We start from the raw sequence: 55,246 nt of genomic DNA on the forward strand, positions 1-55,246 counted from the left end.
GATGTCCTCGCCGTCGAGCAGCACCTGTCCGGCGGTCGGCTCGATCAGACGGGTCAGGCACCGGATCAGCGTGGACTTGCCGGACCCGGACAGGCCCATGACCACGAAGATCTCCCCCGGGCGCACGTCGAAGGACACGTCGCGCACCGCCACGGTGCACCCGGTCTCCTTCTTGACGCGCTCCCGGTCGGCCCCCTCCAGCTCGGTGCCGACGACCTTGTCGGCGTTCCTGCCGAAGACCTTCCACAGGTTGCGGACCGAGAAGGTGACGTCGGAGGAGGCCTCACGCGTGTGGGCGGCCTCGGTCGCCAGTGTGCTCATCAGGTGTTCTCCGGGGTCAGGGCGTCCTGGCGGACGAGGTCCGCGGCGCGCTCGCCGAGGGCCAGGACCGTGACCATGGGGTTGGGGGTGGGCAGGGTCGGGAACACCGACGCGTCGGCGACGCGCAGGCCGCGCAGGCCGCGCACGCGCAGCCGGGGGTCGACCACGGCGGTGTCGTCGTCGGCGGCGCCCATCTTGCAGGTGCCCGCCGGGTGGTAGACGGTGTGGGCGGCCCGGCGACCGTACTCCGACAGCTCCTCGTCGCTCTGGACGCCGGGACCGGGAGCGACCTCGCGCTTGATCCAGGACTTGAACGGCTCGGTGGCGGCGACCTCGCGGGCGATCTTCAGCCCGTCCACGATCGTCTTCTCGTCGTGGCCGTCGAGGTCGGTGAAGTACCGGAAGTCCAGCGCGGGCTTGGCCTGCGGGTCGCTGCTGGTGAGGGAGAGCTTGCCGAGCGAGCGCGAACGGGGGATGTTCGGTGTCATGCACACCGCGTACCCGTCGGGCGGGGAGTCGTAGCCCAGCCGCTTCGTGTTGTCGTCGAAGGGGATCTGGTAGATATGGAACATCAGGTCCGGGCGCGGATCGCTCTCGTCGCGCCGCACGAACAGGGCCGCGTCGGAGTCCATCACGGTGTTCTGCGGGACCGGCCTGCTGGTCTCCCACATGATGATCGACTCGGGGTGGTCGAGCAGGTTCTCCCCCACACCGGGCAGGTCGTGGCGGGGCTCGATGCCCACCTCGCGCAGCTCCTCGGCGTTGCCGATCCCGGAGAGCATGAGCAGCCGGGGGGAGTCCACGGCACCCGCGGACAGGATCACCTCGCGCCGGGCGTTGACCGTGACGCGTGTGCCGTCCTTGGCCGTGGCGCTGACGCCGGTGGCGCGGTCGCCGTCGAGGAGCACCCGGTCGACCCAGGTCTCCAGCATGACGGTGAGGTTGTCGCGCACGTCCATGATCGGGTGCAGGTAGGCCACCGAGGCCGAGGAGCGGTGACCGGTGTAGGGGTCGTAGGAGATGGACAGGAAGCCCGCCCCGTCCGCGAAGCCGCCGCCGTGGGAGGTCAGGGCGTTGAAGTCCTCCACCACGGGGACGCCCGCCGCCTCCGCGGCCGAGGACACCCAGTCCTTGACCATCGCGTTGCGGTCCTTCTCGGCGACCGGGACGATGTTGCACTTGATCCGGTCGGCGTAGGACTGCACGGTGGCGTTGTCCCAGCCCTCGGCGCCCATCGCGACCCAGTCGTCCATGTCCTCGGCGAAGGGCCGGAAGCTGATCAGCGTGTTGTGCGAGGAGCACCCGCCGAGCACGCGGGCCCGGGAGTGCAGGATGTTGGAGTTGCCGCGCGGCTGCTCGACGGTGGTGTAGCCGTAGTCGAGCTCGCCGTCCAGGACGCTCAGCCAGTCGCGCAGGCGAAGCACGTGCTCCAGGTCGCGGTCGTCGGGGCCGCCCTCGATCAGGCACACGGTGGTGCCGGGGTCCTCGGTGAGCCGGTTGGCGATCACCGATCCGGCGGTACCGCCGCCGACGATCACGTAGTCGTAGGTGCTCTCGGTTGGAGCCACGGTCCGATTCCTCTCGTTGTCTCTGACCAGGGGGATACCGGGGGGAGACCGACCTGTGTTGGGTTCTCTTCTCGTGCGGGCCGTGGACGTCGCCACGGGTCGCCCGGCGGTGCGGAGGACGGATCCGCACCGCCGGGCGCTCGGTGCCCCGGTCCGCCCGGGGCGGTCCGGGACGGGTGCCGTGTCAGCCGAACCAGCGCTGTGGCTCGGGCGCCAGGTTGCGGTAGATGTGCTTGGCCTCGCGGTACTCGTCCAGGCCCTGCATCCCCAGCTCGCGGCCGATGCCGCTCTGGCCGAAGCCGCCCCACTCGGCGCCCGGGAAGTAGGGGCCGAAGTCGTTGATCCAGATGGTGCCGTGGCGCAGGGCCGCCGCGACCCGCTCGCCCCGGGCCGTGTCGTTGGTCCACACACCGCCGGAGAGGCCGTAGTCGGTGTCGTTGCCCAACTCGATCGCCTGCTCCTCGGTCTCGAACCGCTCCACGGTCACGACCGGGCCGAAGACCTCGGTCTGGACGATGTCCATGGAGCGCTCGCAGTCGACGAACACGGTGGGCCGGTAGAAGTAGCCCTGGGCGAGGGCCGGGTCGTCGGGCCGCTTGCCCCCGGCGATGATCCGGGCGCCCTCCTCGACTCCGCGCGCGACGGCGGCCTCCACCTTGGCGCGGTGCTCGGCCGACACCAGCGGGCCGCAGCGCACGCCCTCCTCCTGGCCGCGGCCGATGCGGATGGCCTCGGCGCGGCGAGCGAGCTCGGTGGTGAAGGCGTCGTGGATGTCGTTGTGCACGATGAGCCGGGCGCCGGCCGAGCACACCTGGCCGGAGTGGAAGAACGCGGCGATGAGCGCGTAGTCCACCGCGGTGTCCAGGTCCACGTCCGGGAAGACGATGTTGGGGTTCTTGCCGCCGAGCTCCAGGGCGATCTTCTTGACCGTCTCGGAGGCCGCCGACATGATCCGCCTGCCGGTGGCCAGTCCGCCGGTGAAGGAGATCAGGTCCACGTCGGGGTGCTCGGACAGCGGGGCGCCCGCGTCGGGGCCGCTGCCCAGGACCAGGTTGACCACGCCCGCCGGGATGCCCGCCTCGGCGGTGAGCTCGACGAGCTTGGCGGTGGTGACGGGGGTGATCTCGCTGGGCTTGACCACCATGGTGTTGCCCGCCGCCAGGGCCGGGGCCATCTTCCAGGCGAGCTGGAGCAGCGGGTAGTTCCAGGGCGTGATCATGCCGCAGACGCCGACGGGCTCGTGGACCACCTTGCTCTGCACGCCCTCGGGGGCGGACACGAGGCGGCCCGCGTCCTTTCCGGCCAGACCCGAGTAGTAGCGGAAGACGTTGGTGACGTCGTCGACGTCGATCCCGCCCTCCTCGATGGTCTTACCGGTGTCGAGGGACTCCATGACCGCGATCTCCTCGCGGTCGCGCTGGAGGAGGTCGGCGATGCGTCCGACGAGCTGACCGCGCTCCTCGTCGGAGATGCGGCGCCAGTCCCCCTCGTCGAAGGCGCGCCGGGCGGCGGCGATGGCGTCCTCGGTGTCGGCTCGGCCGCCCTCGCTGACGATGGTCAGGACGGAGGCGTCCGCGGGGTCCAGGATCTCCCGGACGCGGCCGTTGCGGGCCGCCCTCCACTCGCCGTCGATGTACAGGCTGGTAGCGGTGGCCGACCCCGGTTCCGACAGGTACGGCACGGTCGGCAAGGTTACGTAGGGCTCGTTCACGGGTCCGGTTTGCCCAAGATCATTAGTCACAAACAGCCTCGTCTCATAAGACGCATAAGTCACAGTTTCCCCATGCCACGCCCTGTCCTGGAGAAACGCTCGGCCGCGACGGGGCTCTTCCGCGGCACTCCCCGCGTCACACCTGGGACATGACTACTCCGCGTAGCGCACGGACCGGCCCGGAACATCCCGGCCTGGGGAAGACGAGGAAGAGAATTTGACGTACATTGAGGTGTACCTAAGTAGTTGAGGCATACCTAAGCAGGTTCGTCCGGACTCCCGCGTGACCGCACGGAACCACCGCCCCAGGACCGCTCCCACCGCTTGAGGAAGCATGCTGCTCGAACAGGAACGCCGGGACGTCTGCCTGACCGCCCGGGCCCTCGCCGCGGGCGCCGGTACCGCCCCGGGCGAGTCGGGAACCGTGAGCGTCCGCAACGGCGACCTGGTGGTCGTCACGCCGCACGGTGTCGCCCTCGACCGGATCCAGCCCGCCGACTGCCCGGTGATGTCGCTCGACGACCGGGTGCTCGAAGGGCGGCGCGACCCCGCGGCCGAGGCCACCCTGCACATCGCCGTGCACCGCCTGGCCGCCGGGCACGGGCGCGACGTCACCGCCGTGGTGAACGCCTTCACCGCCGACACGGTCGCGGTGTCCTCGGTCCTGGCCGAGCTGCCCCCGATCCACCACCGCGCCGCCGCCCTGGGCGGGGCGGTCACCGTGACCCCCTACACCACCTACGGCACGGGGGAGATCGCCGACCACGCGGTCAAGGCGCTCAAGGGACGCGACGCCGCGCTGCTCGCCGACCACGGGGGCCTGGCCCTGGGCCGGAGCCTGGGGCACGCGCTGGAGAACCTGCGGCTGCTGGACTGGCTCAGCGCCGCCTACCTGAGGGCCCGCCAGATCGGCGAGCCCCGCGTGCTGTCCGAGGACGAGCTGGCCCGGGTCCGCGAGCGCGACACCCACGGCTGGGCGGGCCCGGACATCTTCTGACGTCCGGCGCGGGCGGAGAGGACCCTGGCTGCGGATCCCGTCCCCTCACACCTGCTCGTCCTCGTCGTCGAGGACCTCGTCCGGGCGGGTCCAGGCCAGGTAGCAGGCCGGAAAGGCCGCATGGCACAGGGTCGTGAGGATCACCAGCGGTGCCAGCACGGCCAGCACGGCGTGCGTGCTCGCCTCCTGCGAGGTGAGCCACCCACCGAAACCGCAGACGATCCCGATGAGCAGGCCCAGCAGGACCATGGTCACGTGATGGCCCAGGCGGGCGGCGTGGTCCGCCTCGGCGCGCTGGAACTCGTCCAGCCCCTCGTAACCGGCCACCCAGCGCGCGGCGATGTTGATCTGCGTGGCGGTCACGGCCGAGCCCGCGATCATCAGGACGAAGGCCCCCAGCCACACCAGGGAGGCGGGCGGCTCGGCGAGGATCGCGGCCGCGAAGGCCGCCGCCCCCGCGAGCGTGACGAGCGTGAGCACGACCACCGCCTGGCGGCGGCGGGACCGCGCGGCCCAGAAGCGGCGGCGGCGCGGGTCCTCGACGAGGGCCCGGAGGCGTTCCTGCTTCTTCGATCCGGGCTTGCTGACGAACATGGTGCTGTTCCTTCGGTTCGGGGTGGCTGCGGGCCGTGTGGGAAAGGGCTCGGCGGAGGGATCCGGCTCTTCCGGTCGTCAGAACTGCTCTTCGTCGGGAACCTCGTCCGGCTGGGTCCAGGCCAGGTAGAGGGCGGGGATCGAGGTGTGCGCCATGATGATCACCCACAGCACGGGCATGAACAGTTCCCTGGGGAAGGACACGGACTCGGGCGACGGGCCCTCCAGCACGGCGAACACGAGGAACACCGCCAGCATGAGGCCCGCCGTCACGTGGTGGCCGATCCGTGTGGCCCTGTTCAGCTCGGCGCGCTGGCGCTCGTCCAGTCTCCGGTAGCGGGAGTTCGCCCCGGTGGCCCGGCCCAACTGCGTCGTGACCACCAGCATCACGGCCACCAGCACGAGGAGGACCGGCAGCAGGACGGTGGTCATCAGCGTCGTGCCGGGGTTGAAGTTGATGACGCCCATGAGCACCGTGGCGGCCAGTATGGCCAGCGCGTTCAGGGACGCGTAGACACGCCGTCGGCCCCGGGAGGCCCGGAGCCTGCGAAGTCCCGGGCTCTCCTGGGGCCCGCGGAATCCCGGGCTGCCCGCGTTCGGGCGGGAGGCGCGTTCGGCATCCTCACGGATCTGGGTGGAGCGCAGTTTCGGGAGGATTCTGGACAGGTCCATGAGGACTCCTTCGGGTCACTGGCCGATGCGGGGGAAGGGCTCGGTGGAGAAGACGACCTCCACCGGGACCTCGAAGTAGCGCGCGATACGCAGCGCCAGGTGGAGGCTGGGGCTGTACTCGCCCCGCTCCAGGTAGCCGACCGTCTGGTAGTGCACCCCCAGGGCCTCGGCCAGCTGGCGCCGGGACACGTTCCGCTCGGCCCGCAGCATCGCGATCCGGTTGTAGATGGCCTCGCCGCCCCCGGCCGCCGCCCTCGGGCGGCGGCCGGCCGCGCTCCTGCCGTTCTCAGTAGCCACGCTTCATCGCCTTCTCCCGGGCCGCCTGGACCCTCGACCCCGACTCGCGCCGGGCCATCCGCCGCAGCACCCACTGGGCGAGGGCGAACCCGGCCAGCGCCCACAGTGCCAGAACCCCGGCCACCTGCGGCAGCTGCCAGGTCCCGGTCAGTTCGAGGGAGGCGTAGTCGGCGGGCAGCAGCGCGGCGCGCACCCCCAGGCCGATCCAGTAGACGGGGAAGAACCGTGCGGCGGTCTGGATCCAGTCGGCCATGAACGTGATGGGCAGCATGACGCCCGAGGTCATCACCAGCCCCAGCACGGGAACCATGATCAGACCCACACCAGTGCGCGGGTTGGACAGGGTGGCGCCGAGGATCGCGCCGATGGGAGCCAGGGCCAGCATCGTGAGCACGAACACCCACAGCAGGGTGAGCGTCCCGCTCACACCCCGCAGGACGAACCCGTCGACGAACAGAAGTCCCGGCACCACCATCAGCACCAGGGCCACCGTCGACATGGTCAGGATGTGCCAGACCTTGCCGACCCCGTAGCCGAGCATGCCGTGCGGTGTGGCCCTGGCCCGCAGCAGCGTCCCGTCCTCGCGCTCGGTGCCGAGCACCTGGGCGACCGTGGTCACGCCCAGCATGACCAGCTGGAGGGTGACCCCGGCGGCCATCATCACCGTGCCGGTGGAGACGCCGGTCCCCTCCACCGGTTCACGGCCGAGGAAGACGGCGATGGCGATGAAGACGGCCGGCATCATCAGGTAGCCCCCGAGGAGCTCCTGGGCGTTGGTGAAGGACCCCCGGAACTCGACCCATCCCCGGGAGAGTCCCGCTCTTACGGCGTTGGCCCTGGCGTTCATCGGATCTCCTTCGTGAACTCGGCGGCGGCCGTCTCGGCGTCCCCGGACTCGTGGCGCTGGACCATGGCCATGTACACGTCCTCCAGCGAGGGGCGGGTGACCTTCAGGTCGGTGACGCCGTCGCCGTGCTCCGCGTACAGCTCGGCGACGTGGCGGGCGGGGCTGTCGGTGCTGTGGACGTGCCGACGTCCCCCGACACTCCAGACGACCTCGCTCTCCCGGGCCACCAGGGAGGCGAGGTGGTCGGCGCTGCCGTCGGCGACGATCACGCCGCCCGCGAGGATGAGGATGCGGTCGGCCAGCTTCTCGGCCTCGTCCAGGTCATGGGTGGTCAGCAGGACGGTGGTGTCGTCCTCGTCGGCGAGCCGGTGCACCAGTTCGTGGAAGCCGCGGCGGGCCACCGGGTCGAACCCGGCGGTGGGCTCGTCGAGGAAGAGCAGCTCGGGGCGGCCGACGACGCCCAGGGCCACGTCCACGCGGCGGCGCTGGCCTCCGGAGAGCTCGCGGACCCTCTTGTGCGCGTGCTCGGTGAGGCCGACGGTCTCCAGGAGCGCGTCGGTGTCGTGGGGGCGCGGGCGCCCGGGCTCGGAGAAGGGCGCGTGGAACCGGCCGAAGTGACGGACCAGCTCCCGGACCCTCCAGGCGCCGTGGTCGCGCCAGGACTGCAGGACCACGCCGATCCGGGAGCGCCACGCCTCACCGCCGTGCTCGGGGTCGCTCCCCAGCACCTCCACCTCGCCGGCGGAGCGCCTGCGGAACCCCTCCAGGATCTCGACGGTGGTGGTCTTGCCCGCTCCGTTGGGGCCGAGGAGGGCGACCACCTCGCCGCGCCGGGCGGTGAGGTCCACACCCCGAAGGACCTCGGCGGCGCCGTAGTTCATCCGCAGGCCGCGGACGCTGAGCACGGTCTCCTCCGGCGTCCCCGAGGCCTGGGCGTTCGCCCTGGCTGTCGTCCGGACCGCTGAATCCCTCACATCAGCCCTCCTTCTCGTCTCTGCTCTACTGCCATTGATAGTACATGTACTACATCATAGAGAACAGAGGATACATAAAAGCAGAGGTGCACTACGACATGCCGCAGAACGACTGCCCCGCCTGGAGGGACACGGCTCAGGGAGCATGCGAGAGGGGACGGCCGGTGGGAGAGGATGGCCTCTTCCGGCCACACGGCGCCGCTTCTCCCGGACCACCCGCGACGGAGGTCGCGGGTTTCGGACACGGCACCGCGGACAGATGACAGATCGAGCGCGGATACCCGAGCCGTCCGCGGACCCCGAGGCGAGACAATGAGTCGGACGGCGACACCGATCGGCAGGAGGCCCCCATGCGCTGCACCAACATCAGACTCCTCGTCAACGACTACGAGGCCTGTTTCCACTTCTACTCGGAGGTCCTCAAGCTCCCCCTGCTGCGGGGCGACGAGAACAGCCGCTACGCCGAGTTCGACGTGGACTCGGGGACACGGCTGGCCATCAACCAGCGCGAGGTGATGGCCGAGGCGCTGGAGACCGACACGGCCGACCCCGAACTCCCCCACCAGGACCGGCTCGCGGTGATCTTCGAGGTGGACGACGTGGACGCCACGGCCGCCAAGCTGGTCGCGGACGGCGCCCGCCAGGTGATGGAGCCGCGGGACTGGACGGCCTGGGGTATCCGCGCGGCCCACTTCCGCGACCCCGACGGCTACCTGCTGGAGATCAACTGCCCCCTGCTCCCCGTGGCCGCGGTCTGATCCCCGGCCTCACAGCCTCCTCACCGGACCACGTGCTCCACCAGGAGCTCGTTCACCCGGTCCGCCCGCTCCACCCCGAGAAGGTGCGCGGCTCCCGGGACCACCTCGAAGCGGGATCCGGAGATCCCGTCCGCCAGCCTGCGGCCGTAGCCGGGCGGCAGCAGCGGGTCGTGGGCGGCCGACGCCACCAGGGTCGGCACCCGCACCGAGGCGACCAGGTGCCTCTGGTCCATCCCCGCGATCGCGTCGCACACCGAGGCGAAGCCGTCCGGATCGAGCCCGCCGAAGTCCTCGGTGAACCTGGCCGCCACCTCCGGGCGCTGTTCACCCATGTCCGGGGTGAACCAGGGCCGCACCACGTCGGCGGCCACCGAGTCGAGGCCCGACGCGCGCACCCGCGAGGCGACGTGGCCCCACCGGTGCGTCCGGGGCGTGCGGGACGCCGCCGAGAGCAGCGCGAGGCGGTCCAGGGTGCGCGGCGAGTTGGCGGCGATCCACAGCAGCAGCGAGCCACCGAACCCGGCACCGACCGCGGAGACCCTGGTGAGGCCCTGCGAGTCCAGCAGACCGAGCAGGTCCAGGGCGAGTTCCTCGACGGTGTAGGGGCCCGGCGGCGCCGGGGAGGAGCCGTGGCCGCGGTGGTTGACCCGCAGGACCCTGCGGGTGCGCGTGAGTTCGGGCATCTGCGGTTCCCAGACCGACATCGTGGTGCCGACGGGCGGTACGAGCAGCACGACGGGCGCGTGCGCGGGTCCGTCGAACCGGTGCTGGAGCGCAATCAAGGTCATGGAACCTCCGAGTCGCCAGAACGCCAGGCTATCGGCCGTCCCCTCACTGAAGTCTCAAGGATTCCCCTGCTTCCCGTCGAGTGGAGGACAGAACCTGACCGCCTTGCTTCCTAGAGTTCCACCACCGAGTCGGACACGAAGAAGGCGGTGGCCATCATGGCGGCGATGACGGAGAACACGGTCCTGGACGCCGAGCGCACGTCCTTCCTGCGGGTTCTGGAGGAGCAGCGCGACTTCCTGCGCTTCACCCTCAAGGGCCTGGACGACGAGCAGGCCGCGAGGCGCACCACGGTGAGCGAACTGACCCTCGGCGGGCTGGTCAAACACGTGACGCAGGTCGAGCGCAACTGGATCCGCTTCATCCGGGAGGGGGCGCTGCACGACGCCGAGACCGCCTACGAGGACCCGGCCTCGTGGGAGGAGCAGGCGAAGAGCTTCCGGCTGATCGGCGACGAGACCCTGGCCGGCGTCCTGGAGGACTACGAGCGGGCCGCCGGGGAGACCGACCGGTTCGTCGCGCAGCTGCCCGACCTGGAGGTCGGCCGGCGGCTGCCGAAGGCGCCGTGGTTCCCCGAGGACACCTCGTGGTCCGCGCGCGACGTGCTGCTGCACCTCATCCGCGAGACCGCGCAGCACTGCGGCCACGCCGACATCCTGCGCGAGGCCCTGGACGGCCAGAAGACCATGGGCTGACGCGCCGACGGCCCGCGCGGAGCCGGCCTGCGTGGTGTGCGTGGGCACCGGTGTCCACGCACACCACGCAGGCCGGGGACACGAGGAGGGCGGCATGGACGAGGAGCCTCCGCTCCCGGGGCCGGTACCGTACGCGGTGCGACACCGGTGGTCCGTGGCGCTGGAGCACTTCGCCGATCTGGCGCGGCAGTGGGACCACGAGGATGGGCGGGAGCAGCGCGCGGCCGACAAGCTTCCATGGCCCGGGCCGGGTCCGGGAACGGCGACGGGGGCGCTCCCGCTGACCATGGGAACGCCCCCGCCTACGAGGTGGCGAGGGTCGCCTCCGCGCTCTGTGTCGACAGCGGAACCAGGAACATCCTGGTGCCACCAGGCGCAGGTGGGGACGGGTGGCGGAACTCCCCAGTTACATCCGGGGGCGTTCCGGGACACCCCGAAACTCGGACGGCAGTATCACGACGGGCATCAGCGGCGGGGCGTCCGAACCGTTCCCGGCACAGGCGCACCCGTCGCCAATCTGTATAGTTTTCTATACAGTTGGGGTATGGCGATTCTTGAGCACACCCAGGAGATCAGCGTCACCGATGCGGCCAGACGTGGCGTCGCGGGCATCGTCCACGACGCGGAGCAGGGCACCGAGGTCATCGTGACCCGCCGACACGAGCCGGTCGCGGCCGTGGTCGCGTTCGCCCGGCTCGCGGAACTGGAGCAGGCGGAAGCGGATCTGAGGGATCTCGCCCTGGTCATGGCTCGGGAGCTCACGGACAGTGGACGACGTACCTCCATGGACGACGTACTGGCCGCCTTCGGGCACAGCCGTGCCTCACTCGAAGAACTCCCCGAGGACTGATGGCCGAGATCACCTTCACCGACGCCGCCCTCGACGACCTGCGGCGGCTCGGCCCCGACGCCGTGCCCAAGGTCCTCAAGAAGGTCCTTCTCCTGGAGGAGAACCCAGAGGCCGGATACCCCCTGGGCGGCGAACTCACGGGGTTTCGCAAACTGGTCGTCGGACGCAACACCTGGCGTGTCGTGTACCGCGTCACCGACGAGAAACGTGTGGAGATCTGCGAGGTCTGGGCCGTCGGAGCGCGAGCGGACGCCCAGGTCTACGCTGAGGCCTCCCGGCGAGCCCGGGCAGCCTCGAAGGACACCCCCGCCGCCCAGAAGCTCGCGGTCGTCATCGAGCACCTCGGCAAACCAGCGGAGAGGGTGGCGCATGAATCGCCACCCACGAGAGAACCCGTCCCAGACTGGTTGGCCGAACGTCTGGTCCACACCGTCGGCGTGCCCCCTGAGGAGGTGGCCGCCCTCGATCTGGAACAGGCCGTGGACCTCTGGGCCGACTTCCGATCCCGACCGCGCTGACCCCGCACTCCGCCCCCGGTGTCCAAACGCGTCCCAGCGACGCGGAACTCCCCGGGAACGGCGACGGGGGCGCTCCCACCGACCAGTGGGAACGCCCCCGCCTACGAGGTGGCGAGGGTCGCCTCCGCATCCCCCCTCAAAGTACGGAAGCGACCCTCGCGCTGGGAAGCGGCCGGCGACTCCTCCCCCCTGGAGTCGCGGCCTTGAAGGCCTGCCGCGGAATCGACCCTGTCGTTCCGCGTTGGTAGAGACACTACCCACCCCACCTCCCAAGAACAACCCTGAGTCACAGGAAACTACTTAAAGTGATCACCATTCCTTGGCAGGTGCGGGACCAAGGACATGTGGTCAGCGTCAATCAGGGGTCATGACGGTGCGCTCGGAGGCCGCGCATAGCCTGGTCCGGTGAGATCACCACTCCTCAGCCCCCGGTGGCTCGGTATCCACCTGCTGGTGGTGCTGGTCGCCACCGTCTGCGCCGCCGGAACCTCGTGGCAGTTCGTCCGGGCCTTCGAGCCCGACCGGGAGGTCATCACCAACCCGGTCGAGGACCTCGCCGGAGCCGTGCCCCTCTCGGACCTGCTGGAGCCGGGCGAGTACATGCACCCGGACTTCTTCGCCAACAACGCCGTCGAGGCCACGGGCCGCTACGACGCCGAGGCCCAGCTGCTGGTGCCCCGGGTCGCCGACGGCGTGCGCGGACACGACGTCATCGTCCCCCTCGTCACCGGTGAGGGCACCGCCGTCACGGTGAACCGGGGCTGGGCCGAGGAGGGCCAGGACATCCCGCCCGTCCCCGAGGGCGAGGTCACCGCCACCGGATGGCTGCTGCCGCCGGTGAAGGCCGAGGGGATCGTGCCCGTCGAGGTCTCCGAGGGCCAGGTCGAGCGCATCGCCCCGTCCCTGCTGGTCAACGAGTGGGACTACCGCCTCTACGAGGGCTACGTCATCCTGCCCGGGCAGGACCCGGCCACCGCCTCGCTCACCCCGGCGCCACCGCCCGAGCCGCCCACGGAGGTGAGGATCAACTGGCGCAGCCTCAGCTACACGGTGCAGTGGGCGATGTTCGGTGTCTCCGGCGTGGCCTTCTGGATCCTCCTGATGCGCCGGGAACTCAAAGAGGCCCGCTCCCGGCGGGAGGGGGCCTCAGGGGAGGGGGAGGATCAGCCGGCGGTCGCGGGCTCCTGAGCCCGTCCGGCCTCCCCGGCCTGCTCGGACCGGACGATCCGGTTCTCGACCACGAACCCGACCACGGGGACCGTGCCCGCGAGCGCCACTCCCAGCGTGCGCGCGGCGCTCCAGCGGCGGTCCAGGGCCACCCACAGCACCACGAACACGTACGCCATGTAGATGTAGCCGTGCGGCATCGCGATGAACAGCATGAGCGGCGACTCGGGGCCGAACCAGTGCTCCATGCCCTGGGGCGCGCCCACCAGGGAGAACCGGGCGGTCTCCCCGATCAGGTACTTGGCGGGCATGGCCACGAAGGTCAGGCCCAGCAGGAAGATCCCGGTCACGTACGCGAGCACCCGGTACAACGCGAACGACACACGCCTCTTGTCCACGGCTGATCCACACCCCATCCGACGACTGTGTCCCGCCGCGGTCGTCGCGTGTCGCGGTCCGCGCGCGGGCGAGATCAGCCTAAACGCTGTCCGGCCCCGCGGACGCCCGGGGTGGGCGGGGCCGGACGATCTCACATCCACGCAGGTGGGATCACCTCCCGGACGGGCTCACCCGCCCGAGACGCGGTCGGGGCTGCTCCACCGGCCGTCGGACTCGGTGGTCCACGCGCGGGGGATCATCCGCAGCGCGAGGTAGGCGTCCACCAGCCGGATCGGGAAGAAGAGCAGTCCGTAGAGCAGGTAGGACGGCCGCCTCCGGATCGCCGCCATCAGGCAGGTGAGCATGTAGTCCGGGATGAACAGGCCGATGCCGATCGCCAGCAGAGGCAGCAGGGCCGTCACCGCGGCGAAGGCCTCGCCGAAGAACGGCAGGCTCAGGAACGGGTCGCCGCCGACCGTCCCGGCGAGGACGAACAGCCCGACCACCGTGGTGGCCAGCAGCACCACGGAGACCAGCACGACCTCCAGGATGTACAGCGACAGGCACACCCAGAACAGGCTCGGCCACACCCGGTGCCGCCGGATGGTCTGCCAGAAGCCCAGCGTCCACCGGCTGACCTGCCTGTAGTAGTCCCGGAAGGTGAAGGGGTCCTGGCTGTAGGCCTTGGTGTCGGGGTTCATCGAGACACGCCCGAGGCGCTTGTGGTGCACCTCGAAGGTCATGTTGAAGTCCTCGATCACCAGCCCCTTGGGGTTGACGTCGATCTGCTTCAGCGCCTCGCTGCGGTAGACGCTGGCGAAGCCCGGCACGATGAAGGCCGTGTTGGCGTGGCGCCAGGTCTGCCCGAAGCGCATGAGGTACTGGAGCATGAAGTACAGGCGGTCGCGGTAGGCGGAGATCGTCCGGCCGACGAAGGTCCGCTGGCGCGGCTTCCACTCCGAGACCACGAAGCCCGCGACGGCCGCCACCGACGGGTCGGCCAGTTGCCGCCTGGCCCCCTCGACGTACCCGGGGTCGAGCTCGGTGTCGGCGTCCAGGATGAGGACGCCGTCGTAGTCGTCGGTCAGCGCGAACTCCTCCAGGACCGCCTCGATGGCCCCGGCCTTGCCGCGGTTGGTGAGGAGTTCGAGGACGTTCACGCCGGTCCTGGCCGCGATCGCGGCGGTGGAGTCCTTGGAGGAGTCCGACACCACGTAGATGTCCCAGCGCTCGAACAGCCCCATCGCCGAGGAGATGGCCTTGCCGATGACGGGCTCCTCGTTGTGCGCCGGGATGACGACGGCCAGGGAGGCGGCCCCGGGGCCGGCGCCCTCCGGCCGCTCCGCCGGGGCCCGGGCGGACTCCCCCGCGGAGGCGTCGGCCCCCCGTTGCGCGGGGGCGGTGCCCGCGCCGACCAGGACGCGGCCGTCCACCCTCCTCCCGACGGCACGGCGCCCGGACCCGCGCGGCCGGACCACGGCGCGCACCGAGTCCTCACCCAGGCGCACGAGCCCGATGACGGTCCACAGGAGCAGGTTGGCGCCGAAGGCCAGCCACAGGAACGCGTAGCCGAGGGCGCCCAGGCCCGAGGCCGCGGCCATGTCCGTCGCGAAGCCGAACCAGTAGACGAAGAGTGCGACGGCCAGGGCCAGGGCGATCAGCCCCGTCAGCAGGCCACCGATGAAACGAGCGGTACGCACAGCGCTAGGACCTCTCCGAAGTTCTCGATTTCGGACCGGCATTAACCCACAAAGCCGGTGTTAGATTGACGCCTTACGACACCGAGAGGTTCACCCGGTTTCACGTCCTATGTAGGCCACGCAAATCGTATGCACGAGCTTGCGTGAGGTGGTACCCATAAGAAGACATTTGTGAGCTGGAAACGCGGAGCGACACCGGTTTACCCCGGAACGTACACGTCCCGGGAAAATCCGCACAAAGTGACCTACGGAGAGAAGGGGAATGCTTGACATGAGCGGCGTACTTTCATCCTCGTCGCCCGATCGTTCCGGGGGCTCCGGGGGCTCCGTGCCTGGGAGCCGCACCGCCACGACCGGCGAGGAGGACGCCGGAGCCACGGTGGCCCTCCATCAGCCGCACTACCTGCCATGGCTCGGACTTTTGGACAAGATTGACCGTTCCGACCGTTTCGTGATGCTGGATAATGTCCAGTTCGAGAGGCGCGGGTGGCAGAACCGAAACTATGTGGCAGGAAGCGGAGACCCCGTCCTGCTCACCGTTCCGGTCGTCCAGGGCAGCCGGAACGACCGCATACGGGACAAGGTCGTTGACAACAGTCAGAAATGGAAGTCAAGACACTACAAGGCACTCGCGGAACACTGTTACCGCAAGTCCCCGTACTGGAAGGATTACCGCGACGAGATCGCCCACCTGTACGAGCGGGAGTGGGAAGGTCTCGCTGACCTGGCCATAGCGACGACACGCCTGCTGATGCGAGGGTTCGGCATCGACACCCCGCTCCTGCTCGCCAGTGAGATGGGGGACTTCCCGGGGCACAAGAGCGAACTCCTCGCCCAGATCTGCGCCAAGGCGGGGGCCACCACCATGCTCTCCGGTGACGGGGCGAGGGACTACCTGGATCCCGAGGTCCTGCGCCGCTACGGGATCGACGTCGAGTGGCAGGACTTCCGGCACCCGGTGTACCCGCAACACGCACGCGGCCCGGGCGACTTCGTGCCCCGCCTGTCGGCGATCGACCTTCTTCTCAACACCGGACCGGAGGCGCTGCACGTGCTCCGGCAGGCGAGAACCCGGAACTGACCCGGACGGGTCCGCGACACTTCCGCGCCACCGGGCGCGACCCCGCTCCCCAGGTCCTGGCAACCATCGATCGCCTTCGAGGCAAAGGACGGAGACCGCATGAGGACGGACTGGTCACAGGAACGCATACTGGTGTACGCACCCCACCCCGACGACGAGATGCTCGGCTGCGGCGGCCTCATCAGCAAGGCCAAGGCCGCGGGTGCCGAGGTCTTCGTCCAGTTCATCACGGTCGGGGACACCGCCGACCTGTCTCCCAAGGGCTTCTCCACCGCGGAGGAGCGCTACGCGGAGATCAAGAAGGTCGCCGACCACTTCCGCTGGGACGACTGGCACATGGCCTTCCCCGGCGACCAGTACCACCTGCGGCTCGACTCCGCCGCCCGGGTGGACCTCACCCAGCTGATCGAGCGCGAGAGCCCGCTGGCGATCGAGCGGGTCCGTCCCACCGTGGTGCTCGCGCCGCACCGTGCCAGCTACAACCAGGACCACCAGGCCACGGCCGAGGCCGTGCACACCGCCCTGCGCCCGTCCAACGCCGCGCTGCGCCACCACCCGCGGCTGGTGCTGGCCTACGAGGAGGCCGCCGACCACTGGCGCACCGAGCCTCTGTGTCCGCCCAACCTCATCGTCGAGCTGAGCGAGGAGCAGATGGCCGACAAGCTCCACGGCATGAAGCTGTACGGATCGCAGTGCCACCGGCACCCGCACACGCGTTCCGAACTCACCCTGCGCAGCCTCGCCGTCCTGCGGGGCATGCAGGCCGGGGTCGCGCTCGGAGAGGGCTTCCACGTACTGCGCTGCCTGGCCTGACCGCTCCGGGACCACCGTGTCCCGGCGCACCGCTCCCGTCTCGGCACGCGGCCCGCCGGCCGCGCACGAGCCCGTCACAGCAACACGAGCCCGTCCAGCGAAGAAGACAGAGGGACACCGTAGTGGAGGGGAAACCATGAAAGCTGTAGTCACTGGTGGAGCCGGTTTCATCGGCTCGCACCTGTGCGACCACCTCGTCGCCCGAGGCCATCAGGTCACCGTCCTGGACGACCTGTCGACCGGTTCCCCCGAGAACCTGGCCCAAGCGCGGAGCTCACCCGGATTCCGTTTCGTGGAAGGAGACGTTCTGGACCGCGACCTGGTCGACTCCCTGGTCGCGGAGGCGGACACCGTGTTCCACCTGGCCGCGGCCGTGGGCGTGTACAACATCGTCGACAACCCGCTGCGCTCCCTGCGGATCAACCTGCACGGGACCGAGAACGTGGTGGAGTCGGCCGTGGCGCACCGGGTGCCCTACATGGTCGCCTCGACCAGCGAGGTCTACGGCAAGAACGACGCCAACGGCCTCAAGGAGGGCGACGACCGCGTCTACGGCCCGGCCACCAAGAGCCGCTGGTCCTACGCCGCGGCGAAGAGCCTGGACGAACTGGTGGCCTACGTGCACGGCGTCGAGTCCGGCGTGCCGTGCGTCATCACCCGCTTCTTCAACGTGGTCGGCCCCCGGCAGACGGGCCGCTACGGGATGGTCGTGCCCCGCTTCGTCGAGCAGGCGATGTCGGGCGAGCCCATCACCGTGTACGGCACGGGCACGCAGCGCCGCTGCTTCGGTTCGGTGTTCGACGTGGTGCCCGCGCTCCTGGAGCTGATGGACACCCCGGAGGCCTACAACCAGGCCGTCAACCTCGGCGGACACGAGGAGGTCTCCATCAAGGGCCTCGCCGACCGGGTCGTGGAGCTGACCGGGGCCAGGAGCCCGATCACCTTCATCGACTACGAGGAGGCCTACGGCGAGGGCTACGAGGACATGCAGCGCCGCTACCCGGACACGTCGTTGGCCGCACGGCTGATCGGGTACCGGCCCGAGCGCGACCTCAACGACATCATCCGGTCGATCGTGGAGCACCGCCGCGCGGCGGGCACGGTCCCCGAACCAGTGTGAGACGAGCCGCGGTCCGGCCCGGGCGCCCTCTCCGCCTCGGCTGGTCCACACGACACGTGAACGGACGGGTACCGGGGACGGATCCCGCCCCTTCCCGCGGAAGGGGTGGCCGCACGCCCCGGGACACGGTGCGTCCCGCGCCCGCCGAGGGCAACCGCACCGGGTACCCGGCCACAGAGCCCGACAAGGGCATAGGACCCGTCGGACACACCACCTGTCCGGTGGAGCGGCTCCCCCTGTGACGACTCCCCCGTCCCCCTGCGACCAGGCCACCGCCCCAGAACACGGTGGCAGGGGAACACGGCGGCGCGGGCCCGGCCCGAAGGCGCCGCGGAACCCGTTCCCCGCCCTCAGAGCCCCAGAAGCACCGTCAGCACCAGAACGCCGCTGAGGACGAGCACGCCCACGCACAGGACCGCCATCGCCCACGGGCGCGCCAGGCACATCGGCGGCCTCCCCGTCTCCGGAACGCGCGTACCGTGCTCGCTAGCGCGCCACCGAAGCCACAGGTGCACCCCCAGTACCAGCCCCAGGGCCAACAGCACGGCCATCATCGCCACGCGCACCACCATGGGCGCTTCCGGAACGTCGCTGCTGCTGGGCACCAACGAACCGCGCAGGAACAGCAGCCCCACCACGACCATCAGGGCGATCGTGCGCTGCCAGGCCAGCAGCGTGCGCTCGGGCTGCAGTCCGAGATCGTCGCGCTCGACGGGGGAGATCACAGCAGATTCCCCAGCAGCACCAGGGCACACACCAGTCCGACGGCGAAGGTGGTGACCACCGGCAGCAGGCTCATCTTCAGGGCTCCGCCCCGGCTCATGATCTGCTGTACGCGGTACCAGCGCAGCGGGGCGTAGACGGCGATGACCCCGGCCAGCGCCGCCAGCACCAGGCCGACCGCGGTGCGCGGCCCCTCGGACCAGCCGAGCGGGAGCAGGTGCAGGACGGCGACGGCACCGGCGAGGATGGCCAGCGCGGTACGGATCCAGGCCAGGAAGGTGCGCTCGTTGGCGAGGGTGAAACGGTAGTCGACGTAGCGCTTCGGCCCCGGCGTGTCGTCCGGGCGCATCTCGGAACCCAACCCCTCACCCCTCTCACCAGGGAAGTCGCGTGCTCGGCCCCGCCGGATCCGGAGGGGCCCGCCATGTCGGACACGTACCCTTTCGACCCTAGTCACCTCCCGCTTTTCCTCCCAAACAGGTATGTAGAGCGTGCCGGGGAGGAGAACGACCGGCCGATCGACACGGTCCGCGGCCCGTGGGACGCATGCGGAACAAACGAGTGGGCACGACCGCTGTAGTCACGAGAGATGGCGGTTGGCCGACGGTCGACACCAACCAACGAACAGATACAGGAGACCACGTGCCCACGGTCGAGCTCACCAAGGACAACTTCGCGGAAACGCTGAAGGACAACGACTTCGTCCTCATCGACTTCTGGGCGGACTGGTGCGGTCCCTGCCGGCAGTTCGCCCCGGTGTTCGAGACCTCCTCGGAGAAGCACAGCGACATCGTGCACGCCAAGGTGGACACCGAGGCCCAGCGCGAGCTGGCCTCCGAGTTCAAGATCCAGTCCATCCCGACCCTGATGATCGTGCGCGAGCGCACCGTCATCTACAACGAGCCCGGTGCTCTGCCCTCCGAAGCGCTGGAGAGCCTGATCACCCAGGCCCGGGAGCTGGACATGGACGAGGTCCGCCAGAAGATCGACGAGCAGAGCGGTGACTCCCAGGAGTAGGTCCGCGTCCCGAGTGCCCCGCACACCCCGCCGCGGCGGGGTGTGCGGGGCACTCGTGCGTCCGGGGCCGGACGCACGGACACCGGCCCCGTAGCCCGCTCCGGCGAGGAGCGCGAAACCCAACCGAACGGGACGTAAGGTCACCAACGGGTTCGGACCCGGTCACCTGTCCGGCCGCCCCTTCCCTTCCCTGCTGGGAGGGGCCGGGGAGGTTCCCGGGCGGTCTGGTCGGCACCGGCACGGGACGGCACATCCCCTTCCGACCTCCTTCGGTGACGGGAGGAACACGCCCGGCGCGCACGGGTCCTCCGAGTTCACCGCCCACGTTCACCTCGGTCACGGGGTTCGTTCACCCGCGCTTCATGCGGACATATTTGCATGGGTTCGACCGCGCTCCGCGGCTCCGGCCGCTCCTCTTCTTCGCGCATGCACGTTCCGACCCGGAAGTGGCCCCATGTCTGTCAGCAACACCGCCTCCCCTCGCGGCACCGAGACCGGTCGCGGCGTCGCCCCCGACACCGTCCGGTACAACCGCGAGGTCCCCGGCCTCGGCGACCCCGTCTTCGACGTCTCCGGACTCTCCATCTACTACGGCGACAACAAGGCCGTACGCGACGTGAACCTGAAGGTGGGCCCCCGTCAGATCACCGCGATGATCGGCCCCTCCGGATGCGGCAAGAGCACCGTCCTGCGCACCCTCAACCGCATGAACGACCTCATCCCCGGTGCTCGCATCGAGGGCAGGGTGACCTACCACGGCGAGGACCTGTACGCCCCCGAGGTGGACCCCATCGAGGTGCGCCGCCGGATCGGCATGGTCTTCCAGAAGCCCAACCCGTTCCCCAAGTCGATCTACGACAACGTGGCCTACGGCCCGAAGATCAACGGTGTCCGCGGCAACATGGACGACCTGGTCGAGGAGACGCTGACCAAGGCCGCCCTGTGGGACGAGGTCAAGGACAAGCTCAAGGAGAGCGCGTTCGCCCTGTCCGGCGGTCAGCAGCAGCGGCTCTGCATCGCGCGCACCATCGCGGTCAACCCCGAGGTGATCCTGATGGACGAGCCGTGCTCGGCGCTCGACCCCATCGCGACCCTCAAGATCGAGGACCTGATGTACGAGCTGGCCAGCGAGTACACCATCGTCATCGTCACCCACAACATGCAGCAGGCGGCGCGCGTGTCCGACCGCACGGCGTTCTTCACCGCCGGTGTGGACGACTCGGGTGAGCGCTACGGCAGCCTGGTGGAGTTCGACGAGACCGCGACGATCTTCAGCAAGCCCTCCGACCAGAGGACCGAGGACTATATCAGCGGCCGCTTCGGCTAAACCGCCACCGGCTCGCCCCGCTGACCAGGTGTGGCCGCTGATGGTGGGGCCGCTTCGGCTAAACCGCTACCGGCTCGCCCCGCTGACCAGGTGTGGCCGCTGATGGTGGGGCCGCTTCGGCTAAACCGCCACCGGCTCGCCCCGCTGACCAGGTGTGGCCGCTGATGGTGGGGCCGCTTCGGCTAAACCGCCACCGGCTCGCCCCGCTGACCAGGTGTGGCCGCTGACGGCGGGGCCGCTTCGGCCCAACCGCCACCGGCTCGCCCCGCTGACCAGGTGTGGCCGCTGACGGCGGGGCCGCTTCGGCCCAACCGCCCGCTGACTCGCTCCGCTGAGCGGACCGGGACCCTTCCCTCCCGCTCCTTAGACGAAGTGGACCTCCCATGCCCGCGCTCACATCCTCCACCGCAGTCCCGTTCCCGAGCACCCCGGTCGAGGACGAAGCGGTGGAGCGCACGGAACGGTCGGACGGACCGCTCCGCGTGCTGCTTGTGGAGCCGGAGTCCGAGCAGTCGCACCAGCTGGTGCTGTCGCTGAGCGGGCACGACGTGGACATCACGGTGTGCGTGGACGGCGCCGAGGCGCTGCTGCGGGTGGGGATGATGCGGCCGGACACCCTGGTGACCAGCGCGGACCCGCCCGAGGTGGATCTGGAGACGCTGGTGCGGGTGACGCGGCGGGCGACGGAGATCCCCATCCTCATCGGGGTGGGCCCCGGCGACTCCCAGCGGGCGATGCGTGCGCTGGCCGTGGGGGCCACCGCCTGCGTCAGCCGCCCCTACCGGATACCGGAACTGGCGGCCCTGCTGCGCGGCTCCCTGCCGGGCGCGGACGGCGGCGGCCCCCACGGCCCCGCCTCTCCCGCCGCGCTGCGCTCGGGGGCGCTGGAGCTGGACGCCCTGGGGCACCGCCTGTTCGTGGACGGCAACCCGGTCAACCTGGCCCTGCGGGAGTTCGGGATCATGGACTTCCTGCTCAGGCACAGCGGCAGGGTGGTCAGCCGCGAGGAGCTGTGGACCGAGGTCTGGCACAAGCCGCTTCCCCCGGTCAACAACACGATCGCCGTCCACATCCGGCGCCTGCGGCACAAGCTGGGCGACTCCGAGGCCCAGCCCAGATTCATCCACACGGTCCGCGGCATCGGTTACCGCCTGGACACCGCGAACGGTTCCTGAACCGGAGGGAGAACACGAAGGAGAAGGGCGGGCAATTATCGCCCAGGGTCTTCCGGCCGACGCCGGTGAGGCCCGTTGTTCATGTTGGCGTCACCTCGCATTCCGACGAACGCCAAAGTGAACCACCGGACAATCCGCCCCGTCATATTCATTGCCGGAAGACAACCACGATCCCCGCCGAGGGGACAAGCATACCCGCAGGTCATCACCGTGGGTCCGGATCACATGACAGAACCGGACGGGGCCGGAAACACGCTACCGTTATCCAATGGTTACCGCCATTCACTTCGCATTCACCCGGCTTATACCGGCGCGCCTCCATTTCGATGTCACCACGTCTTCCTGCGCACTTACTGTCGTTTTACGTCAGCCCCGACAGCGGTGATTCAACGAGGAGAACTACGACATGCGCAACGGGCGTTCCAAGCTCGCCGTCCTGGCGGCCATCCCCCTGCTCGCGGCGGCGTGCAGCAGCGGCGGCGACGACGGCGGCAACGGCTCCGGTGGCGAGGGCGGCGACCTCAGCGCCTCCCTGACCGGCGCCGGGGCCAGCTTCCCCGACCCCCTCTTCCAGGACTGGATCTACACCTACTCCAACGAGGTCCAGCCCGGCGTCAGCGTCAACTACCAGAGCGTGGGCTCCGGCGCCGGCGTCGAGCAGTTCCTGGAGCAGACCGTCGACTTCGGCTCCTCCGAGCAGTACCTGTCCGAGGAGGACCTCGCCACGGCGGCCGAGAACCGCGGCTGCGAGGCGGTGCAGTTCCCCGTCGTGTTCGGCGCGGTCGTCATCGCCTTCAACAACCCCGACCTGGACGGCCTCGTCCTGGACGCCGAGACCATCGCGGGCATCTACGACCGCGAGATCACGACCTTCGACGACCCGGCCATCGCCGATCTCAACCCGGACCTGGAGCTGCCGAGCGACGAGATCATCCCGGTGCACCGGTCCGACAGCTCCGGTACCACCTACGTGTTCTCGCACTACCTGTCCACCGAGGTCGACTCCTGGGCCGACAAGTACGGCGAGGGCAAGGAGCTCGAGTGGGCCGAGGGCCTGGTCGGCGGCCAGCAGAACGACGGCGTCGCCCAGGGCATCACCCAGAACCCGGGCGGCCTGGGCTACGTCAACCAGTCCTTCGCGCAGGAGGCGGACCTGTCCGTCGCCAGCATCGTCAACGAGGACGGCAACCCGATCGAGCCGACCCTGGACGCGACCATCGCCGCCTCCGAGGAGGCCGAGGTTCCCGACAACTTCCAGTTCGCCATCGACGACATCGGCGGCGAGGGCTACCCGATCGCCGGTTCGAACTGGATCTTCACCTACACCTGCGGCTACGAGCAGGCCAGCGCCGACGCCATCATCGACTTCTGGACCTGGGCCCTGACCGACGAGGGTGCCCGCGAGGTGGCCGGTGACCTGGGCTACGCGCCCCTGGGCGAGGGCCTGACCGACCGTGTCATCGCCGAGCTGGAGAAGACCAACTCCCAGAACGACGCCGGCGGCGACGCCGAGGCCGACGCGGGCGAGTAGACGCCCCTGCGGGGCCGGGGAGGGTTCCCGGCCCCGCACGCCCTTCCCTTCGACCCCTTCCGCCCCCGCCCCGGGGCGGGACGCTCTCCACTCCCCACGAAAGCCACAGAGGAGAAGCACATGTCCACCGAGGCCCGTGAGGCCCCGCAGGCCCCCGAGGACCCCCGGCGGGGGACGCTGCGGTCCGGCAAGGGGCGTCTGGCCGACCCGATCTTCAAGTGGGTCGTCGCGGCCTGCGGCACCACCGTGCTGGTCATCCTGGCCCTGATGGTCATCCGGACCACCAGCGAGGCCTGGCCGGTCTTCGCCAAGGAGGGCTTCTTCGGCTTCCTCTTCGGGGAGACCTGGAACCCCGGCCGCTCCCGTACCGAGATCACCGGTACCTACGGCGCCTGGCCGTTCATCTACGGGACCATGGTCACCGCGGTCATCGCGATCGCCATCGCGCTGCCCCTGTCGATCATGGTCGCCGTCTACCTGACCCACCTGGCCCCGCGCCGCCTCGCCAAGCCGCTGTCCTACACGGTCGAGCTGCTCGCGGCGGTGCCGAGCGTCATCTTCGGCCTCTGGGGCCTGCACTGGTTCCTGCCGACCGTGCTGCGCCCCTTCTTCACCTGGCTCGAGAGCATCCTGGGCTGGTTCTTCCTCTTCGAGGGCCCGGTGCGCGGCGTCGGCTACCTGCCCGCCGGAATCGTGCTGGCCATCATGATCCTGCCGATCATGACGGCGATCATCCGCGAGGTCATCGCCGTCCAGCCGGTCGAGCAGCAGATGGCCGCCTACGCCCTGGGCTCCACCCGGTGGGAGGTCATCACCAAGGTGATCCTGCCCGCCAGCTTCTCCGGGATCGTGGCCGCCGCCATGCTGGGCCTGGGCCGCGCCCTGGGCGAGACCATCGCCGTGCTGATGCTGATCGGCGGCTCCCAGTCCTGGGGCGCCAGCCTGTTCGGCACCGGCAGCAGCATGGCGTCGCACATCGCCGCGACCTTCGGCGAGTCCTCGCCGGAGAGCCGCATCGCCCTGATGGCGATCGGTGTCGCCTTGTTCCTGGTCACGATGATCGTCAACATCCTGGCCCGCGTCGTCGTCTGGCGCCTGGGGCAGTTCACGGGAGACGCCGCCGTATGAGCACCGCAACCACCACTCCCCCGTCCGCACAGCACACCCCGCTGAGCCAGCGCCCGCCCGGCTCCGGCTACCGCAGGCTCAAGGACCGTTCCGCGTCGGTGCTGCTGACCGCCGCGATGGTCCTGGCGATGATCCCGCTGATCCTCATCATCTTCGAGGTCACCCGGCGCGGCATCGGCGTGGTCAGCCTGGAGTTCTTCACCGAGACCGAGCCCCCGCCGCGGCGCGAGGGCGGCGGGTACGCGGCCGGGTTCTTCGGCACGCTCTACATCATGGCGTTGTCGATCCTGATGTCGATTCCGCTCGGCATCGCCACGGCGGTCTACGTCGTGGAGTACGGGCCCAACCGCCTGACCTCGGCGATCCGCTTCTTCACCGACGTGATGACGGGTATCCCCTCGATCTTCGTCGGTCTGTTCGTGTACGGCCTGCTGGTGATCGGCTGGGGCGGCATGGGCTTCGGTACCTTCGCGGGCGCGGTGGCGATCGGGGTGATGATGCTGCCGATCGTGACGCGGTCGGCGGAGGAGATGCTGCGGCTGGTCCCCGAGGAGATGCGCAACGCCAGCTACGGCCTGGGCGCGCGCAAGTGGCAGACCATCATGCACACGGTGCTGCCCGCGGCCGCTCCCGGCCTGGCCACCGGCTCGATGCTGGCCGTCGCCCGCGGCATCGGCGAGACCGCGCCGCTGCTGCTGACCGCGTTCGGATCCGGCCTGGTCGTGACCGCCTTCCAGGGCGAGGCGCAGGGCGCCGTGCCGATGCAGCTGTACCGGGGCGCCACGCAGCCCTTCGAGGCCGGTATCGACCGCGCCTGGGGGGCCGCCCTCTGCCTGTTCGTGCTGGTCCTGCTGTTCACCGTGCTCGCTCGGTGGATCGGCTCGCGGGGGACGCGCTGAGCGTTCGTCGGGGATCGGTGCCCCGAAGGGGCCGCGCACCGGGGGGATCCACCGGACGCGCGGCCCCTTCCGCGTCCGCGGCCCCTCCCGCCGCTTCCCGAACCGGCACGTCCCCGGTAGCCTTTCGCCGAGTCCCGCACCCCCGATTCCCTGGAAACGGACAGCAGATGCCCGACACCAACGAGTACGCGACGACCTTCGCCTTCGTCGACGCCGACAGCGACGGGCGCATCTCCGCCCAGGAGTACGCCGACCTGATGCACCGTCTGGGGGACAGCTGCACCGAGGACCAGGCCCTGGGGGCGATCGCCGCCATGGACGAGGACGGCGACGGGCTGATCACCCTGGACGAGTTCACCCGGTACATGTCCGACGGCAGGGACTGAGCCCCGGCGGGACCGCCTGAGGTGCCGCCTGCGGCCGGCGCCGCGCGGCACCGGCCGCGTCAGCGCGGCTCGCGCGCCAGGTAGACGGTGTCGGGCACGCCCCGGGCGACCGGGACCTCGATGACCTCCACCGACGCGAACCGCCCGCGCAACGACTCCTCGAAGGCGGGCACCGCGTTGGCGCTCCAGAAGGCCAGCACCCCGCCGGGGGTGAGCAGGCGGGTGAGCCGGTCCAGCCCCGACGCCTCGTAGAGGCGGTTGTTGTTCTCCACCACCGTCCAGTCGGGCCCGTTGTCGGTGTCCAGGCAGATCACGTCGTAGCGGACGGGGTCGTCCGCGGAGGCGGCCTCCTCCAGCCACGCCACGATGTCGGTGTTGAGCACCCGGCAGCGCGGGTCCCGGTGCACGTACTCGGCGGCCTCGCCCAGTTCGCCGTCGTGCCAGGCGATCACGTGGGGTTCGAGCTCCACCACGTCCACCACCGACACCCTGGAGTGGTCCAGCGCCTCACGGGCGGAGAAGCCCACGCCCAGCCCGCCGATGAGCACGCGGGAGCGGGAGCGGCCCGCGGGGAGCGCGGCGAGGCTCGCGCGCACCATCTCGCGCTCGGACGTCCCGTCGCGGGTGTCCATGAGGAACAGCCCGTTGCTGTAGATCTCGTAGTGCGCGCCCGACCGGCGCAGCACGAGGTCGCCGCCGGTCTCCCCGGTCACCCTGGCCAGCGTGACCGTCTCCCCCTCGGGCGCGTGGGGTTCAAGGGCGGTGTCCTGGGTTGGCTGGTCCATTCCCACATTGTGCCCGCACATCCGGGCGGACGGGGCCCGGCGCGGCCCTCCTGTCCGGGGAGCGCCGCCGACCACGGGGTTACTGGAGAGTAGGCTGAGGGCCACCACGGGAGGAGTGATCCATGAAGGCCCTGGGACACAAGCGCGGCGCACGGCCCGGCCGGGTGGGGAAGGCCGCCCCCTACGCACTCGGCGGCCTGTTCATGGTGTCGGGCGTGCTGCACTTCGCGGCGCCCGGGCCCTTCCAGGCGATCATGCCCCGCGGCCTCCCGGCACCGCGCGCGTGAGTCCACGGCAGCGGTGTGGCGGAGCTCGTCTGCGGAGCGGGCCTGCTGACGCGCAGGACGTGGGCCGGTCCGGCGAGCGCGGCGCTGCTGCTCGCCGTGTGGCCCGCCAACGTCCGGATGGCCCTCGACTCGGGTACGGGCAGGCTCCCGGGCCTGGCCGACAACCGGGTCCTCGCCTGGGGCCGCGTGCCGCTCCAGATCCCGTTCGTCTGGGCCGCGCTCCAGGCGCGCCGGAGCGCCGGGGACGACTGACCGGACGGCTCGGGGCGGGCACCCGTTTGCCCCTCCCCTCGGGGGAGCATCCACAGTGGAACCATGCTTCCCATCGGCTCCTTCAGCGAGCTCACCGGCCTCTCGCACAAGGCACTGCGCCACTACCACTCCCTCGGGCTGTTGGTCCCGGCCCGCGTGGACGAGGAGACGCAGTTCCGCTGGTACACCGTCGACCAGATCGAACGCGCCGGACGGATCGCCACCCTGCGCCGCACGGGTATGGGCCTGGACACCGTCCGGCGCGTGGTGGACGACCCCGGGCTGGCCCCGGAGGTACTGCGCCGGCACGCCGAGGATCTGCGGCGCGAGCGCGAGGCGCAGGACCGCGCCCTGGAGGAGGCCTCAGCGGCCCTGGCGTGGGAGCCGCGGGTGCGGGTCCGGCCCAGGCCGGCGCGGACGGCGCTCACGGGGACGACCTCGGTGTCGGGCGAGGACTTCGTCCTGGACCGCGCTCTCGCCGAGGTCCGCGCCCTGGTGGAACGGCTCGCCGACGCGGCCGAGGAGCGTGGATGGAGCACCGACGGCCGGTGGTGGAAGACCCTGGAGCCGACGCCGGGAGGCGCGGCGTACCGGGTGTGCGTCCCGGTCGCGGCGGAGGAGGGACCGGCGTCCCCGCTGCCCGGGGACGTGGAGCTGAGGGAGTACGGGGAGGGGACCGAGGTCTGGCTGTCGATGCCCGGACCGGAGACCCTGGGCGGCTTCACCCTGGCGCTCTCCCACCTGCTCAGGCATGAGGTCGAGGGCATGTACGCCGACGTGGGAACCCTGCGGCAGATGGAGCACGGCACCGATGTGGAGATGTCCGTCGGGATGCGCCCGACGGAGTAGGGTTCCCCGGTTCACCCGTCCCCCCGCAGCCGGGGGACGGGTGGGCGCCTCGGCACCCACCCGTCGGCCGACGCCGCTAAAGGCGGCAGGCGTAGATGTCGGTGACCAGGATGGCGCGGGCGCCGAGCTGCCACAGGTCGTCCATGATGCGCTGGGCGTCCTTGCGCGGCACCATCGACCGGACCGCGACCCAGCCCTCGCGGTGCAGCGGGGAGACCGTCGGCCCCTCCATGCCCGGGGTGAGCGCGACCGCCGCCTCCAGGCGCTCGGCGTGCACGTCGTAGTCCATCATCACGTAGTCGCGCGCGACCAGGACACCGCGCAGACGGCGCAGCAGCGTCTCGATCTGGGCGTCGTCCTCGGCGCCGGTGGGCCGGATGACGACCGCCTCGGAGACCAGGATCGGCTCGCCGAAGGTCTCCATGCCCGCCTGGCGCAGGGTGGTCCCGGTGGAGACCACGTCGGCGACGGCGTCGGCCACGCCGAGCTTGACGGAGCTCTCGACCGCGCCGTCCAGGTGGATGACGCGGGCGTCGACGCCCTCCCGCTCCAGGTAGGAGCGCAGGAGCCCGTCGAAGGACGTGGCGATCCGCTTGCCGTTGAGGTCGGACACCTTCATGTCCGCGCCGCCGGGGGCGGCGAAGCGGAAGGTGGATCCGCCGAAGCCCAGCGGGAGGACCTCGTCCACGGGCGCGCCGGAGTCGAGCAGCATGTCGCGGCCGGTGATCCCGGCCTGGAGGATGCCCTCACCGACGTAGACGGCGATGTCCTTGGGGCGCAGGAAGAAGAACTCGGTGTCGTTGTCGGGGTCGACCATGACCAGGTCGCGGCTGCTCTTGCGCTGCCGGTAGCCGGCCTCGCGCAGCATCTCCACGGCGGGTTCGGAGAGCTGGCCCTTGTTGGGCACGGCGATTCTCAGCATGTCGGGCATGTTCACGGCTTTCTGTGGCTTTGGTTACGGGGACGTCCGTCAGGGGCCGGTACGCGCGGGGCGCGCGCCGACCTACAGATGCTTGTAGACGTCCTCGAGGCGCAGCCCGCGCGCCAGCATCAGGACCTGGAGGTGGTAGAGGAGCTGGGAGATCTCTTCGGCTGCCTGCTCGTCCGACTCGTACTCGGCGGCCATCCAGACCTCGGCGGCCTCCTCGACGACCTTCTTGCCGATGGCATGGACACCGGCGTCGAGCTGGGCGACGGTCCCGGACCCCTCGGGGCGGGAGCGCGCCTTCTCGGACAGCTCGGCGAAGAGCTCTTCGAAGGTCTTCATGGTGTCTTTCCTCGACCGACAGATGCGCTACCAGCGTAGGCGGTCCGGCGTCCCGATGCCGCACCGACCCGGGGGTGTCTCAGCATGTGGTCAGCGGAATGCGCCACACCGCGCCGGGGCGTCGCGGGTCCCCGGCCTCACCGGACCCTGCGCGCGGCGGCGCGCACGATCGGCTTGGGCAGGAGGCGCAGGATGCCCGTGGCGGCCTTGTACTGGGCGCCGGGGACGACGCTGGGGCGTCCGGCGGCCCAGGCGGCGAGGGACTCGCGGACGACCTGGTCCTTGGAGACGAACGCGAACGCGGGCAGGCCGCTCTCCTGGACCCTGCGGGTCATGTCGGTGCGCACGAAGCCGGGCAGGACGGCGGTGACGTGCACGCCGTGCTCGGAGACCTCGGCGGCGACGCTCTCGCTCCACAGGCTGACGAACTTCTTCCCGGCGCCGTACACCGATCCGCCGGGGTTGGCGGTGACCTCGCCCGCGACGGAGGAGAGGTTGATGACGCCGAGCCTGCTGGCCCGGTCCAGCCCCGCCTTCCTGCGGGCGATCTGCACCGGCAGGACGGCACGCGCCAGCTGGATGACCGCGCGCACGTTGAGGTCGAGCATGGCGTCGATCTCGGCGGGGTCCTGCTCCGTGAAGGGGCCTCCGTCACCGCGTCCGGCGTTGTTGACGAGCAGGTCGACGGGGGCGTCGGCGCCGCTGCCGTCGGCCGACAGGCGCTCGACGACCCGGGAGAGGCCCTCGTCGGTGCCGAGGTCGGCGGGCAGGGAGCGGGCACGGGTCCCGTAGCGGAGGCGGAGCTCCTCGGCGAGGGCTTCGAGCGCCTTGCCCCGGCGGGCCACCAGGACCAGGGAGTAGCCGCGCTCGGCGAGCCTGCGGGCGTACTCCTCGCCGATCCCGGTGGAGGCGCCGGTGACCAGCGCGGTCCGGGTGTGGTCGGAGGTCTCGGAGGTGCCGGCCGCTTCGCTCATATCCCCAGAGTAGGGCGTCGCGGAGGCGGATCCCCGAGGGCTCCGGGTTCCGGGGCGGGCCCGTCCACGGCCGTTCCGGTCCGTCTTTTCCCGATGTGTCGGCCGCGCCGCCTCCACTGGAGGGGGCCGAGGCGTTAGCGTTCGGGTATGTCCGAGACACACAGTCCCACCGGACCCTTCTCCTCCCTGAGGTTGGACGAGCGCCTGCGTGACACACGGCTGTTCTTCAGCCAGGCGCTGCGGACCTTCCACGCCACCGGTTCCATCGTTCCCAGCAGCGGTGCCCTGGCCCACGCGATGGCCGAGTACGTCCGGCGGCGACCCGAACCCGACCGGCCGCTGCGCATCCTGGAGGCGGGCGCGGGCACCGGCGCGATCAGCCGCGGGATCGCCGCGGCGATGCGTCCCGGGGACACCGCCGACCTCGTCGAGGCCAACCCCGAGTTCGCCGCCTACGTCGAGGGCCTGATGGAGACGGACCCGGTCATGTCCGGGGTCTCCGACCGCGTCAGGGTGCACGCCAAGCTCGTCAACGACATGGGCACCGACCGCTCCTACGACGTGATCGTGTCGGGCCTGCCGTTCGCGAACTTCGACGTCGACACCGTCCGGGAGATCCTCGACTACTACTTCGAGGTGCTCGAACCGGGCGGGACCCTGTCCTTCTACGGCTACCTCTACACCAAGGAGGTCAAGGCCGTCATCGCCCGCCGCGAGGACTACCTGCGCCAGGCGCGTACGAGCTGGCTGGTGCAGGACCGGATCGACCGGTACGGCATCGGCTCCGAGAAGGTGTTCGCCAACATCCCGCCCGCGTGGGTCCACCACCTGCGCAAGCCCGAGAAGACCACCTGAGCCCTTCCGGCCCCACCCCGCCGGACCCCTCCCAGCCACCGGGCCCGCCACTCCACGTGGCGGGCCCCTCCACGTCCGGGGCGGCGAACCGGGTGTCCGCACGGCCACGGCCCCACGTCACGCACGGACGGCGACGGACGACGCTGAGGTCGGCGGGGTCGGCGGGGGCCGCGGAGACCGTGCCAGCCGCGGGTCGCACACGCGACGCCTCCGGCCGGCGCACCGGTGCCCGTCCGGTCGGCACCCGCACCATGTGCTTCATGGCACGTCCCCTGCGCCGGGGACGGCCGGAGGAGGACCTTCCGGGCCGTACACGCCCGGATCCTCGCGACAGCGGGTGATCGCGGGATCGCTCGGACCGCAGGACGCGGCTTTCCTGTGCTTTTGCAGCCGATTCGTGACCTGCATCACCGGAAGCTGGTGTCGCAGGTACGGGCGGGGCGGGGGTAGTCTCGCGTTGACTTCTTGCGGACCGGTTCTTTGCGTCTGGCGTGACCTATTTACCCGCATACACGTGAAAAGTCCCTGAGGGACTCTCCCCACATCCCCCGAAGTCCCATCCCGTGCCACAAGCCCTGGGACCACTCTTCCCGCACCCGTTATCAGTGTGAACCAGCATCATGCGCGCGGAATCGTACAGATCACCCTATTTCCCCAGGTCACTGTGGACCGACGGAGGAGGCAACGTGACGCTCACCCAAGCGGTCGAGGCGGTTCCGGGATTCCCGGAGAGCACCGTTCCGGCGGCCATGCCCGTGGACGTCAGGCAGCGTGTCTCCGCCCTGGCCCGGACCTCGCGGCTGCTCGTCGCCTGCGACTACGACGGCGCCCTCGCCCCGGTCGACCCCGCGCACGGGCGGCCGCTGCCCGAGGCGCTGCGCGCGCTGCGCGACCTGGCGGACCTGCCCGGCACCGTGTGCGCGGTCATCTCCGCCCGCCCCCTGCGGGACCTGGCCGCGCTCTCGCGCCTGCCCGCCGAGGTGCGCCTGGTGGGCGCGCACGGGACCGAGTTCGACACCGACCTGACGATCGACCCCGGACACACCGCGACCGGGCCCGGCGCCCCGCCCTCGGACAAGGCCGCCGCCCTGGAGCTGCTCCGCGAGCAGGTCGAGGCGGGTGCCATCCTCTACATCGGCGGCGGTGACGGCGAGGAGCCCGTCTTCATGCGGCTGACCGGCGCCGACGCCGGCGTGCGGGTCGGCGAGGAGCCCACCGTGGCCGCCCACCGCGTGCCCGACACCCCGACCGCCGCGTCCCTGCTGTCCGTGCTGGCCACCGAGCGCCGCTCCTGGGTCTTCGGCGAGCGCCCCACCCCCATCGAGCGCATGTCGATGCTCTCCAACCAGAGCTCGGTCGCCCTTGTCGGCCCGGACGCGCGCCTGCTCTGGTTCTGCCACCCCGAGCCCGACTCCGGCGCCCTGTTCGCCGAGGTCCTGGGCGGTCGGCAGGCGGGCGTGTTCGCCGTCTCCCCCGCCCACGGCGGCCTGCCGCTGGGCCAGCGCTACCTGCCCGGCACCATGACCGTGCGCACCCGCTGGTCGCGCATGGACGTCACCGACTACCTCGCCCACGGCACGACGCGGGGCCGTACCGACCTCGTCCGGGTGATCGGCGGCGTCACCCCGGCGACCGTCGAGTTCGCGCCCCGCCCCGACTTCGGCCGCGCGCCCGTGCGCATCACCCGCCGGGAGAACGGCCTGCTCGTGGAGGGCGCCGACTTCCCGATGGCGCTGTACTCGCCGGGAGTGGACTGGGAGGTCGAGCACGACGGCGTCGCCGACGTCGCCCGCGCGGTCGTCCACCCGTCCTCGGAACGGCCGGTGGTGCTGGAGCTGCGCTGCGGCACCGACTCCCTCGTGCCCGGAACCCTGCCCGAGTCCGAGCGCCGGCGGATGGCCGACGAGCACTGGTCGACCTGGCTCGACGGCCTCACCCTGCCCGACACCGCCCAGCAGCTCGCGGCGCGCTCCGCCCTCACCCTGCGCGGGCTGTGCACCCCGTCCGGCGGTGTGATGGCCGCCGCGACCACGTCGCTGCCCGAGGAGATCGGCGGAGTCCGCAACTGGGACTACCGGTACTGCTGGCTGCGCGACGGTGCCCTGACCGTGCAGTCGCTGGTCTCCCTGGGCTCGACCGCCGAGGCCGAGGACTTCCTGGACTGGGTGCACCGGGTCGTGGACTCGCTGCCCGGCCCGGAGATGCTGCGCCCGCTGTACTCGCTGCGGGGCACCGACCTGCGTCCGGAGGAGGTCGTGGAGTCGCTGTCCGGGTACGCGGGCTCGCGGCCGGTCCGGATCGGCAACCTGGCCGACCACCAGGTGCAGCTGGACGTGTTCGGCCCCGTCGTGGAGCTGATCGCGCAGCTGTCGTCGGTGCGCGGCACGCTCGCCGACCGCGACTGGGACCTGGTGCGGTCGATGGCCGAGGCCGTCGCCCGCCGCTGGCACGAGCCCGACCACGGCATCTGGGAGGAGCGCGACGAGCCCCGTCAGCGCGTCTACTCCAAGGTGATGTGCTGGGTGACCCTGGACCGCGCCGTCACCCTGGCCGGGCGGTACGGCCGCGAGGTGGACCCGTCCTGGCGGGGACTGCGCGAGGACATCGCCGCCGAGGTGCTGGAGAGGGGCTGGAACGAGCAGGCGCAGGCCTTCACGACCGCCTACGACGGCACCGACCTGGACGCGGCGTCGCTGCACATCGGCCTGTCCGGACTGATCGACCCGGCCGACGAGCGCTTCCAGGCCACCGTGACGGCCGTGGAGGCGGAACTGCGCAGCGGCCCGACGGTCTACCGCTACCACCGCGACGACGGCCTGCCCGGCGGTGAGGGCGGCTTCCACCTGTGCACGACGTGGCTGATCGAGGCGTACCTGCTGACCGGGCGCCGCGCGGAGGCCGAGGAGCTGTTCAAGCACCTGGTGGACTGCGCCGGACCGACCGGGCTCATCCCGGAGGAGTTCGACCCGGTCACCGAGCGCGCCCTGGGCAACCACCCGCAGGCGTACTCGCACCTGGGCCTGATCCGCTGTGCCCAGCTGCTCGACCGCTTCTGAGACGGCGACGGTGGAAAGCCGCGGTGGCCGTGGGGGCGCCCCACGGCCACCCCTCATGTCCGCGTGCCGGGTTCCCCGCCGGGCGGCGGAGGAACCTGGCTGGCCAGGTACGGGAAAAGACCGGAGGCGAGGATTCCGGGAGCTGTGACGAGGAAACACCAGGAACTGCCACGTTGGGTAGCGATCGTGGCACCCTGAGTTCCATTTTTCCCGTAAGGAAGCACATGTCCCGTTTCTCCGGCCTGAGGCGCGCCCTCGCGACCGGCGCCGCGGCCGTCGTCCTCGGCACCGTCCTCACGCCCGTCCCGGCCTCCGCGCTGGTGTTGGACTGCGACACCTTCACGCACCACAACGACGACCACCTGGGTATCGCCTTCTGCACCAACCCCACCGACCGCACCATGAGGTTCCGTGCGGTCGTCGTGTGCGGCTGGGCTCCGGACGTGAACGGCAACTGGGCCACAGTGGCTCCGGGGAGGTCCGGCGAGTCCAGGGGCCAGTGTGCCTGGCACAGTAGCGGGGTCGGCGCCATCGGCGTCGACGAGCGCACCGTCTGACGCACGAACCGGATCTCGCGGCTCCGCTCCCCGCCCGCACGCCGTCTCGGGGGCGCGGGCGGGCGCTCACGGGACGGGGCCGCGCCTGGAACGCCATCCGTTGAGGTTCCCGGTTTCCCGACCGCCCCCGCAGATCGGGAACCCGGGAACCCCTTCGGCACACAGACACCCCACCACAACCCCCTCCTGTACGGAGGGGACGGCTCCGGGAGGAGAGCCCGGAAGCCGTGTGGGGCCCGCGGCTCCCCGGGGGGAACCGCGTCCGACGCCAGGAGAGCGCCGTAGTCCGTTACCTGCCCGTGATATTTGCTCCCAATCATCTTCACGCGCAGGAATGTCAGATCGCACCGTGTGATCGCCCAGGGCAGGTCGACACGCCCGAGGGCAGGTCGATTCGGGGGCACGTGTTCCCCGGGCCTTTGCTACCCCATCGCTCCGGGGATGGCGGCGACCAGGCCGCCGTCGATGACCAGGTCCTGCCCGTTGACGTAGGCCGCCTCGTCGGAGGCGAGGAAGGCGACGGCGCCCGCGACGTCGTCGGCGGTACCGAGGCGTCCCGCCACCACGTCGGCGGTGACGGTGTCCCTCTCCCCGGCGGAGAGGGCGGAGTGGAACATCGGGGTCTCGATGTAGCCGGGGCTCACCGAGTTGACCCGGATCCCCCTCGGCCCCAGTTCCGCCGCGAGGGTGTGCGCCAGGTTGTGCACCGCGGCCTTGGTCGCCGCGTACAGGGCGGCTCCGGGCATGCCCCGGTGCAGCGTCCACGACGCGTTGATCACGATCGCCGCGTGGTCGGACAGCAGCGGAAGCGCCTTTTGGACGGTGAAGAACACCCCCTTGAAGTTGATGTCCACGAGGCGGTCGAACTCGGCCTCGGTGACGTCCCCACTGGGCTGGAAGGAGGCGACGCCCGCGTTGGCGAAGACCACGTCCAGCCGCCCGTAGCGGTCCTGGACGCGCTCCGCCAGCGCGTCGAGGTCGGTGAGGCTCGCCGCGTCACCGCGTACCGCGAGGAGGCGGTCCCCGCCGCCCAGGTCCTCGACCGCGGCGTCCAGCCGGTTCTTGTCGCGCCCGGTGACGACCACCCGCGCGCCCTCGGAGAGCAGCCTTCGCGCGGTGGCCAGTCCCATGCCGCTCGTGCCGCCGGTGATGAGTGCGGTCCTGTCGTCGAACCGTGAAGTGCCGTGTGTCATGGCACCAACGTCCCAGCCGGCACCCGGCCCCGACAGTGCGCGTCCATCCGGGGAGTGGCACCACCAGGTTCGGCGCGCGGTCAGGCCGGGGCGTCGATCCGGACGCGCGTCAGCCGTTCGAGCCGGTCCCCGGTCCCGGTGCCGGGACGCGGGTTGTACAGCTCCAGGTGCCAGTCCGGACGGTCGGCCACCGTCAGGACCGTCTTGTCGAAGACCAGGTCGCCCGCCTCGGGGTGCAGGACCGCCTTCACCGCCTGGAGGTGGTCGCCCACGTCGTGGCGGGCCCACAGCCGGGCGAACTCGGGGCTCACGGCGCTGAGGTCCTCGACCACCCGGGCGAACTCCGGGTCGTCGGGGAAGTGCGCCGCGTCGGCGCGGAAGGCGGCGACGACGTCCGGCGCGACGGAGGCCCAGTGGACGTGCAGGTCGCGGTACCGGGCGTTGGTGAAGAACGTGACGAGGCAGTTGTGGTCGGTGTCGCCGTAGCCGAACACCGTCCGCGCCGCGTCGTTGACCGCGAGCAGGTGCCAGTACCGGTCCCGCAGCATCGCGGGCCGCGGCGTCCACGCGTCGATCAGGTTCCGCAGCTCCGGGGTGACCGGGGCGTCGCGCGCCCCGCCGGGCCGAGGCGGGTTGAGGCCGGCCAGCACGTACAGGTGCGCGCGCTCGGGCCCGGTCAGGCGCAGCGCCCGGCTGATCGCGTCGAGCACCTCGGCCGAGGCGTTGATGTCGCGGCCCTGTTCGAGCCAGGTGTACCAGGAGACGCCGACCCCGGCCAGCACGGCGACCTCCTCGCGCCGCAGGCCCGGTGTCCGGCGCCTGCCGCCCTCGGCCATGCCGACGTCGCCGGGGGTGAGCCGCGCCCGTCGGGTGCGCAGGAAGTCGCGGAGCTGTTCGCGGCGGTGCCGCGCCGCCGCGGGGGTCTCGCTGGCCATGCGCCATGGTAACCACGGCCGGTCCGGCCCTCCGATGCCCGGGGACCTCCCGTCAGCCCGACGCCGACCCGCCGCGCCGTTCGTGGCGCGAGCGCGCGAGGCGGTGGGCCCTGCCCAGCAGCTCGCGGACCGCCGCGTCGGTCCGCCTGCCCGGGTCGACCACCGCGAGCCAGCCGAGGGTGCCGTAGACGGGGTGCGCGATCACGGTGTCGGTGGCCCCGGGGTCGGCGTCGACGGCCTGCTCACGGGGCTCGCGTCCGGTCCAGTGGACGAAGGACTCCCTCCCCGCGGCGATGTTGACGCGGAACGCGCCCGGGCGGTCCAGCCGCGATCCCTCATCGCCGGGGTAGTCCTTGGTCACGATCGTCGCGAAGGGCTGGGTGGCCTGCGGCATGACGCCGTCGGGCGCGTAGTAGAAGAAGGTGTCGCCCCAACTGATCTCCGGTGAGCCGTCCCCGGGTCGCGGCCTGAGGGCCAAGGCGCCGTCGAGCCCGCTCACGAAGCTGATGATCTCTTCCTCGGTCATGTGCTCCAGCGTTTCATTAAGGTGCTTGTGGAGGTCTGGAGACGATCACGGCCGGGAGGCAGGGGGTTTTGGGGTGCCGAACCTCAACTCGCCACGCATGCGCACGGTCGACGTCGCGCGGCGCGCCGGGTACTCCGTCCAGCAGGTACGCAACCTCGAACGCGACGGTGTTCTGCCTCCGGCGAGGCGCACGGCCTCGGGTCACCGGGTCTACGGGGAGGTCCACCTGCGCTCCGCGCTGGCCTACCGGGCCCTCGCGGCCGGTACCGGCCCGGTCGAGGCCAAGGGGATCATGCGTGCGGCGCACGGGTGCCCCGCCCCCGGGCTGCTCGCCCTCCTCGACACGGCCCACGCCCGGCTCGACCGTGAGCGCGGGGATCTCACGCTCGCCAGGGAGGCCGCCGAGGCCATCTCCGCCGAGCCGATCGGGGAGGTGCGTCCGTCGGACGCGATGGGCGTGTCCGAGCTGGCCGCCGCGCTCGGAGTGCGGCCCTCGACACTGCGGCACTGGGACACCGAGGGGCTCGTCGTTCCCGACCGCGTGTCCGTGCGGGGGACGCGGCGGTACTCGCCGGCCCAGGTGCGGGACGCCCGGATCGTCCACCAGCTGCGCGGCGCCGGATACCGCGTCGAGACCATCCGGAGGCTGGTGCCGGACCTGCCGCGCGGTCGCCGGTCGGAGGAGGTCGAAGCCGCGCTGGCGGCACGGGACGCGAGCATCGCGGTCCGCTCCCGGGCCCTCCTCGACGCCGCCGCCGAGATCGCCGCCCTCCTCCGGCTCACCGAGGACCCGTCGCCGTGAACCCGGTGCGGGGCCCGCTCCCACCCGGGAACCGCCGGAGGGTCCACTCCAAGGGTGGCACTCCGGCGGCGTCCCGCGGCGCCGGAGGGCGTCAGTCGAAGAGGTGCTCGGGACGCTCGACCGTGACGGCCCTGGGGACCCACGTCTTCAGGGTCTCCAGGTCGGTGCAGGACTCGATGCGCCGACGGACCTCGTCGGAGACGGTGAGCCCACGCGCCTGGAGCACCGCGATCACGCTGTGGGACAGGCCCTCTTCCCGGCCCTCCTCGCGACCGAGACCGACGTACTTACGGGCGAAGTCGCTCTGCCACTCATAGGTGTCCACGGACATCAAGCCCTCCAGCTCCTTCCGAGCGGCCTCGTAGGCCCGGCTGGGGCACAGCACCACCAGCACCGTCGGGCACTCCAGGCGCCCGTAAAGAGTGGACAGGTAGACGGGCCAGCTGTGCCGCTTGTCCTTGTCCCGGCCGTCCTGGCGCTCCACGGCGATGGCCAGGACCTCGCGGGTGCCATCGCGTAGCACGACGGCCTCGTCGCTGGTCCACTCCTTGGGCGTGCAGTTGGACAGGTACGAGGAGGTCAGAACCGCCTCGGTGTGCTCTGGCAGCTCATAACCCAGGACCTTCCTGAGCAGGAACGGAGCCAGGGCGGGCTGGTTCTGCACGATCCGCAGCGGGATCTCGTGCTCCTGAGTGGGCATACGGTTCCTTGCCGGCGTTGTCAGGGGAGTCGGAGGGGGAGGGGCCGTGGGAACCGGTCCCACGGCCCGGACGTGTTCAGCGGACGGGGCTCAGCAAGCGCCTTGCGGCCCGGAGGACGGCGGCCGGATCCAGGGCGAAGGAGGCCCACACCAGGACCCCCAGCCCCGACCGGACCGGCCAGGCGTAGCGGCCCCACTCGTCGGCGAGGCCGTCCACCGGCAGCAGCCCGCGCCGGCCCTCGGCCCGGTCCCACTCCTCACCGGTGCGCTCGACCGGGATGCGCGGGACCGAATCGGCTCCGTGGTCGTTGTGCACGGTCAGCCTCAGGACGTGGTCCTCGCCCAGGACCAGGTGGCGGGTGACCTCGCCGCCGGGGCGGCCGTACCTGCAGGCGTTGGCGTGCAACTCGTGCAGGCACGACCGCACGGTGTCCACGAGGTCCGGCTCGAACCCGGACATGTCCTCGGACAGGTCCCGGCGGGCGGCGGACAGGTCGGCCAGGTCGCGCCCGTAGGTGCGGGGCTCCCAGTAGACGAGGCTCATGCGGGCACCCCCTGGCGCCGCCGCCCGGACCGAGCCGCACCGGCGGGTCCGTCCCACTCGGAGGAACCGCAGAGCAGGTCGCCGACCGGGACGGGCGCGGCCGCCCACTCCTGGACCAGGGCCCTGGCTCGCGCCTGGACCCGGGCGAACTCGCGCTCCACCTCGGCCGACGCCGGTACCCGCACGGGCTGGTGGCCACGGGGCGGGGGGACCGTGACCCGGGACTTTCGGACACGCTCCCGCTCACGTTCGTGGGCGGCGCAGTAGGGCCGGATCAGAGCGACCTCCTCGGCATGGATGGTCTGGTTCGGAGGGGCCGGACGGAGCACGGGAGCGGACACTGCCTCGGGCGCGGGGAGGGTGGCGGGCACGTAGCGGCGCACGCGCGTGGAGCGGCGGCGACGGCCGAAGGTCGAGTGGCGTCCGCGCGGGGAGGAGAAGAAGTCGGTCACCGGGCCGAGGGCACGGCGGAGGAGGACAGCGCTAAACTGGCGCATGCTGGCAATCCTTTGGCAATCAGGAGAACCTTGCTGGCCACGGCCCCGGGCGGTAACTGACCGCTGCGGGGCCATTGCGTGGGTTCAGTTGTGTGTTCGGGAAAAATATTAGGGGGCGGAGGCGGGTGGCGATGACAGTACCGGCAAGTAATTCCAAATACTTCAAAAAAGATCGTCTCGGCAGTTCACGCAGATGGCACCTAACCCGCACCCGCCTCATCCATTGGTCTGCGTTTGCCCGAATTAATGGGGTTGGCACCCCTTTTCGGGCAACAGAAAACGGCTGGCCGGAAAACCGACCAGCCGTCGCGCGTCAGTGAAGCCTAGGAGTGCTGGAGCTTCACGCCCCGCAGGAAGGACGTCCAGGCGTCAGCGGAGTACTCCACATGCCCGAGACCGCGGTTCCGGGTGTCGCGCACCAACACGCTCTTCCCCTCCGCCACCTCGACACAGCTACCCTGCCCCGAGCTGTAGCTGCTCTTGTGCCACGGACTTCTGCCGTGCTCGTGCCTATCCATCAATGCTCTTCCTGGCCTTCCTGAGCAGTTCCACACTGGCCTCCATCGACAGCGCCTCGGCCTGGAGGAAGCCGAAGGTGGTCATGCACTTCTGCACAGTGTCCAGGACCTCCATCAGCACCTCACCGGCCGTGTACTCAGCGGAGGCCAGCGGTGGATTGTCGGGGAAAGTGTAGATCCGGAATGGTCCAGCCGTCCCGTAGTGATGGCGAACGCCCGAGGGCACGACCTGCAGCCGGATCCTGCCCCGTTTCACGAGGTCGAGCACGCGGTCCAACTGCGCGGCCTGGGTACGCTCGCCGCCGATCACACGGCTCAGGAGGAACTCCTCCACAACGATGGACACCAGCGGAGGATGCGGCTTCTCCAGGATGTCCTGACGTGCCATCCGGGCATCGACCATCCGGTCCACCTCCTCCGAGGCCCACGGCAGGGCGTCCCCGATGGCGGCCTTGGCGTACTCGGCGGTCTGGACCAGGCCGGGAACGAGCTGGCACTGGTACTCCCGCAGCTCGAAGACCCGCTGTTCTATCTCGGGGACCTGTTCGTACCAGATCGGCAGCGAATCAGGCGTATTGGCCTTCTCATACGCCCGTTCGAGCCGCCCGTTGGCGTTGAGCGCCTGGTCGAGCCGGCGGGCCTGGTCCTGGCTCATCCCGCGCTTGCCGTTCTCCCACGCCGAGATCTGGGCGGGAACGGCTCTGGCGTACGGAGCCAGCTCCGCCTGCGTCATCAGAGACCTCTTGCGAAGCGCCCTCAACTCTGTTCCCAACCTGCGCCATTTCGGCCTGCCGCGTCGTTCCACCCGTCCACCCGATCAACCGGAGGAAAACCAGTTCGCCCACTCCCCTACAGGCAAACAACCGGCAACAACCAATTCATCGGTTCCTCACCGGCCCGGTTGCTTTCCTGGAGTTCCGCCCCAGGAGCGTCCATGGTGTTGTCCATGGACACGCGATGGCGGGACGGCGGCCGACCGGCACGGCGTCCGCGCTGATCAGAGCGTGTCCGAGGCCGGCGAGACACTCTCTTCGCCCCATGGCGGGCGATCCGGGGAACGGGGATTCGGGTGGGATCAGTGATCCGTATGAAACAGCGCGGGAATTCTCCCGAGGGGAAACCGGCGAAGGAGAACCGGGCCACCAGGTTGCCCCGCCGCACGACCGACCCCCGCGACCGCGCGGCGATCCTGGTGGAACCGGCGCCCGCGAACCCGGGCCATTCCCCGACCCTCGCCGGGGTGCCCGAGCAGGCCGCCGTACTCCGGCGCCGGCTCGCCTCGGCCGCCTCGCTTCCGCCCCGGGCGGCCGAGCTGGTCCAGGAACTGGTCAGCGAACTTTTCAACAATGCGCTCACCCACTCGCGCAGCGGCTGCGAGGGTGGGGAGGTGGCCGTCACGCTGCACCGTCTACGGGGGCGGGTACAGGTGAGGGTCACCGACGAGGGGTCGCGCACGTCCGGTGCGGCCACGCCGCACCTGCGGCCCCTGGACACCTCCGCCGAGGGCGGCCGGGGGCTGCGGCTGGTGGCGGCCCAGGCCAGCAGGTGGGGGACCCTGCACGAGGACGACCGGACGACGGTGTGGTTCGAGCTGGACCGGCGGCCCGCCCGCGGTCGCGGCTCCCGCCCCGGCACCGCCGTCGGGGGGTGATGACCGTGGGCTGGGACCACGCGGACGACCACGAGCGGTACCAGGCCGCGCGTGAGCTCAGCAGCCGCTGCGGGCGGCTGTGGATGGTGATGTGGGCCCCGGCGCTGCGCGCCTACGTGGGGTTCTACCTGGGTCCGGAGGCGGTGCCGTGGCTGGCCGCGCCCACCGCGCGGGGCCTGGCGGAGCGGATGGGGCAGGTGGAGCGGGAGTTGACCCGTGGTTCCGCCACCGGCGCCCCCGAGGGCTTCTGGAGCTGCCCGGCCCCGGGATGCCTGTGGTCCTCGGTCAATCCCATGCCCCACCCGTGCCCGGTCCGGGTGCCCTCGCCCCGGAACCCGGCCGGGCCCGTCCGTCGGCACGAACGGGACCCGGGAGGCCTCAGCGGAAGCGCGGACCCTCCTCCAGGATCTCCCGCACGTCCGGCCACTCGGCTTTGAGCACCGAGTAGTACACCGCGTCCCGGCGGTGCCCGTCGGGCATGGGCCTGGCGGAGCACGGACGCCTTACGTGCGGTCCGGTTCCCCGAAGCGTTGCTGGCCTGTCCGCCGATAACGGATGGCGTTCCGGTGCTCCCCGGAGCCCTTCACCAAGCCTGCCTTCTCCATCCTGCCCAGCCACCGGAGAACCACAGGCCTGGACAGTCCCGTCCGTTTCTGGATCTCCGCCCGGCTCAGAGCATCGTCACCGAGGGCGTTGAGGATCTCGTCCGTCCGGTCGGCCCTTCTCTTCGGCTTGGGCTCCGGCGGAGCCACATCCGTGTCCGCAGCGGCGAGGTCAGGATGAAGCCGGTAGCGCGAGGACCGGCGCACGCCCTCCTGCACCGCCAGCTCGCGGGCCACGAGGTCCTGGAGTTCACTGGTGGCCACCCGAGAGTCCACCCCCGTCGCCGCCCGGTAGCGCGGGTTGGTCAGCGGTTCGCCCAACCGCAACAGCGCCAGGGCGATGCACTGGCTGTCCGTGAGGCCGTGTTCTCCCAGCTTGTTGATCCACCTGACGGCCTCGCCGTCGAGGAGTGTGTGGTTGGGGAACACGACCTTGAACGAGGTCAGGCGGTCGGTGAAGCTCGGGGGGCTCATGTGCGCCGCCCGCAGAGCCTGCAGCATGTCCTGGATCCCCGATCCCCGATTCTCACAGACGGTCTGCTCGGTTCCCGGGACCGGTACGTCCTGGAGAATGTTCATCAGGGCCGCGTTGCGGGCGGAGGAGGGAGGGTTGTCAGGCAGGTTGTCGACCGTCACGGCTCCGAAGAGTCCGCCCGGGTTCTGGATGACGAGCCGGTCGGGATACATCGCCACCTGCACCTGTGTGCCCCGGGCAGGACCGGACAGGTCGCGGTGCACGACGGCGTTGACAACGGCTTCCCGGAGGGCCACCTCCGGGTACTCCCAGACGTCGGAGCGACCGACCCCCCCGTATAAGGGCACGCCGCTTCATGTTGCGTTTGAGGGCGAGAAGGGTGTCACGGACGATCACGGGCACGGGCCCTTCCAGGGCCACGTTGTCCAGGAACCGCTCACCGGTTCCCATGGAGCCGCCCGTGCTCTCGGGGTAGTGGACGAAGCTCACCATGAGCTGGGGAAAGTGCTCCTGCGGGTATTCCCCGAGGGCGAGCAGCCCGCCCAGGAAGAGCACCTCCCGGCCGGTTTCGTCCCTCACCAGGACTCTCGTCCTGGTGAGGGCCTCGCGGTCGCTCAGTTCGGCGTACCTGTAGGGCCGGTGTCTGCGCAGGAGCGAGAGGTAGGCCTCGGTGAGGTGGGTGTCCAGGTCACCCACCGACGTTCCCTGGACGGGTTCGAGATCCTCCTTGGGCTGCCCCTTCGAGGCGAGCAGCGTGAGGATCTCGTACTGCGTCATGCGGCGGTCGCCGTCACCGACACGAATGAAACTGCCCTGGTAGACCCCCATCGACCTGAGGTGGCACGGTTTCTGCGCCGGGAGGGTCTCCGGGATCTCCGCAACGACGAGGTCCACCGACTCGAACGCGCGGACCCTGATGTCGGCTCGGATCGGCGGCTCGAACTCCGAGCACAGCGATCCGAGATCGGCGACGAGCTTGGCCGCGTTCTTCACTCCGACGACCTCGAACCCGCCCTTCTCGTCGAGTCCGAGGATCAGGACACCGCCCTCTTTGTTCGCGAAGGCGGACAGCGTCTCGTGTGTGGACCTCGGAAGCTTGTCGTGAGCTCTTTTCACCTCGACGTCACACAGGTCGCCGCCGAAGCGTCTCAGGTCCTCCACCAGTCCGAGGAACTCGTCATCGTGCACGCTCCGAGCCTACTCAGCCGGGGGAGGTTGCTCACTAGGTTGCTCGCTAGGTGGCTCACTAGCTCCGAACGAGCAACCTAACGAGCAACCGAGGTGCTTCAGAGGGGCGGCTCCACTCCGTGGTCCCCCGATTCGGGTCGCGACGGAGGCGGAAGGCCGAGACCGCGCGGACGGGCCGTGGACAGCACGTCACCGGACCTCAGCGGAAGCGCGGACCCTCCTCCAGGATCTCCCGCACGTCCGGCCACTCGGCTTTGAGCACCGAGTAGTACACCGCGTCCCGGCGGTGCCCGTCGGGCATGGGGTTGTAGCTGCGCAGCACGCCCTCCTCCGTGGCGCCGATGGCGCGCAGGCCCCGGCGGGCGCGCTCGTTGAGCACGTCGGTCTTGAACTCGACCCGCTCGGCGCCCATCTCCTCGAAGGCGTGCCGCATCAGCAGGTACTTCGACCAGTGGTTGATCCCGCGCCCGCGGAACTCGCGTCCCAGCCAGGTGCTGCCGATCTCCAGGCGCTGGTCCGGCTCGGACAGGTTCCCGTAGCTCGTGCTGCCCGCGACCCGGCCGGTCGCCTTGTCGGTGATGGTGAACGTCGTGCGTTCCCCGTTGTCGCTGGCGGCCAGATAGGAGTAGAAGAACCGGACGAAGCTCGCCTCATCGTCCACACGGGTCACGAAGTGCGTCCAGATGTCGGGGTCCATGGCCTGTTCCCGCCACCCCTCGCGGTCCGTCTCCACCAGCGGGGTGAGCACCACGTGCTCGGTCTCCAGCTGGACACGCGACTGTTCGGACCACGACATGGGCACTCCTCCGGTATACGTCGTTATGTCCGTTGTGGATTGTAGTGTCGAGCAGCGAACCGACAGTCAGGTGGGGCACCCCACACGAGCCGTTCCGTATGGCCCATCGCCCCGTACGTCCCTGTCTGTCGTACCCGGCCGATAGTGTTCCCCCACTGACCGGCAGCCCTGGAGGAACCGAGCGATGGCCGCCACCGACACCGTCCTCTCACGGCGCGCGCTGAACCGCGCCACCCTCGCCCGCCAGTTCCTCCTCCAGCGGGTGGACCGGCCGGTCACCGAGGTCGTCGATCACCTGGTCGGCCTCCAGGCACAGACCACGCACACCTGGTACGTCGGCCTGCAGAGCCGGATCGAGGGCCTGGACCCCCACACGGTCGGGGGCATGCTCACCGACGGCGAACTCGTCCGCCTCCCGCTGATGCGCTCCACCCTCCACCTGGTCACGCCGCGGGACTGCCGCCTGCTGCGTGCCACGGTCCAGGAGGCCATCGCCAGGGACCTCGCGCGCAGCAGCCACGGGAAGGCCACCGCCGGAGTCGACCTGGACGCCGTCGTGGACGCCGGCCGCGCCCTTCTGGACAAGCGGCCCCTCACCCCCTCCGAACTGGGCGCACGCCTGGCCGAGCGGTGGACGGACGTGCCCGCGAACGACCTCGCGTACGTGGTCCGCTGCCTGCTCCCGACCGTCCAGGTGCCCCCGCGCGGGGTGTGGGGCGCCTCCGGGGCCCCCGCGCTCGCGCCCGCCGACACCTGGACCGGGCTGCCCATGGACTCCGAGCCGGACCCGGACACGCTCGTGCTCCGCTACCTGGCCGCGTTCGGTCCCGCCACCGTGAGGGACGTGCAGGCGTGGTCGGGGCTGACCCGGCTGCGCGGGGTGGTGGACCGCCTGCGCGAGCGGCTCGTGGTCCTGCGCGGCGAGGACGGCGCCGAACTGTTCGACCTCCCGGACGCCCCGCGTCCGGGACCCGACGCCGCGGCACCCGTGCGCTTCCTCTACGACTTCGACAACCTGCTGCGCGGCCACGCCGACCGCAGCCGGGTGATCTCCGCCGAGGGCCTGGGGCGGATCACCTCGCGCAACGGGATGCCGCCCGCCACCGTGCTCGTCGACGGCGAGGTGCGCGCCGCGTGGAGGGTGGTCCGGGAGAGGGGGAGGGCGGCCCTGGAGGTGATCCCCTTCGCGCCGATCGGGGACACCGACCGCGGGGAGGTGGAGGCGGAGGGCCTGCGGCTGCTGGGGTTCCTGGTGCCCGACCACGAGGGGCACGAGGTCCGGCTCGCCCGATCCGCCTGACCCCGGCGTCCGGGCCCCTCCTCCCGGAGTGTCTCGGACGTCTCGGAGTGCCTCGGGCCGTCCCGGGTAGTCGGACCACGGGGCTGCCCGGTGTCCCCCGCCCCCCGAACCGCCTCGGGAGGCCGCTCCGGGCCGCTTCCGACGTTCCCGCCCGCCGACACGAGCCTGGTTCGCACCGCTTTTTCCGGTGTCCACCATGGAGGCATGTAGCCAGACCTCGGCTACTACGTGTGGATATGGAAGGATTCACGGGTGACCGAAGAGTTCCGCGCCGCGTTCCAACGTGTGCTCGACACCGCAGCCAGCCAGGCACCCGACTTCCCGGCGGCCGTACACGATGTGTTCCGGCTGTCCTCCCAGGTGCCCGTCGAAGAGCTCGCCACCGCCATGGAGGCTCTGGCTCCGGTTCTGAGCGACTCCGAACCGGCCGCGGGAATCGCGGCCGACCTCGCCGTCCTGGCCGGTGCCCTGGTGGAGTCCGGGGCGCCCGCGGGGCAGGTGGGGCTGGAGGTGCTGCGCCAGCTCGGCGGCTACGGCCAGGCCGCTGCGGCGTTCATGCACGCCTGGGACAAGACGGGCGGCGGAGCGCCGCCCGCGCCCAACGACGTGTCGGAGGCCGACGAGCAGCGGGTCGAGGAGGTCCTCGGGGACAACGCCCCCCTGGCCACCGTGGGCTGGTGGACGTCGCTGCGCTACGGGCTGGCCGCCAAGGCCATGCTGGGCGACCCCGCCGTGCGCGCCGCCGTGCGCGCCGACTCCAGCGCGCTGAAGGGGCTCACCCAGATCGTGCACGCCCTCTCCACGCAGCTCAGCGAGTTCGTCGAGCTGAACGAGCTGCTGCGGATGGCGGAGACGGACACCCTCCTGGTGCTGGACCGGGCCTCGTGGCGGGGCTTTCGGGTGCGCTTCGACGGGATCGGTGACAACTTCCAGTTGCACACGCTGCTCGCGGACGCGCTGATCGGCAAGGAGGGCAGACGGGTGCCGGGCACCCGGCCCGACCCCCGGTGGACCGCCGCGTGCCTGGACGCCCCCGCGGACCCGCTGGCCGACGTGGTGCGCGGCGAGTGGGACCTGGTCGGCGGCGACGGCACGTGGGTGGGAAACGAGGCCTACCCCGGGGACGTCCCCGTGGTGGACGGTGAGCGCGTGCTGGTGCTGGAGCCGCAGTCGCTGACCCACTCCTGGCGCGCGGGGCGCAGGCACCCGCACATCACCGGATCGCTGGAGGTGGTGGAGGAGCTGGGCCACGGGGAGGCGGCCGCCTGGTGGGCGCGGATCCACCCGGCCGGCGCGGTGCGGCACCCGCTGGCGCCGCCGATCGAGCACGACGAGACCGGGACCCACCGGGCGCCCCGCCACTTCGGGGTGGCCGCGCACTTCGCCGAGGTGGACTCGGGGCCGATGTCGGCGGCGTTCCGTGCCCTGGACCCGGAGGCCGCGGCCGAGGGGGACCCGTTCGCCGGGACCGACCCGGACCGGCCGCAGGTCCAGCCGTCCCCGCCCGAGCCGTGGGACATGCCGCCGGAGTACCGGGACGAGCCCGCCGCGGCGCAGGCAGAACACGAGTCCCACCTGTGGGGCACGCACCCGGAGTACCAGGACACACCCGCCGCACAGGAGGACGGGCCCACCCCGTGGAGGGCGCCCCTGGAGTACCAAGGCGAGCCCGCCGCGCAGGAGGAGCCCGAACCCCTGTGGGGATCACCCCCCGAGTACCGGGACGAACTCACCGCGCAGGAGGAGGACGGGCCCACGCCATGGAGGGCGCCCCTGGAGTACCAAGGCGAGCCCGCCACGCAGAAGGAACCCGAACCCCAGCCGTGGGGCACGCACCCCGAGTACCGGGACGCCCCCGCCGCACAGGAGGACCTCGGACCCCACCCGTGGGCCGACGAGCCGCAGGTCCCCGTTCCCGTGCCCGTGGAGGCCCCGGGCACGAGGCACGAGGCACGGCACTCCGCGGCCCCGGCGGAGGCGTCCGCGGAGGCGGGCCAGGAGACGAGGCACAGGGCGAGGCACTCGGCGCAACCGGCGCAGACCTCCGAGGCCGCCGACGACCGGCGCCCCGGCGCACGCCTGCTCCCACCCATGCCGCCGGGTGTCTCGGACAGCTGGTCGTGGGCGCCCGGCTGGAAGCGGCCCGCGCCGCCCGACTCCCCGAGCTGACCGGAACCCCGCTCCCGCGGCATGACACGTGTCATGCCGCGGAGCGGCCGACTCTCACACCGGCCTGCTGATTTCTGTGACTACGTGCACAACGCCCGATCCGCGAGACTTGGGCACATGGCGACGACGGTGAACGGCGAGCACGCGGGCGAGAACCCGAGGACCCCGCAGGCCGAAGGGGACTCCCCGCGAGGGGCCGAGGGGCCCCTGGCGCGGGAGGACCAGGAGAGGGAGCGGAAGAAGGAGGAGGGCCGGGCCGCCCTCCGCTCCCTGACGCCCTGGGAGGGCAGAGCGACCCGGCAGGACAAGGCCCTGATGGCCGCCTTCTTCGGGCTTCCCCTCTTCTTCATGGCCCTGACGCCCTTCAAGCCCTTCCTGATCGCCCACCACCCGGTTCTGCTGGAGTTCGTCACCGGCAGCACCTCGGCGATCGGTGCTGCCGCGGCCTTCTCCCGGATCGGTGAGATCCCGCTGTGGCTCGTCGTGGTGGCGGGCGTCTTCGGCAAGGTGAAGTTCGACTGGCTGTTCTGGTGGGTGGGCCGGCGCTGGGGCCGCGGCATCGTCAACCTCCTCGCCCCGGGCGAGAGGGCCCAGCGCTTCGCCGACAGGGCACAGGACATGAACCCCTGGATCATCAGGTTCGCCCTCCTCCTCAACTACGTGCCGGGCGTCCCCTCCGCCCTCGTCCACGTCGTCGCGGGCTGGACCGGGATGCGCCTGGGGACCTTCCTCGCCCTGGACGTCGCCGGCGCCCTGCTCTTCACCGCGACCGTGGCCTCCGTCGGCTACGCGGCGGGCCAGACCGGGGTCGACGTCGTCCTCATGGTCGACAAGTACGCCCTCTGGGTCTCCATCGGCATCATCCTGTTCATGGCCTTCCTCCCCGCGGTCAGGAAGAACCGGGCGGCCAAGGCCGCGCGCGGGTGAGGCCGGGAGCGCGGGGACGGGAGCCGGAGGCGGCCACCTCCGGCCGGACCGGCCCGCGACGACCCGGCACCACTGCGGAAAGTGACCTCAGGGAAGCGGCCGGTCACCCACGTGCGGCGGGCACACGACTAGGCTGGCGTTCGGCAATCCGACAACCCGGGCAAGCCGACTGCGCTGGGTGCGTCACAAACACACTCAAGGAGATCCCGTCATGGGACAGCGACACTTCGATCTGGTGGTTCTCGGCGCGGGTCCCGGCGGCTACGTCGCCGCCGTCCGCGCCGCACAGCTCGGCCTGCAGACCGCCGTCATCGAGGAGAAGTACTGGGGCGGGGTCTGCCTCAACGTGGGCTGCATCCCCTCCAAGGCACTGCTGCGCAACGCCGAACTCGCCCACCTGTTCCACAACGACGCCGACCTCTTCGGTATCAGGGTCGACGGCAAGGTCGAGTTCGACTTCGGCAAGGCGCACAGCCGCAGCCGCGAGGTGGCCGAGGGGCGTGTCAAGGGCGTCCACTACCTCATGAAGAAGAACAAGATCACCGAGCTCGACGGACGCGGCACCTTCACCGACGACCACACGATCCAGGTCAGCGGCAAGGACGGCACCGAGACCGTCACCTTCGACCACGCGGTGATCGCGGCGGGCTCCTCCACCAAGCTGCTGCCCGGCACCGAGCTGTCCGAGCGGGTCGTCACCTACGAGGAGCAGATCCTCACCGACACCCTGCCCGGGAGCATCGTCATCGCCGGCGCGGGCGCCATCGGCGTGGAGTTCGCCTACGTCCTGGCCAACTACGGCGTGGACGTCACCATCGTCGAGTTCCTCGACCGCATCGTGCCCACGGAGGACGAGGAGGTCTCCAAGGAGCTGGCCCGGGCCTACAAGAAGCTCGGTGTCAAGGTCATGACCTCCACACGTGTGGAGTCGGTCGAGGACACCGGCCGGGGCGTCCGGGTCACCGTCAGCAGCGACGGCAAGGAGCAGACCCTGGAGGCCGACAAGCTCCTCCAGGCCATCGGCTTCGCCCCCAACGTGGAGGGCTACGGCCTGGAGAAGACCGGCGTGGAGCTGACCGAGCGGGGCGCCATCGCCATCGACTCCCGGGGCCGCACCAACGTCCCGCACATCTTCGCGATCGGCGACGTCACCGCCAAGCTCATGCTGGCCCACACCGCCGAGGCCATGGGCATCGTCGCCTCCGAGACCATCGCGGACGCGGAGACCCAGGAGATCGACTACAGGTTCATCCCGCGCGCCACCTACTGCCAGCCGCAGATCGCCAGCTTCGGCTACACCGAGAAGGAGGCGCGGGAGGCCGGCTTCGACGTCCAGGTCGCCAAGTTCCCGTTCATGGCCAACGGCAAGGCGCACGGCCTCGGGGACACGCGCGGTTTCGTCAAGATCCTCTCCGACGGCAAGTACGGGGAGTTCCTGGGCGCCCACCTGATCGGCCCGGACGTCACCGAGCTGCTGCCCGAACTGACCCTGGCCCAGCAGTGGGACCTGACCGTGCACGAGGTCGCGCGCAACATCCACGCCCACCCGACGCTCAGCGAGGCGGTCAAGGAGGCCGTCCACGGTCTCGCCGGCCACATGATCAACATGTAGGGCGTGTGGGGCCCGTCCCGCCCGCCGGCACCGTCGGCGGGCGGGACTCCGGGCGCGTGGTGCGGCCCGTCGGCGGGACCCGGGCCGGGCCCGCTCAGGGCGGTGCGTCCAGGTGCCGGATGCGCTCCCGGAGGACGGGGACCGTCCGCCAGATGACGCCGGCGCCGCGGCGGTGGCGGGGCGGCGCGGCCGCCCGGCGGAACGGGCGCGCCGCGATGGGTGCGCCGGGAACTTGCTAGGTTTCCTGTGTCCCCGCCGGAACCCCTCCGTCGTCCGGCGCTCCCCCGACCCGAAAGCCACCCATGCGACTGATCCCGTCCACCCGCCTGTCGTGCCTGGGCACGGCCGCCGCCGTCGTCGTCATCGGCGGAGTCGTCCTCGTCGGCTTCGACGTGATCGACCTCGACGAGTTCGACATGGACCTCAGCCTCTCCTGGGGAGAGGACGAGGAGTCCCCGGCCGAGGAGCCCGGTGCCGAACCGAGCCCCGGGGAGGAGGCGGAGGAGGAAGAGCAGGCCGCGGCGGACTACGGCCTGCCCGAGTCGTGCGAGGACGCCGGTGCCGCCGAGGTCGTCGGCGACCTGGCCCCGGGAACCGTTCTCACCGAGGAGGTCGGCGAGGTGGAGGGGATCGACGGCGCCGAGCAGGTGGTGTGCTCGTTCAGCGACGGCGGCACCGGACCCGGCACCTCCTCGTTCACCCTCGTGTTCACCCTGAACGCCGACCCGAGCCTCAACCCGGACGTGGTACGGGTGCCCGGCGAGGAGGAGCAGATGAACTGGGAGGTGGACGTCGACGTGGACGTGGACAACTACCACACCGACGAGGCCGACTCCCTGGGCGGCGACCTGGAGTACGTGGGCACGGTGGACGGCTCCAGCCGCCACCTGTACCTGTCGCTGCCCGGAGAGCTGTACGTCACGGCCATCGCCCACGCCGAGGAGGTCCCGCGCGAGGACCTGGAGCGGGTGGTCATGCTGGCCGCCGAGCAGATCCGCGGCTGACGGGCCCGCCGGGAACGGCGGAGGGGGCCACCGGCCGGTGGCCCCCTCGTGCGTGGAGCGGATCCGTCGCGGGCGCCCGCGCGAGCGCGCGGACGGCGGCGAGCCCCCGCGAGAGGGACGGGCGCCTGCCCGGTCCCTTCCTAGTACTCCACCGGGACCTCCTCGAACTCGCCGAACGGGCCCGCCCTCAGCGTCAGCTCCTCGACGTCCACCGGCGGCGCGGGGAACACCGCGACCAGGTTGTAGGTGTTGCCGGGCTGGAGCATGTGCACCTCGTCGGCGAAGCTGCTGTAGCGGCCCTCGCCGAAGTCCATCTGCGCCACGTACCGCACCAGCCCGCTCTCCGGCTCCATCAGCTGGAAGCCGCCGAGCGTGCCCTTGCTGAACTGCTCCGGGGCGCCGGCCTGGATGGCCTCCTGGCCGCCCATGTCGGGACTGGTGGGCTCGTCGGTGGTGTTGGTCAGCGACACGGTGCCGATGACGTACGCGCCGTCGCGGCGCAGCGGGTAGACCTCCAGGCGCACCCCGTCCAGCTCGCCCTCGGCCACCACGGACCCGGGGTCGTCGCTGTAGGGCGCGGGCCAGGTGACGTTGCGCTGGGCGGCGCCCAGGCCGTCGTCGTCGTACTCCTCCTCCTCGGTGGCCTCCGAGGTGGTGTCGAAGACGTAGGAGAACTCCACGCGCCGGTTGCGGGCCCGGGCCGCGTCGTCGTCGGGGCCGCCCTCGCGGGCGATCGGCTCGTGCTCGCCCCGGCCCTCCACCTCCAGGGTGTAGTCGGTGCCGAGCTCCTCGGCGAGCAGGTCGCGCACGGTCTCGGCGCGCTTGACCGACAGGTTGTCGTTGTAGGCCTCGTCGCCGACGCTGTCGGTGTGGCCGATGACCGTGATGACGGGCTCGTCAGGGTCGACGTTGTCGGCCAGGGTGGTGGCCGCGCGGCGCACGACCTCCTCGGCCTCGGCGGTCAGGTCCGACCGGTCGAACTCGAACATGACGTCGGAGTGCAGGGAGATGATCTCGCGGTCACCGTCACGGGTGGTGGAGGCGATCTCGGAGTCGACGAAGCTCTGCACCCATCCCTCGTCGGCCACGGCCTCCTCGTCGGGGCGGCGGTTGGCGAAGGTGAGGTTCTCCCCGCGCGGCGGGGGGTTGTCCAGGGTGAGGTGGTCGGCCCCGTTGGGGTCCTCCGGGTCCGGCCGCTCCTCCTCCACGTCCTGGACGGGGATGCCCGTCATGGCGCCGAGGCCGCTGCCGACGAAGGTGACCTGCGCTACCTCGTCGGGCAGGCGCGGGAAGTAGCGCACGTACTCGTTGGTGACCCCGTCGTGGACCGGGTACAGGCCGTCCTGGTTGGGGCTCTCGGAGCCGTACTTGAGGCCCTCCTCGTCCAGGAACTGACGGTAGACCCGGCCGGTGAGCGGGTCCACGAGGGTGTGGGCCATGCTCAGGTTCCGGTTGGGGCCGGAGAAGTCACCGGGGTAGGTGATCTCGTAGTACATGACGGTGTAGTCGTCGGTGCGCTCCAGGCCGGTGACGGCGAAGCGCATCTCGGCGTCCTGACCGGTGTCCTGGAAGATGCGGCCCTCGCGTACGTAGGGGAACTCCTCCTTGACCTCGGGCGGCCCCGAGGCGTCTCCGAACGTCTCCGACCACCAGTCGGATAGGTCCGCGGTGACCGTGCAGCCACTGAGCAGGAGGCTGCCCGAAACCATCAGCGCGACCACGGTGAGGGGCGTCTTCCGCGCCATGTGGGGGAACTCCGATCGTTGAGAAGACGTACGGCCAACATCTTCCTGCACTCACGGGGTCGAACCGACCGCCCCGTCCCCTGTTGGCTGGATACGACACCTTTGGGGAGGCTGTGCCCTGGTAGAAGGCCGTGGTGGGAGAGCCTCCCGGGGTTCGGATCCCGGCCCGGGGCGGAAGGCCGGGCCGGAACGCGGAGGGGGAGAGGACGCTGGGAGCGGGCCGGCCACGGAAAGCGTGGGCCACGAGGCGTGGAAGGCAGGACGCGAAGGACGTGCGGGACGTGGAGGGCGGGCTGCGGAGGACGGGCGGGGCGCGGGGTGCGCAGGGCGGGCCACGCATGGCAGAGCCCGCCTCGGCACCCGTGGGAGCGGAGCCGCGCACTCAGGCCACGGACACGTCCTCCGGCCGGGGCAGGTTCCGCATGACCGGCGAGAGGCTGAACAGGGCGGCGAGCGCCGACACCAGGGCCATCGTCAGGAAGACCCAGTCGGGTCCGGCCCGGTCGAAGATCACCCCGACCCCGAGGATGCCGATCGGTTGCGAGACCAGCGCCATGAACGTGACCGCGCCCAGCACACGCCCCTGGTAGGCGTCGGTGACCGACGCCGCGACGTAGCCGTGGAACACGGCGTTCACACACGGCACGATGGCGAACACACAGCCCATCAGCACCCCGAGCGACATCACGTTGGGCGCGGCCAGCAGCGCCAGCGCGCACACGGGAGCCGACCACGCGGCGGCGAGGAAGGTGGTCGACGGGCGCACCCATCTGACGACCAGTCCGGCGAACAGGGCGCCGACCAGGCCGCCGGTCCCGGCCAGGGAGACGGTCAACCCGATCTGGAAGTGGCTGGCGCCCTGGCTCTCGGCGGTCGCGATGAGGGCCAGCGAGGCGCCCGTCTGCGTGAAGGTGAGGTTGAAGCCGACGATCCACAGGATCATCGGCCGCAGGATCGGATTCCTGGCCAGCACACCGAACCCGCTGACCGTGTCGCGCAGGGTCCACCGGTCCGGTGCCTCGCACTGGGGGCTCTGCATGGGACGGCGGATGAACAGCACCAGCACCGCGGACGCCAGGTAGCTGAGGGCCTCGGCGGCGAAGGGAAAGGCCCGGCCCAGGCTGAAGAGGGATCCCGTGACGGGCGC

General features: G+C 70.9%; 58 protein-coding genes and 1 pseudogene (2 of these 59 running past the window's edge). 28 read left to right on the plus strand and 31 right to left on the minus strand.

Annotated features, from left to right (window positions below; all coding sequences use genetic code 11):
• The 3 genes from A6A08_RS24225 to A6A08_RS24235 form a co-directional block, all read right to left on the minus strand.
• Window positions 1-321: the 5' end (the start) of a glycine betaine/L-proline ABC transporter ATP-binding protein gene (locus A6A08_RS24225; protein ID WP_073704939.1), read on the minus strand. Its footprint begins 870 nt before the window's first position; the window shows 321 of its 1,191 coding nt (coding positions 1-321); the start codon lies at window positions 319-321; its stop codon lies off the left edge, out of view.
• A complete protein-coding gene (locus A6A08_RS24230; protein ID WP_073704940.1) occupies window positions 321-1,889 on the minus strand; it encodes a GMC family oxidoreductase in 1,569 nt (522 codons plus the stop codon). The genes A6A08_RS24225 and A6A08_RS24230 overlap by 1 nt, the downstream gene beginning before the upstream one ends.
• A gap of 184 nt (window positions 1,890-2,073) precedes the next feature.
• The gene (locus A6A08_RS24235) at window positions 2,074-3,600 is read right to left on the minus strand and encodes an aldehyde dehydrogenase family protein (RefSeq protein WP_073704941.1); all 1,527 of its coding nucleotides are present in this window, start codon (window positions 3,598-3,600) and stop codon (window positions 2,074-2,076) included.
• 334 nt (window positions 3,601-3,934) lie between these two features.
• Here A6A08_RS24235 and A6A08_RS24240 point away from each other — a divergent pair, with 334 nt between their 5' ends.
• On the plus strand, window positions 3,935-4,597 hold the full coding sequence (locus tag A6A08_RS24240) for a class II aldolase/adducin family protein (protein WP_073704942.1): 663 nt from the start codon (window positions 3,935-3,937) through the stop codon (window positions 4,595-4,597).
• Window positions 4,598-4,642: 45 nt separating this feature from the next.
• Here A6A08_RS24240 and A6A08_RS24245 read toward each other — a convergent pair whose 3' ends face one another.
• From A6A08_RS24245 to A6A08_RS24265, 5 genes are all read right to left on the minus strand, one after another.
• Window positions 4,643-5,191, minus strand: coding sequence for a hypothetical protein (locus tag A6A08_RS24245; RefSeq protein WP_073704943.1), 549 nt, complete (start codon window positions 5,189-5,191; stop codon window positions 4,643-4,645).
• 78 nt (window positions 5,192-5,269) lie between these two features.
• Window positions 5,270-5,863, minus strand: coding sequence for a hypothetical protein (locus A6A08_RS24250; RefSeq protein ID WP_083609254.1), 594 nt, complete (start codon window positions 5,861-5,863; stop codon window positions 5,270-5,272).
• Between the two features lie 15 nt (window positions 5,864-5,878).
• Window positions 5,879-6,160, minus strand: coding sequence for a helix-turn-helix transcriptional regulator (locus A6A08_RS24255; RefSeq protein ID WP_073704944.1), 282 nt, complete (start codon window positions 6,158-6,160; stop codon window positions 5,879-5,881).
• Window positions 6,150-7,007: an ABC transporter permease gene (locus A6A08_RS24260; RefSeq protein WP_073704945.1), complete on the minus strand. Its 858-nt coding sequence runs from the start codon at window positions 7,005-7,007 to the stop codon at window positions 6,150-6,152. Before A6A08_RS24260 ends, A6A08_RS24255 begins: the two co-directional genes overlap by 11 nt.
• A complete protein-coding gene (locus A6A08_RS24265; protein WP_242422870.1) occupies window positions 7,004-7,888 on the minus strand; it encodes an ABC transporter ATP-binding protein in 885 nt (294 codons plus the stop codon). Before A6A08_RS24265 ends, A6A08_RS24260 begins: the two co-directional genes overlap by 4 nt.
• A 443-nt stretch (window positions 7,889-8,331) precedes the next feature.
• Between A6A08_RS24265 and A6A08_RS24270 the strand changes: the two genes are divergently transcribed.
• A complete protein-coding gene (locus tag A6A08_RS24270) occupies window positions 8,332-8,739 on the plus strand; it encodes a VOC family protein (RefSeq protein WP_073704947.1) in 408 nt (135 codons plus the stop codon).
• A 20-nt stretch (window positions 8,740-8,759) separates the two neighbouring features.
• On the opposite strand, the gene A6A08_RS24275 is transcribed toward A6A08_RS24270, so the two are convergent.
• Window positions 8,760-9,527, minus strand: coding sequence for an alpha/beta fold hydrolase (locus A6A08_RS24275; protein ID WP_073704948.1), 768 nt, complete (start codon window positions 9,525-9,527; stop codon window positions 8,760-8,762).
• A gap of 165 nt (window positions 9,528-9,692) precedes the next feature.
• On the opposite strand from A6A08_RS24275, the gene A6A08_RS24280 reads away from it, so the two are divergent.
• From A6A08_RS24280 to A6A08_RS24295, 4 genes are all read left to right on the plus strand, one after another.
• A complete protein-coding gene (locus A6A08_RS24280; RefSeq protein ID WP_073704949.1) occupies window positions 9,693-10,220 on the plus strand; it encodes a DinB family protein in 528 nt (175 codons plus the stop codon).
• A gap of 544 nt (window positions 10,221-10,764) precedes the next feature.
• Window positions 10,765-11,070: a prevent-host-death family protein gene (locus tag A6A08_RS24285; RefSeq protein ID WP_073704950.1), complete on the plus strand. Its 306-nt coding sequence runs from the start codon at window positions 10,765-10,767 to the stop codon at window positions 11,068-11,070.
• Window positions 11,070-11,588 (plus strand): type II toxin-antitoxin system RelE/ParE family toxin, encoded by a 519-nt coding sequence (locus A6A08_RS24290; RefSeq protein WP_073704951.1) that lies wholly within the window; start codon window positions 11,070-11,072, stop codon window positions 11,586-11,588. Before A6A08_RS24285 ends, A6A08_RS24290 begins: the two co-directional genes overlap by 1 nt.
• 405 nt (window positions 11,589-11,993) lie before the next feature.
• Window positions 11,994-12,776, plus strand: a complete 783-nt coding sequence (locus tag A6A08_RS24295) for an SURF1 family protein (RefSeq protein ID WP_073704952.1) — start codon at window positions 11,994-11,996, stop codon at window positions 12,774-12,776.
• On the opposite strand, the gene A6A08_RS24300 is transcribed toward A6A08_RS24295, so the two are convergent.
• Window positions 12,752-13,153: a DUF3817 domain-containing protein gene (locus A6A08_RS24300; protein ID WP_083609256.1), complete on the minus strand. Its 402-nt coding sequence runs from the start codon at window positions 13,151-13,153 to the stop codon at window positions 12,752-12,754. The two genes, A6A08_RS24295 and A6A08_RS24300, sit on opposite strands and share 25 nt — an antisense overlap.
• Window positions 13,154-13,321: 168 nt before the next feature.
• Window positions 13,322-14,833 carry a glycosyltransferase gene (locus tag A6A08_RS24305; RefSeq protein WP_073704954.1) on the minus strand — a complete coding sequence of 504 codons (1,512 nt, stop codon included), beginning with the start codon at window positions 14,831-14,833 and terminating at the stop codon, window positions 13,322-13,324.
• A 379-nt stretch (window positions 14,834-15,212) separates the two neighbouring features.
• Between A6A08_RS24305 and A6A08_RS24310 the strand changes: the two genes are divergently transcribed.
• From A6A08_RS24310 to A6A08_RS24320, 3 genes are all read left to right on the plus strand, one after another.
• A complete protein-coding gene (locus A6A08_RS24310) occupies window positions 15,213-15,914 on the plus strand; it encodes a WbqC family protein (protein WP_073705046.1) in 702 nt (233 codons plus the stop codon).
• A gap of 99 nt (window positions 15,915-16,013) precedes the next feature.
• Window positions 16,014-16,727: a PIG-L deacetylase family protein gene (locus tag A6A08_RS24315; RefSeq protein ID WP_073704955.1), complete on the plus strand. Its 714-nt coding sequence runs from the start codon at window positions 16,014-16,016 to the stop codon at window positions 16,725-16,727.
• Between the two features lie 136 nt (window positions 16,728-16,863).
• The gene (locus tag A6A08_RS24320; protein WP_073704956.1) at window positions 16,864-17,847 is read left to right on the plus strand and encodes an NAD(P)-dependent oxidoreductase; all 984 of its coding nucleotides are present in this window, start codon (window positions 16,864-16,866) and stop codon (window positions 17,845-17,847) included.
• 350 nt (window positions 17,848-18,197) lie between these two features.
• On the opposite strand, the gene A6A08_RS24325 is transcribed toward A6A08_RS24320, so the two are convergent.
• Complete coding sequence (locus A6A08_RS24325) at window positions 18,198-18,572, minus strand: DUF202 domain-containing protein (protein ID WP_073704957.1); 375 nt, start codon at window positions 18,570-18,572, stop codon at window positions 18,198-18,200.
• Window positions 18,569-18,919 carry a YidH family protein gene (locus A6A08_RS24330; protein WP_073705047.1) on the minus strand — a complete coding sequence of 117 codons (351 nt, stop codon included), beginning with the start codon at window positions 18,917-18,919 and terminating at the stop codon, window positions 18,569-18,571. The genes A6A08_RS24325 and A6A08_RS24330 overlap by 4 nt, the downstream gene beginning before the upstream one ends.
• Before the next feature lie 293 nt (window positions 18,920-19,212).
• Here A6A08_RS24330 and trxA point away from each other — a divergent pair, with 293 nt between their 5' ends.
• The 7 genes from trxA to A6A08_RS24365 all read left to right on the plus strand — a co-directional run bounded on the left by trxA (window position 19,213) and on the right by A6A08_RS24365 (window position 26,033).
• Window positions 19,213-19,587 (plus strand): thioredoxin, encoded by a 375-nt coding sequence (gene trxA / locus A6A08_RS24335; protein WP_073704958.1) that lies wholly within the window; start codon window positions 19,213-19,215, stop codon window positions 19,585-19,587.
• A 454-nt stretch (window positions 19,588-20,041) separates the two neighbouring features.
• On the plus strand, window positions 20,042-20,914 hold the full coding sequence (gene pstB, locus A6A08_RS24340) for a phosphate ABC transporter ATP-binding protein PstB (RefSeq protein ID WP_073704959.1): 873 nt from the start codon (window positions 20,042-20,044) through the stop codon (window positions 20,912-20,914).
• A gap of 383 nt (window positions 20,915-21,297) precedes the next feature.
• The gene (locus tag A6A08_RS24345) at window positions 21,298-22,089 is read left to right on the plus strand and encodes a response regulator transcription factor (RefSeq protein ID WP_073704960.1); all 792 of its coding nucleotides are present in this window, start codon (window positions 21,298-21,300) and stop codon (window positions 22,087-22,089) included.
• A 406-nt stretch (window positions 22,090-22,495) separates the two neighbouring features.
• Window positions 22,496-23,620, plus strand: coding sequence for a phosphate ABC transporter substrate-binding protein PstS (pstS, locus tag A6A08_RS24350; RefSeq protein ID WP_073704961.1), 1,125 nt, complete (start codon window positions 22,496-22,498; stop codon window positions 23,618-23,620).
• Window positions 23,621-23,740: 120 nt separating this feature from the next.
• Window positions 23,741-24,748, plus strand: a complete 1,008-nt coding sequence (pstC, locus tag A6A08_RS24355; RefSeq protein ID WP_073704962.1) for a phosphate ABC transporter permease subunit PstC — start codon at window positions 23,741-23,743, stop codon at window positions 24,746-24,748.
• Window positions 24,745-25,647, plus strand: a complete 903-nt coding sequence (pstA, locus tag A6A08_RS24360) for a phosphate ABC transporter permease PstA (protein WP_073704963.1) — start codon at window positions 24,745-24,747, stop codon at window positions 25,645-25,647. Before pstC ends, pstA begins: the two co-directional genes overlap by 4 nt.
• Window positions 25,648-25,814: 167 nt before the next feature.
• On the plus strand, window positions 25,815-26,033 hold the full coding sequence (locus A6A08_RS24365) for an EF-hand domain-containing protein (protein ID WP_073704964.1): 219 nt from the start codon (window positions 25,815-25,817) through the stop codon (window positions 26,031-26,033).
• A gap of 59 nt (window positions 26,034-26,092) precedes the next feature.
• Here A6A08_RS24365 and A6A08_RS24370 read toward each other — a convergent pair whose 3' ends face one another.
• Entirely contained in the window at window positions 26,093-26,818 is a 726-nt protein-coding gene (locus A6A08_RS24370) for a spermidine synthase (protein ID WP_073704965.1), read from the minus strand.
• Between the two features lie 122 nt (window positions 26,819-26,940).
• Between A6A08_RS24370 and A6A08_RS24375 the strand changes: the two are divergent.
• Window positions 26,941-27,357: pseudogene (locus A6A08_RS24375) on the plus strand (DoxX family protein).
• A gap of 63 nt (window positions 27,358-27,420) precedes the next feature.
• Window positions 27,421-28,206 (plus strand): helix-turn-helix domain-containing protein, encoded by a 786-nt coding sequence (locus A6A08_RS24380; protein ID WP_073704966.1) that lies wholly within the window; start codon window positions 27,421-27,423, stop codon window positions 28,204-28,206.
• A gap of 76 nt (window positions 28,207-28,282) precedes the next feature.
• Here the strand turns inward: A6A08_RS24380 and hisG are convergent, their stop codons facing one another.
• The 3 genes from hisG to A6A08_RS24395 form a co-directional block, all read right to left on the minus strand.
• Window positions 28,283-29,137, minus strand: coding sequence for an ATP phosphoribosyltransferase (gene hisG, locus A6A08_RS24385; RefSeq protein WP_073704967.1), 855 nt, complete (start codon window positions 29,135-29,137; stop codon window positions 28,283-28,285).
• A 72-nt stretch (window positions 29,138-29,209) separates the two neighbouring features.
• Window positions 29,210-29,473: a phosphoribosyl-ATP diphosphatase gene (locus A6A08_RS24390; RefSeq protein WP_014913038.1), complete on the minus strand. Its 264-nt coding sequence runs from the start codon at window positions 29,471-29,473 to the stop codon at window positions 29,210-29,212.
• A gap of 137 nt (window positions 29,474-29,610) precedes the next feature.
• On the minus strand, window positions 29,611-30,447 hold the full coding sequence (locus A6A08_RS24395) for an SDR family oxidoreductase (protein ID WP_073704968.1): 837 nt from the start codon (window positions 30,445-30,447) through the stop codon (window positions 29,611-29,613).
• A 147-nt stretch (window positions 30,448-30,594) separates the two neighbouring features.
• Here A6A08_RS24395 and A6A08_RS24400 point away from each other — a divergent pair, with 147 nt between their 5' ends.
• The 3 genes from A6A08_RS24400 to A6A08_RS24410 all read left to right on the plus strand — a co-directional run bounded on the left by A6A08_RS24400 (window position 30,595) and on the right by A6A08_RS24410 (window position 34,915).
• Complete coding sequence (locus A6A08_RS24400) at window positions 30,595-31,302, plus strand: class I SAM-dependent methyltransferase (protein ID WP_073704969.1); 708 nt, start codon at window positions 30,595-30,597, stop codon at window positions 31,300-31,302.
• A gap of 686 nt (window positions 31,303-31,988) precedes the next feature.
• The gene (locus tag A6A08_RS24405; RefSeq protein ID WP_073704970.1) at window positions 31,989-34,358 is read left to right on the plus strand and encodes a trehalase-like domain-containing protein; all 2,370 of its coding nucleotides are present in this window, start codon (window positions 31,989-31,991) and stop codon (window positions 34,356-34,358) included.
• A 224-nt stretch (window positions 34,359-34,582) separates the two neighbouring features.
• Window positions 34,583-34,915, plus strand: coding sequence for a hypothetical protein (locus A6A08_RS24410; RefSeq protein ID WP_073704971.1), 333 nt, complete (start codon window positions 34,583-34,585; stop codon window positions 34,913-34,915).
• 422 nt (window positions 34,916-35,337) lie between these two features.
• On the opposite strand, the gene A6A08_RS24415 is transcribed toward A6A08_RS24410, so the two are convergent.
• From A6A08_RS24415 to A6A08_RS24425, 3 genes are all read right to left on the minus strand, one after another.
• Window positions 35,338-36,108, minus strand: a complete 771-nt coding sequence (locus A6A08_RS24415) for a glucose 1-dehydrogenase (protein ID WP_073704972.1) — start codon at window positions 36,106-36,108, stop codon at window positions 35,338-35,340.
• An 80-nt stretch (window positions 36,109-36,188) separates the two neighbouring features.
• The gene (locus A6A08_RS24420) at window positions 36,189-37,043 is read right to left on the minus strand and encodes a helix-turn-helix transcriptional regulator (protein WP_073704973.1); all 855 of its coding nucleotides are present in this window, start codon (window positions 37,041-37,043) and stop codon (window positions 36,189-36,191) included.
• Window positions 37,044-37,095: 52 nt separating this feature from the next.
• Window positions 37,096-37,569: a DUF6194 family protein gene (locus tag A6A08_RS24425; RefSeq protein WP_073704974.1), complete on the minus strand. Its 474-nt coding sequence runs from the start codon at window positions 37,567-37,569 to the stop codon at window positions 37,096-37,098.
• A 97-nt stretch (window positions 37,570-37,666) separates the two neighbouring features.
• Between A6A08_RS24425 and A6A08_RS24430 the strand changes: the two genes are divergently transcribed.
• The gene (locus A6A08_RS24430) at window positions 37,667-38,371 is read left to right on the plus strand and encodes a MerR family transcriptional regulator (protein ID WP_083609264.1); all 705 of its coding nucleotides are present in this window, start codon (window positions 37,667-37,669) and stop codon (window positions 38,369-38,371) included.
• A gap of 91 nt (window positions 38,372-38,462) precedes the next feature.
• Here A6A08_RS24430 and A6A08_RS24435 read toward each other — a convergent pair whose 3' ends face one another.
• From A6A08_RS24435 to A6A08_RS24455, 5 genes are all read right to left on the minus strand, one after another.
• A complete protein-coding gene (locus A6A08_RS24435; protein ID WP_073704976.1) occupies window positions 38,463-39,071 on the minus strand; it encodes a hypothetical protein in 609 nt (202 codons plus the stop codon).
• Window positions 39,072-39,147: 76 nt separating this feature from the next.
• Complete coding sequence (locus A6A08_RS24440) at window positions 39,148-39,615, minus strand: ATP-binding protein (protein ID WP_073704977.1); 468 nt, start codon at window positions 39,613-39,615, stop codon at window positions 39,148-39,150.
• Window positions 39,612-40,112, minus strand: coding sequence for a hypothetical protein (locus A6A08_RS24445; RefSeq protein ID WP_073704978.1), 501 nt, complete (start codon window positions 40,110-40,112; stop codon window positions 39,612-39,614). Before A6A08_RS24445 ends, A6A08_RS24440 begins: the two co-directional genes overlap by 4 nt.
• A 323-nt stretch (window positions 40,113-40,435) precedes the next feature.
• Window positions 40,436-40,630 (minus strand): DUF397 domain-containing protein, encoded by a 195-nt coding sequence (locus A6A08_RS24450; protein WP_073704979.1) that lies wholly within the window; start codon window positions 40,628-40,630, stop codon window positions 40,436-40,438.
• Entirely contained in the window at window positions 40,623-41,435 is an 813-nt protein-coding gene (locus A6A08_RS24455) for a helix-turn-helix transcriptional regulator (RefSeq protein ID WP_073704980.1), read from the minus strand. Before A6A08_RS24455 ends, A6A08_RS24450 begins: the two co-directional genes overlap by 8 nt.
• Before the next feature lie 282 nt (window positions 41,436-41,717).
• Here A6A08_RS24455 and A6A08_RS24460 point away from each other — a divergent pair, with 282 nt between their 5' ends.
• Window positions 41,718-42,281: an ATP-binding protein gene (locus A6A08_RS24460; RefSeq protein ID WP_083609259.1), complete on the plus strand. Its 564-nt coding sequence runs from the start codon at window positions 41,718-41,720 to the stop codon at window positions 42,279-42,281.
• Between the two features lie 124 nt (window positions 42,282-42,405).
• Here the strand turns inward: A6A08_RS24460 and A6A08_RS28065 are convergent, their stop codons facing one another.
• From A6A08_RS28065 to A6A08_RS24470, 4 genes are all read right to left on the minus strand, one after another.
• The gene (locus tag A6A08_RS28065) at window positions 42,406-42,576 is read right to left on the minus strand and encodes a hypothetical protein (RefSeq protein ID WP_158069302.1); all 171 of its coding nucleotides are present in this window, start codon (window positions 42,574-42,576) and stop codon (window positions 42,406-42,408) included.
• A gap of 208 nt (window positions 42,577-42,784) precedes the next feature.
• Window positions 42,785-43,570: an ATP-binding protein gene (locus A6A08_RS28335; RefSeq protein ID WP_242422871.1), complete on the minus strand. Its 786-nt coding sequence runs from the start codon at window positions 43,568-43,570 to the stop codon at window positions 42,785-42,787.
• Window positions 43,497-44,546, minus strand: a complete 1,050-nt coding sequence (locus A6A08_RS28340; protein ID WP_199867029.1) for a helix-turn-helix domain-containing protein — start codon at window positions 44,544-44,546, stop codon at window positions 43,497-43,499. Before A6A08_RS28340 ends, A6A08_RS28335 begins: the two co-directional genes overlap by 74 nt.
• A 199-nt stretch (window positions 44,547-44,745) precedes the next feature.
• Window positions 44,746-45,342, minus strand: coding sequence for a GNAT family N-acetyltransferase (locus A6A08_RS24470; protein WP_073704981.1), 597 nt, complete (start codon window positions 45,340-45,342; stop codon window positions 44,746-44,748).
• A gap of 184 nt (window positions 45,343-45,526) precedes the next feature.
• On the opposite strand from A6A08_RS24470, the gene A6A08_RS24475 reads away from it, so the two are divergent.
• From A6A08_RS24475 to A6A08_RS24495, 5 genes are all read left to right on the plus strand, one after another.
• Window positions 45,527-46,642: a winged helix DNA-binding domain-containing protein gene (locus tag A6A08_RS24475; protein ID WP_073704982.1), complete on the plus strand. Its 1,116-nt coding sequence runs from the start codon at window positions 45,527-45,529 to the stop codon at window positions 46,640-46,642.
• A 252-nt stretch (window positions 46,643-46,894) separates the two neighbouring features.
• The gene (locus tag A6A08_RS24480; RefSeq protein WP_073704983.1) at window positions 46,895-48,811 is read left to right on the plus strand and encodes a hypothetical protein; all 1,917 of its coding nucleotides are present in this window, start codon (window positions 46,895-46,897) and stop codon (window positions 48,809-48,811) included.
• Between the two features lie 117 nt (window positions 48,812-48,928).
• Window positions 48,929-49,738 carry a DedA family protein gene (locus tag A6A08_RS24485; protein WP_073704984.1) on the plus strand — a complete coding sequence of 270 codons (810 nt, stop codon included), beginning with the start codon at window positions 48,929-48,931 and terminating at the stop codon, window positions 49,736-49,738.
• Between the two features lie 211 nt (window positions 49,739-49,949).
• Window positions 49,950-51,350 carry a dihydrolipoyl dehydrogenase gene (lpdA, locus tag A6A08_RS24490; RefSeq protein ID WP_073704985.1) on the plus strand — a complete coding sequence of 467 codons (1,401 nt, stop codon included), beginning with the start codon at window positions 49,950-49,952 and terminating at the stop codon, window positions 51,348-51,350.
• A gap of 302 nt (window positions 51,351-51,652) precedes the next feature.
• Entirely contained in the window at window positions 51,653-52,354 is a 702-nt protein-coding gene (locus tag A6A08_RS24495) for a hypothetical protein (RefSeq protein WP_073704986.1), read from the plus strand.
• A gap of 140 nt (window positions 52,355-52,494) precedes the next feature.
• Here the strand turns inward: A6A08_RS24495 and A6A08_RS24500 are convergent, their stop codons facing one another.
• Window positions 52,495-54,099 carry an OmpA family protein gene (locus A6A08_RS24500; RefSeq protein WP_073704987.1) on the minus strand — a complete coding sequence of 535 codons (1,605 nt, stop codon included), beginning with the start codon at window positions 54,097-54,099 and terminating at the stop codon, window positions 52,495-52,497.
• A 382-nt stretch (window positions 54,100-54,481) separates the two neighbouring features.
• Window positions 54,482-55,246, minus strand: the 3' portion of a protein-coding gene (locus tag A6A08_RS24505) for an MFS transporter (RefSeq protein ID WP_143181831.1). 579 nt of this gene lie beyond the right edge of the window; 765 of the gene's 1,344 nt are visible here — the last part of the coding sequence; the start codon falls outside the window, past its right edge; its stop codon occupies window positions 54,482-54,484.

It is taken from the genome of Nocardiopsis sp. TSRI0078 (assembly GCF_001905145.1).
In the GTDB taxonomy this organism is placed as follows: domain Bacteria; phylum Actinomycetota; class Actinomycetes; order Streptosporangiales; family Streptosporangiaceae; genus Nocardiopsis.

Coding starts and splice junctions, on each gene's coding strand:
- A6A08_RS24420 (WP_073704973.1), bottom strand. CDS start 37,043: ATGGCCAGCGAGACCCCCGCGGCGGCGCGGCACCGCCGCGAACAGCTC.
- pstC (WP_073704962.1), top strand. CDS start 23,741: ATGTCCACCGAGGCCCGTGAGGCCCCGCAGGCCCCCGAGGACCCCCGG.
- A6A08_RS24435 (WP_073704976.1), bottom strand. CDS start 39,071: ATGCCCACTCAGGAGCACGAGATCCCGCTGCGGATCGTGCAGAACCAG.
- A6A08_RS24450 (WP_073704979.1), bottom strand. CDS start 40,630: ATGGATAGGCACGAGCACGGCAGAAGTCCGTGGCACAAGAGCAGCTAC.
- A6A08_RS24485 (WP_073704984.1), top strand. CDS start 48,929: ATGGCGACGACGGTGAACGGCGAGCACGCGGGCGAGAACCCGAGGACC.
- A6A08_RS24460 (WP_083609259.1), top strand. CDS start 41,718: ATGAAACAGCGCGGGAATTCTCCCGAGGGGAAACCGGCGAAGGAGAAC.
- A6A08_RS24240 (WP_073704942.1), top strand. CDS start 3,935: ATGCTGCTCGAACAGGAACGCCGGGACGTCTGCCTGACCGCCCGGGCC.
- A6A08_RS24390 (WP_014913038.1), bottom strand. CDS start 29,473: ATGAAGACCTTCGAAGAGCTCTTCGCCGAGCTGTCCGAGAAGGCGCGC.
- A6A08_RS24395 (WP_073704968.1), bottom strand. CDS start 30,447: ATGAGCGAAGCGGCCGGCACCTCCGAGACCTCCGACCACACCCGGACC.
- pstB (WP_073704959.1), top strand. CDS start 20,042: ATGTCTGTCAGCAACACCGCCTCCCCTCGCGGCACCGAGACCGGTCGC.
- A6A08_RS24285 (WP_073704950.1), top strand. CDS start 10,765: ATGGCGATTCTTGAGCACACCCAGGAGATCAGCGTCACCGATGCGGCC.
- A6A08_RS24330 (WP_073705047.1), bottom strand. CDS start 18,919: ATGCGCCCGGACGACACGCCGGGGCCGAAGCGCTACGTCGACTACCGT.
- A6A08_RS24445 (WP_073704978.1), bottom strand. CDS start 40,112: ATGCGCCAGTTTAGCGCTGTCCTCCTCCGCCGTGCCCTCGGCCCGGTG.
- A6A08_RS24495 (WP_073704986.1), top strand. CDS start 51,653: ATGCGACTGATCCCGTCCACCCGCCTGTCGTGCCTGGGCACGGCCGCC.
- hisG (WP_073704967.1), bottom strand. CDS start 29,137: ATGCCCGACATGCTGAGAATCGCCGTGCCCAACAAGGGCCAGCTCTCC.
- A6A08_RS24320 (WP_073704956.1), top strand. CDS start 16,864: ATGAAAGCTGTAGTCACTGGTGGAGCCGGTTTCATCGGCTCGCACCTG.
- A6A08_RS24380 (WP_073704966.1), top strand. CDS start 27,421: ATGCTTCCCATCGGCTCCTTCAGCGAGCTCACCGGCCTCTCGCACAAG.
- A6A08_RS28065 (WP_158069302.1), bottom strand. CDS start 42,576: ATGGGATTGACCGAGGACCACAGGCATCCCGGGGCCGGGCAGCTCCAG.
- A6A08_RS24315 (WP_073704955.1), top strand. CDS start 16,014: ATGAGGACGGACTGGTCACAGGAACGCATACTGGTGTACGCACCCCAC.
- A6A08_RS24275 (WP_073704948.1), bottom strand. CDS start 9,527: ATGACCTTGATTGCGCTCCAGCACCGGTTCGACGGACCCGCGCACGCG.
- A6A08_RS24475 (WP_073704982.1), top strand. CDS start 45,527: ATGGCCGCCACCGACACCGTCCTCTCACGGCGCGCGCTGAACCGCGCC.
- A6A08_RS24410 (WP_073704971.1), top strand. CDS start 34,583: ATGTCCCGTTTCTCCGGCCTGAGGCGCGCCCTCGCGACCGGCGCCGCG.
- A6A08_RS24500 (WP_073704987.1), bottom strand. CDS start 54,099: ATGGCGCGGAAGACGCCCCTCACCGTGGTCGCGCTGATGGTTTCGGGC.
- pstA (WP_073704963.1), top strand. CDS start 24,745: ATGAGCACCGCAACCACCACTCCCCCGTCCGCACAGCACACCCCGCTG.
- A6A08_RS24440 (WP_073704977.1), bottom strand. CDS start 39,615: ATGAGCCTCGTCTACTGGGAGCCCCGCACCTACGGGCGCGACCTGGCC.
- A6A08_RS28335 (WP_242422871.1), bottom strand. CDS start 43,570: ATGTATCCCGACCGGCTCGTCATCCAGAACCCGGGCGGACTCTTCGGA.
- A6A08_RS24260 (WP_073704945.1), bottom strand. CDS start 7,007: ATGAACGCCAGGGCCAACGCCGTAAGAGCGGGACTCTCCCGGGGATGG.
- A6A08_RS24270 (WP_073704947.1), top strand. CDS start 8,332: ATGCGCTGCACCAACATCAGACTCCTCGTCAACGACTACGAGGCCTGT.
- A6A08_RS24415 (WP_073704972.1), bottom strand. CDS start 36,108: ATGACACACGGCACTTCACGGTTCGACGACAGGACCGCACTCATCACC.
- A6A08_RS24345 (WP_073704960.1), top strand. CDS start 21,298: ATGCCCGCGCTCACATCCTCCACCGCAGTCCCGTTCCCGAGCACCCCG.
- A6A08_RS24470 (WP_073704981.1), bottom strand. CDS start 45,342: ATGTCGTGGTCCGAACAGTCGCGTGTCCAGCTGGAGACCGAGCACGTG.
- A6A08_RS24265 (WP_242422870.1), bottom strand. CDS start 7,888: ATGAACTACGGCGCCGCCGAGGTCCTTCGGGGTGTGGACCTCACCGCC.
- A6A08_RS24430 (WP_083609264.1), top strand. CDS start 37,667: ATGCGCACGGTCGACGTCGCGCGGCGCGCCGGGTACTCCGTCCAGCAG.
- A6A08_RS24400 (WP_073704969.1), top strand. CDS start 30,595: ATGTCCGAGACACACAGTCCCACCGGACCCTTCTCCTCCCTGAGGTTG.
- A6A08_RS24250 (WP_083609254.1), bottom strand. CDS start 5,863: ATGGACCTGTCCAGAATCCTCCCGAAACTGCGCTCCACCCAGATCCGT.
- A6A08_RS24290 (WP_073704951.1), top strand. CDS start 11,070: ATGGCCGAGATCACCTTCACCGACGCCGCCCTCGACGACCTGCGGCGG.
- A6A08_RS24425 (WP_073704974.1), bottom strand. CDS start 37,569: ATGACCGAGGAAGAGATCATCAGCTTCGTGAGCGGGCTCGACGGCGCC.
- lpdA (WP_073704985.1), top strand. CDS start 49,950: ATGGGACAGCGACACTTCGATCTGGTGGTTCTCGGCGCGGGTCCCGGC.
- pstS (WP_073704961.1), top strand. CDS start 22,496: ATGCGCAACGGGCGTTCCAAGCTCGCCGTCCTGGCGGCCATCCCCCTG.
- A6A08_RS24370 (WP_073704965.1), bottom strand. CDS start 26,818: ATGGACCAGCCAACCCAGGACACCGCCCTTGAACCCCACGCGCCCGAG.
- A6A08_RS24280 (WP_073704949.1), top strand. CDS start 9,693: ATGACGGAGAACACGGTCCTGGACGCCGAGCGCACGTCCTTCCTGCGG.
- A6A08_RS24245 (WP_073704943.1), bottom strand. CDS start 5,191: ATGTTCGTCAGCAAGCCCGGATCGAAGAAGCAGGAACGCCTCCGGGCC.
- A6A08_RS24365 (WP_073704964.1), top strand. CDS start 25,815: ATGCCCGACACCAACGAGTACGCGACGACCTTCGCCTTCGTCGACGCC.